Source organism: Pectobacterium sp. S5 (genome assembly GCF_051707265.1).
Lineage (GTDB): Bacteria > Pseudomonadota > Gammaproteobacteria > Enterobacterales > Enterobacteriaceae > Pectobacterium > Pectobacterium polare.
Map to the genome: position 1 here is coordinate 1 of NZ_JAULSZ010000002.1, position 57,671 is coordinate 57,671.

Consider the following 57,671-nt stretch of genomic DNA (forward strand, 5'->3'; position numbering starts at 1 on the left):
TGTGTATAAGAGACAGGCAAGAAGCCGTCGAGCTGAGAGAACTCGCCTTTTCTCTGACTAAGAAGGCGATCATGAAGGGAAAGCAGAAGATTTATTCCGAGTCAGATCTAGTTCACTACATGATTGAAAATGCGATAAAAAACATTGATATAGATGAAGATGGAAATCTGTACTTAAAATAACCGTAAACAAGTTGACAGACGAAAAGTGCGGGAAACCGCACTAAAGTTCGGGTGTCACTGAACCCCGAACCGCTTCGCGGTCAAAATGTATACAGGAGTTAAGGCGTGCGAAAATTATACGATTACATTTTAGATCTAAAAAGATACACAAGATTAGATACCAATATAAAGATAGCGGAATACTTAGATGTGAGTCGCCAATACATAACAACATTAAAATATGGCAAGTGTTGGCTAGCTAGTGATAAATGCCTAAAAGTTGCAGCTGCATTAGGCATTGATGCGGATGAAATTATATTAGCTATAAACGCCGAAAAAAGCGAAGACGACAACATTAAAAAAGAGTGGGAGAAACTCGTAAGTCGGAAAGCGAAAAAAATAAACATACCAGATAACTTCAAGCCAGACGGCTCTCCCCGCAGGAGAAAAAGTCATTAAAATCATCACATTAAACAACAACCCTGACGTTTGATCTTTTTAAAATTAAAGGATGTTAAAAATGAAAAGTGAGTATATCAAGATAGCTGAGTTTTATAAGATTCTGCGTGATTATTATATCAATACATTCCCTGAAAGGGTTTCTGATAAAATTGATCGCACAGCGACTTTTAAAAAGTTAGTTATTGATCATTTAAATAACAAATTCATTGATGCAAAAATTGAACCTGTTAATGGTGTGTATCAAATAACTGGATCTATAGTTGAGGCATATAAAAAAAGCGCACCACCGGAAGGGTCTACTGCCTATTTAATTGCTAAGTTATCTGAATCCGGAGAGATAAAAAAGCTATTAGCATCAGCTGCTAAAGATTTAGCAGATTTAGATTTTTGGCTAGGCGTCGAAGGTTATGTTAAGAACGGACTTGCATCCGAAAAACTATTCATGCAGAAAGAGTGGAGTTACTATTAAATCAATAGGTTAAGGAATATTGGTTCGCACAATGACGTTATGCTAAAGAGGCCGCTGCGGGATTCAATTTTCGCAGCGGCCTTTTCAACATAACGAGTCGTTATGCGAACCAATGGAGGCGCAGGCAGGAACTGGCCGTTCAACTGCGTAATCCCTCACATCCGTAAAACACTTTTTCCGGCATCAAAAATCCCACATGTGGCTGACAATCCGATATCGATAGATTTTCCCGCTCGGGCCAGCGAACGGCAGTAAAACTCTCCTAAAAATCTAAATTCTTTCTGGTAACTATAGCGTTCTAATTTACAATACTTGCTGACTTTGGTCGGATTATCAGTGTATTTTACAAGACAATATTCAACTTCTTTTTCTGAATACTTCTTTATTCTCTGTAAAAACTCGTCCCAATTATCCAATGTCAATAATATTGCGTTATCGCCAAATTCGCTTAGCATACGTTCTAAACTATTGGTTGTAACATCTGGGGAAGTCGTGATTATGTCCAGTGCATACCAACAATTCAACCAAGAATCTATCTCTCCAGATTTCCTAAAAATAACAGCATTGCAATTTTTAATGCTTAATTTATTTTCCCCAATTTTTTTACCTAACCCCATTTCAAACTTGATACCATCTTTTGGTTCATACCCGTTGTAATAACTATAGATGGCACTCTCACATCGATCCCCTACCCCTTCTTTATCCGATTTTCGATAATAAGCAGGCGTGTTACAGAAAACTTGTCCATCTAAAAATGCTTGTTTATATTCGGCTGTAGAGAAAAATTTCATTAGCACAAGATTCTGTTCACTTAAATTCATTATTATCTACCACCTCTTAGTGACGGCTTCGGCGAGCCACAGTTTATCATAAGTAAAAACCTGATAATCAAAGCACTACCGACTGAGAACGGTATCTATTCCAGATTGGCTCGACAACATTTCAGCCAGTGATTTCCGTCCTAATGCTCTGTTTGTCTCTGCCAACCACTTTTCGGCCATAGCTGCCTCCCCTCAAATAACTCTATGGCGCGTTGTGATACCAGTGTGGGATGAACTAACCGTTCCTCTGAGCAAATCCCACCCATAAACACTTAACGAAAGAAAAACCAAGCTGTATTAATAAGCCCGTTATCTACCTCAAAGACGGCAATACTTTCTATAGGTTCCGCTGAAAGCCCATGAATTAACTCATGGTCAAATACCTTATTGCCTAACACGGTGCGAGATACCAATTCCGCTCTCAGTTTTGGGTTGTTGAACCGGTTATTCACGTAAAACTCTCTCAACGCTTCTTTTCCTACCATCGATGGCGTTTCTGCCGGCATACGGTATGCTTTGAAATCTGGTGCAAAGCATGACACGAATGCATCGATGTCATGTTCGTTATAGGCCTTAAATTGTGCCGCTACGGCCGATTCTGGTGACATGGTTTCTCCCTACTATGTGTTTTTCTACTGTGCCTGAATAAATAAGTTGTGTGCCAATTATCAAGAAATCAGGGAGGCTCGCGGTACGATTTATCTGAGCCTCAGAGCGTTTTCCTCTACAATGTACTTTCCAGCCCGCTTATCAGGTTCATTCCCATGCAACGACTGACTCAGAAAGACATGACTGAAAGTGAACAACGTCAGCTTAAAACGTTACTCGATCAGGCACGAAAAAAACAGGACCGCACGCTGACCAACTCTGAGAGCAATCATATTAAAGATGATTACATCGATAAACTGATGAAGGAACGTGAAGCTGTAGCAAAACAGGCGAAGGCCGAGAAGAAGAAAAATAAGTTTAAACCTGATTCCTCAGCGACATATGAATGGTCAGCCAGTACAAATCTACGGGGCCGCCGCTAGCATTTACGTCAACGGTCGCTCGTGTTCCTTTCTTGGCTTGGCATTCATTACTGAAAAAGATGCCGAACGGCCGCAGTTCGCACGCTCTGACTTAACGCTTCCAGCGATGCAGAACGGATATTCCACCGGTGCCAGTACAGACGGATATCGATAGGGTTTCCGGCTTGAAACGGTACTAATTCGCCTTTTTCCGTATGAGATGATGCCATATGTTCCGGGATCATCCCCCACCCTAGCCCTCTGAGAATGGCACCGACAAAAGCCGCCGTTGAAGGAACGAATTGCTGCGGCGGTTCAATCGCCTCTGGAACCAGCGATGCTATAAATAAGGATTGTAATCTGTCCTTATTGTTAAATATCAGGAGCGGCGCTTTTTGCAAACTGTCCGCATTGATGCCATCCGCAAAGTACGTCTCGTGAAAAACCGGTGAGCAATAGGCGCGGTAACGCATCGTTCCTAAATATTCTACGCCACAGCCTTGAATCGGTTCCGAGCTGGCGCTGACCGCTGCCATGACCCGACCTTCACGCAGCAAGGTTGCCGAATGCTCCTGATCCTCGACGAGAATATCGAGCAAAATACTGGATTGGTGACAGGCATCGTCCATCGCATCCAGAAACCATCCATCTATTGAATCCGCATTCACCGCCACTGAAAGACTTTGTCTGGCCGGCATTTCAAGCGTGCTGAAAAGCTCACTCTCCAACATATCTATCTGTTCTGCGTGTCGAAGTAATGCTTGTCCCGTCAGCGTTGCTCGACACGGATTGCCCCTTACGATCAGTACCTGACCAAGCTGATCTTCTAACTGTTTGATACGCTGACTGATGGCAGACGGCGTGACGTGAAGTTTACGAGCCGCAATTTCAAAGCTGCCGCTACGGACAATCTCCATGAACGCTCTCAGACAGGGGTAATTCAAGTGCATGGTTATTTTTTCTTAACAATATCAGGATGATTTAATTTGCCTTAATTAAAGGATAGAGACAACGTTTACGAAGTGGTGAATGCCATATTCGGTATTGAAGAAAATTCAGGGGATGTGGAGCAACATCACGGAAGGATTGAAGATGTCACCCGGCAACCGTTAGGCCGCCGGGTGACAGCGTCACTTTATTATTTTAAGAGTGCATGAGGTGACACGTGCTGCTGTTCCAAACGAAAATGCTCTATCGCCTGCGCTAACGACATAGACTGATCTTCCAGCGAACTGGCAGCAGCCGACATCTGCTGTACCAGTGCGGAGTTTTGCTGCGTGACACCATCCATTTCATTGACGGCAATCGTGACCTGACTAATGCCTTTCGCCTGCTCATCCGATGCCGTGACGATCTCACCGATGATACTTTGCACCGAGCTGACGGCGTGTGTCATATCCTGCATGGTTTTACCGGCATCGTTCACCAGTTTAACGCCGCTTTCAACACGCTGGCTGGATTCCTCAATCAGTGCGGCAATCTCTTTCACCGCGCTGGCGCTACGCTGTGCCAGGCTGCGCACTTCCGATGCCACAACGGCGAATCCTCTTCCCTGCTCGCCCGCTCGTGCAGCCTCTACTGCGGCATTCAGCGCCAGAATGTTGGTCTGGAAAGCGATGCTGTTAATCATGGCGGTAATATCACCAATCTTCTTCGCACTCTCATCAATCTGCGACATCGTCTGAACCACCTGACTGACCAGCGATTCGCCGCGCTGAGCAATCTTCGTGGCATTCTCTGTCAGCGTCGTGGCCTGATGAGCATTGTTGGCATTGTGTTTCACCGTTGCGGTGATCTCTTCCATACTCGCCGCGGTTTGTTCCAGCGCAGCAGCCTGCTGCTCCGTACGCGATGCAAGGTTGAGGTTACCGCTGGCAATTTCCGCTGCGCCTTGTCGCACGGAATCACTGGCGTCTTTGATCTGTCCGACCACCTGACGCAGTTGTGACTGCATCGTATTCAGCGCGAAGAACAGGCTGTTACGATCGTTGGGTTGCACGTCAATCACATTACTCAGTCGACCTTCCGCAACAGCCAGCGCAATGGTGGCCGCTTCGCGTGGTTCGCCACCCAGTGGTTTGAGCACTTTACGGCTGAATACCCAGCCCAGCAGCGCGCTCACCAACAGGATACTGATCACCATCATGATGACGGCATTCATTAACTGGCGTTCAGAAGCCGCCATCACCTGGCTCACAGGGACAACAATGGCCAAATGCCATTTATCTGTGCTGTTGCCGATAGTAATGGGTTGCCAGGTAATCAGCGCCTCTTCACCCAAAATGGCATCGTCGTGTTGTACCACTGAAGACGTGAAATTGTCCGTCGGCCCTTGCCAGGCTTTGCTCGTCTGGGATTTATCAGGATAAGAGATGACTTTACTTTCACTGGATAGCAGCATCGCGTAGCCGCTGCCTTCCCAAGGCTTAATCTGGTTAACTTTTTGCTGTAATGACGCAAGGGAGATGTCTGAAGTCACGACGCCCCACAGTTTCCCCTGACTGACAATCGGTGCGGCGACTGACGTCAGCAGCGTTGGAACGCCGTTGTAAGCATAGGAATAGGGTTCGATGAGCGTATCTTTCTGGCTCTTTTGCGGCAGCAGATAGTAATCGCCTTGGCCGGGAGTCAGGAAGGACTGAAGGGGGTGCATCTTGTAATTGCCAGCCTGATCGCGGTCAACAAACCAGGCGTAGCGGCCTTTAGGTGCCTGACCTGGTTGATCGGCAAACTCGGCGTCACGACCGTCAAACACATTCTCTTCAAAAATGACTGAAATCGAGAGGTATTCTGGGTTATCCCGCAGGGCATATTCCGCCATTTTATCGACCACCGCACGGTCTTTAATGCCTGCGGCGGGCAATGCAGCCAGCCCTTGTCCGAGGTTATGCGCCACATCCCGGGCGTAGTTGAGTTCCTGTTGAATTCTTAATGCTTCACTTTGGGCTATCTGCTGTAAATAGCGTTCGGCCAGAGATTTTTGTTCTTCACTAGACTGCCAGCTGAGCACCCCAATGGTGACAGCGAAACCGAGTGCGATAGTTAATGCGCCAGTTAGCAGCACTTGAGCGCGGGTACTCATTGGTTTTTTTTGTATTAATTGTTTGGCCATTATGGCTCCCCTAGAGTTGATACTTATCGTAATCAACATTCCGTTGCAATGAGCTCCTACTATTTGTTTATCGGCGTCTTTTTTTTGAACTTTAGTTACACAGATGTGAACAAAAGAGTGGCATTGGGGAGCCTGTGGTCGTTGAGGTGTACTTGCCCTATTTCGCTGGGTTAATGGCGGCCTGATGGAGGATTCTGCTCCAGATTTTTGTGCATGTTAAAACCGGTGATTTGGAAGCCATTTTTTTCATATAACGCCTTGGCAATGGGGTTATTCGTGGCCACTCTCAGCCCGATTTCGCCAATATCTAACGCCGTGAGTGCTACGTCCATCGCAGCAAGTGAGGCTTTACCGAAACCACGGCCCCGCCACGCGGGCAGAAGGCAAAAATCAGAGACCCAGGCTGCGTTTTCTTTCAGAACGGCCCACAAGTAACCAATGATGACGCCTGCATTATCTGAGGAATGAATGCACCATAACTTATTGGCTCTCGTGTGAACGCCTTGCGGTAGCGCAATATCGATCGATTGCGTGGCGATCGCCCTCGCCTTTTCCGCATCATATCCCCGAGATTCTTGTAGATCCTGAGCATATTCAAGAATAAAAAACTGGCGATATTCGGGGTAATCCCCTTCGGCCATATCTGTTAAATTTACCATTGTGTTCACTTTCCCAGTTCGGAGTGATGACCAGTCTTGTTAATCGAGATTCATCACATCATTTATTATCAACGTAATTAATATCGTGGCACAGGTTGCGCGGCTCCGGTAACACAAAACGGAACCGCGCAGAAACGTCAGGATGGGGTTTCAGATGCCGTTTTGGCCGCACGTTCACGGGCGGCAGACGAGCATACAAAGGCCAGAATCACCATAACAAGCACCGGTAGCATGGCGATGCGTAACCCTGCAACCTCGCCCAGGAAGCCCAGTGCAGGCGGACCGACGAGAAAAGCAAAGTAGCCCAATGTTGCGGCAATCGTGACGCGAACGGCGCTATTTTCTCCGCTTCCTGCAGCGGAAATCGTGAGCGGGAAGCCCAGCGATGCGCCGATACCCCAGAAGATAACCGCAGCGGCGGCCAGCAACGGTGCATTAGAGAAAATGACCAGCGTCAGCCCAAGTGCGGCGGAGGCGGCACTGAAGCGGAGCATATTGACCTTGCCGAAGCGATCGACAAAGTACCCTCCGGCAAAACGCCCCAGCGTCATACCAGCAGTGAATCCGACATAAACCAGCGTCCCCGACGTGTGACCAAAGTTGTGACCATCGATCATCAATAGTGGCAACCAGTCGTTGGCAGAACCTTCGGCAAGCGCCATCGCAAGAATAACCACACCGAGAATCAGCAAGCGGCTGTCTTTAAGTTCGTTGAAGACCTGCGTCTTGTAGTCGCCTTTTTCCTCTTGCTCAGAACGGGCCAAATCGCTCAGCCACGGCATTTGGCGCATCAGCACAATCGCGGTGAATATCGACAGTGCTACGGCCACCACAAAATGCAGCGTAGTATTGATATCGAACGCCGTCATCGCCATCCCTGTCAGCGCGCCGACCAACGTTCCCAGGCTAAAAAAACCGTGCAGCGTGGTCATCAGGCTTTTATTCAGATGCTGTTCAAACGCCGCCCCTTCAATGTTGATGGCGATATCAACCAGGCCAACTCCTGCGCCGAAAATCAACAATCCCATAAAAGCGCTGGGCGTGCTTTGAATCGAAAGCGACGCAGCAAGCATGAGTAGCCCAAGCAGAAGCAGCAGGAATCCTCCGGCCATGGTTTTACGAATGCCGAGAACGTTAATGACTTTACCTGCCCCCAATACGCCGAGCATGGAACCACATGAAAAACCGAACAGAATCATGCCCATCGTTTCCGTTGAGGCATTCAGAACGTCACGTATAACGGGCGTTCGGGTCACCCAGGTTGCCCACGTAAAACCGGGGATGAACATCAGCCCGAACAGGGCAAATTTATTGATAGCGGGTTTTGTGGTCATGGTTCTCGTCGTCTTTATTTAAACCAATTCGTACATATGTACGAATAACTATCGCACGAATATGCACTACTTTGCACCTGTTTCATTAGGTTCTTTTTTAATGGGAAGATGCCTGACAAGATCGCGTCAGGCAGAATCAAGATGTCAGTTTGATTACCGTATTGAGGATGTCTTCACGGCTGACGGCTTCATTATTGAGATAGTTATGAATCGTATATCCTTCAATCATCGCATCCAGTGAACACGCGGTTGCGATACTGAAATGGAGGTGAAGCGATTTTCTGCTGCGCGTCATCCACTCCTGCAATATCAGCCGATACTCTTCTTTCCGTGATGCCAGCGCGTACAGTTCAAAACTTAACGTCAGATGACGCGGCGTTGCCCAGATGTCTCCACAGATCAGGTCAACTACCGCTTCGCGCGCGCTGTCGATATCCTTTGCCTGCTTGAGGCGAACACGGAATGCGTGTGAAATCCCATCGACCATATAAATGAACGCGCTGCTCAACAGCAATTCAATATTGCTGTAGCGATAGGTTAGCGTCCCCGGCGACAATCCGGCCTGCTGCGCTATTTTTCGGTAGGTTGCCCCTCTCACGCCGTGATCCAGTATGACTTCCAGCGCAGCCTCAAGAATTCTGCTTTGTGTATCTTTGCCATCATGCGTTGCATCGTGTGATGGTGACATCATCCTGTTTCCCCTTAGCTGGCGACCCTGACTGTCCTAACGTTTATAACAAAAAAAGCCGCCAGTGAGTGCGATCCCACTGGCGGCTTATGGTAAACGAAAAGCGGCCTAGCCTCTCAATTTACTGTGATATTCGCCTTTCAACGCGTTGATTTCAGCTAACACCGCTTTGGCTTCGTTCAGTTTACCGGCATCTGCCAGAGCCTGTGCGCTGTCCACTTTTTGCAAAATCTTATCCAGACCTTCCACATAGGCTTTTCTGTCTGGGCCATCGGCAGGCTGTTTGGCGAAATCAGGTGGAACCTGCGTTTTCGCGTGCTCGACGTGCTCACGGAATGCGCTCAACGCGGTTTTCAGCGCGGCAGCATCGTCCGCTTTCGTCGCGGCGGTATAGCTTTTCTGCATACCGCGCATGTCTTCCGACGTGCTAGCGTTTGCCAAAACAGGGGTCAGCAAACTACCGGCCAACAGCACAGAAAAACAGATCTTGGTCATTTTATTCATCTTGAACTCTCGCTTGTGTTCCACAGCACGACATACTCAGAGAATCTGACCACCACAAACCGGCCAGCCCAATATTGCTCTTGTTATATTGCGTCCTACGCCATAGCCCGCATCATGCAGCAATGACTATGCTAATTTTATGGTTATTATCGTAAAGATGTTAAATTATTTTTAATCGTTTCGTTATTTTTAATTGTATAAATGTAAAAAGGCTTACCGCGCGACGCCGGTAAGCCTTTTTATCAACACAATTTTTATCGGTAAAATGGGGGAAACAGCCTCAGTTTTGCAACTTGCTCTTAGTTCAGCTGCTGGTACTTAATTCAACTGATAGGCCAGCGTAATCTCGGCCTTGAGCACTTTGGACACTGGGCAGCCCGCTTTCGCTTTTTGGATGATGCTATCGAACGTGGCTTCATCAATACCCGGCAGTTTCACCGTACTGTGCAGCGCGATTTTGGTGATGGCGAACCCGCCATCAACTTTATCCAGCGACACATCCGCCGTGGTATCGATCGATTCAGGTGTATGCCCTTCTTCGCCTAACATCAGCGAGAGCGCCATAGAGAAACAGGCTGCATGCGCCGCACCTATCAGTTCTTCCGGGTTTGTGCCGGGTTTACCCTCAAAACGGGTATTGAAGCCGTAAGGCTGCTGTTGCAGTGCACCACTTTCCGTTGATACGGTGCCTTTTCCCTGCTTGATATCCCCTTCCCAATGCGCTTGTCCTTTCTTATGAATGGTCATGTTGTCCTGTCTCCTCTTCATCGTTCTAGATTAGCCATTGGCAGTTATCCGCGTTGACGCGAAATAATGTTGTCACCCTTTAAACCGTAGAACACATTCTGAATAAATCCAAATCGATTATTCACGCATATAACTATTTCACTCGATAGAAATAAACCCAGTGATATATTCACTGCTTTACTCTTTTAAGATAAAACCGATTTACCTATTTATACAAAACTCCTATTATCAATAGGCCAAAAAATGGATTTCCGTTTTGGTTTTTTATTTTACCACTCACCTATGTTATTAATCTTGAATCATATTGGATGTGAAACATGAATAAAATAACCTCATTAGCCTTGTCTGCATTATGCGTTATTCCCCTGATTAATACCGCCCACGCTCAGTGGGAACTGGACGACATCTGTTACGGCTACGCCACTGCGACGGGCTCTGGCTATCAGGGCGGTGCCCTTTTACTGGATCCGATCCCGCAGAACATGGAGATCACGGCATTAAATCGGAACCAGCTGGATTATCGTGGCGTGAAGGCGTCGCTGGCTGGGGCCTACCTGAAAGTGAATGGACCAAAAGGCAGTACGGTGGTTTATGTCACCGACCTCTATCCTGAAGGGGGCGATTGTGCACTGGATTTATCGTTTAACGCTTTTGAGAAAATAGGCGATTTGCGAGATGGGAAAATTAATATCGACTGGACGCTGATCGAAGCACCGGTAAAAGGCAACGTTATTTATCGTATAAAGGAAGGTTCAAACCCTTATTGGGCTGCGGTGCAATTCAGGAACGTAAAATATCCCGTTATTGAAATGAAATATATGCGTAATAACCAATGGATTGCTGCACAGAAAACCGATTATAACCACTTTATTGTTGAGCACGTTGGAATGAACGATATTCCCGTTGAATTTACCGACGTAAAAGGTAATGTCCTCAGCGATACGCTGCCGCCGATGTCACAAAGTACCTCATCCGCTTACCTGATCACGGGTAACGTCCAGCTTTAATTCTCACTGCCTTGAGGGAGGCTGATGTCGCGCAGCGTCCCTCGTTTCCGCAAATCATTACTGAAAGAGAAGGCCTCGTTTTTGTCAGCGTTTTCATCATATTATCTGGACGTCGTCGGCTGCACGTGCGTACACTTCCCGTTTCCCACTTTTTCTATTGCTCAAATATTTGTTAGTTTTATCACTTCTTTAAGCGTTTGATTCGCCATCATTCGCACTACAGTATACCCTGTCGCAGATTACACTCTATTTTCTGCTTTAGGCATCATTACAAAAGGTCTCTTTTGCGTGGCAAAATTATTTTTACGTAGTGGAAGTTTGGATGATTTTCTGGCGCTGGGTGAGAACGGGCAGCCGGTTTACGCATCAGCACTTCAATTGCGGGAAACGTTACGTCTCAGAAAACAGCAGCAGATTGCCGATTGCCTGGCGATTCCCCAACCCAACGAGCATGGCGACCGCATTGACTGGTATTCGCCGGTTGACGGTAAAGTCACCTCCTGGATTGCCGCGAGCGAAGAAGAACGAGAAAAGGCGCTGGCGTTACTGGAAACTCATCAAGCTGCGGTTGCCGACATCAGCCAGCGTGCGCAAAATGCAGAAAAAGCCGGGCAGAAACTTTTCGGTGTCCTGCTGGCAAAAGCGATACAGTTCCCTGGAGCGAACCACGTCTATCTGGTTGATGGCAAACCGGTCTTAACGTTCTGGGGCTTCGTCAATCTCGATAAGAAATCCCGTCTTGATGCATTGGACTGCCTGCGACCACTCATCAAGGAAGCGGAACCGCTTTTTGTTGCACCTGCCCCGGCAGCAAGCGCCCCAACATTACCGCTGGTTGAACCCGTTTCCGAGCCAGAACCCGAACCACAGCCTGTCAGCGTACCGGAAGCCGTCGAGCCAACGCCTGCGCCTGTCGCCGCTGCGGCAGTGCCTGCTCGCGCACCGTTCTTCCGCCTGTGGTGGCTGTTACCTGCCGCTGCGCTGTTAGCGATTTTGTCACTGCAAATACGTGGCTGCGTGTCAGGACAAGACGACAAGCCAACATCCGATTTAGCCTCGACGGTCAAGCCAGAAAAACGCGCCCTGCCTTCTTCTACTCCGGCTGAACCAGCACCACCGCAAGAAAGCACGCCTGTTCCACCTGCCGCAGAAAAAGAGGTCGTGAAAGCCGCTGAGCCATCAGTTGCTACGGCACCGGTTGCTGCTGCGCCTGTAGCAGATGCGGCCAAACCGGAAGCGCCGGCGGTCACGGAACCGAAAGAGCCTGCTGCACCGCCAGTTGAGCCCGTTGTCGAGCAAGTGCCAGCGATTCCTGCAGGCAAGGATGATTTAGTCATGCCAGCCGACGCGGTGAAAATTGGCTCCATCAAGTTCCTGAACGGTAACTGGCGCGTCATCGTTGATAGCAAAGCCCCGATTACCGGCAGGCCGCCTAGCCTGCGTTACCAGATTCAAAATGGTAAAGGTACCGCGCGCATCACTCATGGTGACGGTGTCACGTGTCGCGCCAATATTGAGGCAGGATTAATGAGTTCCGGCAATCTGATCATCAACAGTCGTTCCGGCGCCCGCTGTTCCGATAATTCTCGTTTCCAAATGCCAGAACTGGTCTGTAAACAAGGCGCATCCGGCACCGCGGCGGAGTGTATTGGTCGTTATGATGCAGACACCGTTTTCCCGATGACGATAAAGCGCGAGAGTAAATAATCATGCTGGCGACGATTACCGATTATAAACAACGCATTACGTTGATTCAGGACAGCGGAATTCAGTTTCTGGATTTTGCTTTAAAGCCGCAATTTTCGGCTGAACAACCTAACCGCTATGTGCGCAAAAGTGCTAACGGCCCCCTGCTGCACCTGCTGTACGATGAGCAGTCGGACAAATTCCTGCTGCCTTCTGCAACGGGTATGCCGCCGGAAGTCGTGAAACCGGAGTTAAGTGTTTCGCTTGAGCAATCGCTGAAGCTGCTAGAGAACATTTGGCTGCCGCTGCCCTTCTTCCGCTTTAACCCGCCGCGCACCTTCATGGGCGGGCCGGATAACTGGGCGCGGATGCAGATTCTTGCGTTGGATAAGCCCGATCAAGACGGCAATACGCACCGCATTTGTCTGGCGTTCGATACCAAAACCTACCCAGAAGGCCACGAGTACGAGTCGCTGGCACCGAATGCCAATGACATCAAAACTGGCGGGAACTTCGCACTGGCTTACCACAGCGATGAGCTAGGTGAATTCCTTGATGAAACCTGGGTCGACGGTTGGCTGCGCGAAGTTTTTGCCCAACAGGTCAAAAAACAGGAAAACCGTGACAGCCATGATGTGAAAGTGGCGCTCAGAGGCTTTGAGTATCAGGCACATTACCTGAATGTGTTGGATATGCTGGGCAACCAACTCGAAATACCAGAAATTCGCATCAATACCAGCACGCTGCAGGAACCCGCAGTCAACGTTGACCTGATTTTGGATGTCGGTAACTCGCACACCTGCGGCATTCTGGTTGAGGACCATGCGGACGAAAGCAACGGCCTGAAGCAGACCTATGAACTGCAGTTGCGCGATCTGAGTGAGCCACATTATCTGTACAACGAACTGTTTGAGAGCCGCGTCGAGTTCTCACAGGCGAAATTCGGTAAAGACAATTTCTCCGTGGAAAGCGGTCGTGATGACGCGTTCATCTGGCCGTCAATCACCCGCGTCGGACGCGAAGCCAGCCACATGGCGCTGCTGCGTCAGGGAACGGAAGGATCGAGCGGTATTTCCAGCCCGCGTCGCTATCTGTGGGATGAAGAAAGCTATGCGCCAGGCTGGCGTTTCAGCCAGACCGACGCACATTCACAGACTGAACCGTTAGCGACAGCCATGCCGCTGACCATCATGCTGAATGATGAAGGCCAGCCGCTCTATAACCAGCCGTTGGAAGAGCGCTTACCGGTGTTTTCACCGCACTACAGCCGCAGTTCGATCATGACATTCATGCTCTCCGAACTGCTGGCCCAAGCGCTGATGCAGATGAACAGCGCCGCTCAGCGGTTGAAGATGATCCACAGCAGCGCGCCGCGCCAGTTGCGAAATATCATTCTGACGTTGCCTTCCGCGATGCCGAAACCCGAGCGTGAAATTTTCCGCCGCCGCATGCATGAAGCGATCGCGCTGGTCTGGAAAGCGATGGACTGGCACCCGATGGATGAGGATTTCACCACGCCAGCCGACAAGCAGTTGAGCCGGGTTCCGGTGCCTGACGTGCAAATCGAATGGGATGAAGCCACATGCGGGCAGATGGTTTACCTGTATAACGAAGCGCAGGTGAACTTTGGCGGCCGTGCGGAAGATTTCTTCGCCAGCATGGCGCGCCCGGATAAAGAGCTCGACGAAGGTGAACCTGCTGGCAAAACGCTGCGCATTGCCTCAATCGACATCGGTGGCGGCACCACCGACCTCGCCATTACGCAATATCTGCTTGATGACGGCGTCGGCAACAACGTTAAAATCATTCCCCGCCTGCTATTCCGTGAAGGCTTTAAGGTCGCTGGCGACGATATTTTACTGGATGTGATCCAGCTTTATATCCTCCCTGCGCTACAAGCCGCGCTGAAAACCGCCGGAATGGCCAGCCCAGATGCGCTGATGGCGAAGCTGTTTGGCAATGAAGGCCGTATGGACGCACAGCTCACGCTGCGTCAACAGGTTACGTTGCAGGTCTTCATTCCGATTGGTCGCGCGATTCTGGAAGCCTATGAGCGCTTTGACCCACTGGATACCAGCGCCGAGATCGAATCCACCTTCGGCGAATTGCTGGAACAGGCACCAACGGAAAAAGTGCTGGAATACATCAATACGGAAGTGCAGCGCGAGCTGCCAGTCAGCGACAAGGTCTTCGATATTTTGCAGGTGCCGCTGATTCTTAAACTGAACAAGCTGCACGGCGAATTCCTGTCTAACAAAATGAACATCACGCAGAATCTGCGCCTGATGTCTGAAGTGGTATCGCTGTATTCGTGCGATGTGCTGCTGCTGACGGGTCGCCCTTCGCGCTTCCCAGGAATTCAGGCGCTGTTCCGCCACCTGCAGCCGCTGCCGATTAACCGGATGCTGTCGCTGGATGGTTATCACACCAACGACTGGTATCCGTTTAACAAGCGTGGGCGCATCGATAACCCGAAATCCACTGCCGCCGTCGGCGCGATGCTGTGCCTGCTGGCGCTCGATCTGCGTCTGCCGGGCTTTTACTTTAAGGTCGGTGATTTCCAGCCGTATTCTACAGTGCGCTACCTCGGCATGATGGACAGCAGCAACGCGCTGACGCTGGATAACGTTTACTACAGCGATATCGATCTGGATGCGCCGGATTTCGAGCTTGACCCGAAACTCAGTTTCCAGGTGCGTGGCTCACTCTGCCTCGGATTCCGCCAGTTGGACAACGAACGCTGGCCTGCATCCTCGCTCTATATGCTCTCAATTGTCGATCAGGATTTAGCGCGTAAAGTCGTCGGTGACAGTAAGCTGCGTGTCCGACTGGCCGTGACGAAAAGCGACGATCAAGACAGCCCCGAGCGCTTTGAGATTGCCGATGCGGTGCTGGAAGACGGCACTCGCGTTCCACCACATCATTTACGACTCAAATTGAACACATTATCCGCTAACGGCTCAGGTGCGACCCATTATTGGATCGATAGTGGGAGTGTATTTAAAAAATGAAACGATTAACGCCCAAACAGCTCTCTACCCGACTTCATGGCCAGCTACAGGCTGTCGCGCAAGGTGTTGAACAGGCCATCGACTGGGTTGACAGCACACGCCAGAACGCCCCGCGTCTGGATATCGAAGCTGACCGTCTTATCGTCAAACTGCGCCGTAATCACAATAAAGCACAGCACCTGTCTGATGTGGCGCAGAAAGAGATCGCCATCGGCTTTTTCGGCCTGTCTCAGGCGGGAAAATCCTACCTGATCACGTCACTTGCCGGCGGCGAAAACAGCAAGCTGGAAACCTCGTTTGAGGGGCAACAGCTGGATTTTATCGATCATATTAATCCGTCCGACCGGGCAACCGCGCTCGTTACGCGGTTTAGCCGACAGTCGGGCGTGAAGAACAAATCGTTCCCCGTTCAGCTGCAACTGCTCAGCGAGCTGGATATCGGCAAGATCATGGCCAACGCGTTTTTAAACGATCTCAATCAAGAGACCCCGTTTGAAGAGCTGGACGAGCGCCATATTGCCGAACACATTAAAACGCTGTTGATGCACCGTCAGCCAGAACCCGTTGAAGGGATGAGCCGCGATGAAGTCGTCGAACTCTGGGACTATCTCGCGCGTCACGATGTCAAACGGCAAAAACAGCTGGAAGCCCACTTCTGGCCGGTTGCGATTGAATTAGCGCCTTATCTCACCGTTGACGATCGTGCCCAACTCTTCTCCGTACTGTGGGGCGAGCTGAATTCGCTGACCACTGCATATCGTCATTTCAGCCACACGCTGCAACACCTGGCCGGTACGCGCAAGCTGTTAGCGCCGCTGCGGATACTGGTGGATGATGAGTTAAATCCGGCAGACGGTCTGATCGACGGTTCGGCGCTGGAACGCTTGCACAGCGCTGACGATCCCGGCGTGCTGGTGCGGCCGGTTCAGAATGGCCGTGCAGGGAAAACGACAGAGCTTTCGCTGGCTGAATTAACGATGCTGACGGCGGAATTGCTTATCCCACTGCATTTGCCGCCTAAAGAAGCGCTGTTCGAGCAGGTTGATGTGCTGGACTTCCCCGGCTTTGGTGAGATCCGCGAGACGCGGAACGAGCCACCAGCAAAACAGCAAAGCACACAGCATCCACTGGCGCACACGCTATTGCGGGCGAAACGCGCCTATCTGCTGGAGCGCTATACCGATAATCAGGAAATGAACGTACTGATGGTATGCAGCGCAGCGGGCAACCGCGCTGACGTTAAAGTGGTCGGCAAGGCGCTGGATCACTGGGTTAAACAGACGCAAGGCGAAAACGCACAGGTTCGTAGCCACCGTAAACCGGGGCTGATTTGGGCGGTCACCCGTCACGACCGCCGTATTACGCACGGGCAAAACTATGATGCCGCGGTACAACGCTATGTCGGTAATCCGGGCGACGCCTGGGGAACGATGCTGGCAATGGATAAACGCGGCGTAGCGCGGATGGCAACGTGGCTGGGCGCGGAAGTTCACCGGGATGTAAAACTGGGGCGTATCAGCGAACAGCTTAGCGAGATTCAACGTGAGCTCAGCGATAACCTGCTGGGTAACTGGTATCTGCCCGTTGATGTTGACGATCCGGCGGAAAAACAACGCATCGCAGAGACCTTGCTCAAATCGCTCCAGACCCGAACCGGCGTACACGGTGAACTGCTGGAGCGGTTGCTGCCTTCGCGTGATGAGCTGCGCCGTCTGTATCTGCAACAGAAAGGGGCAAGCTATGGTGGTTTCCACACCGATGCCGAAGACCTCTCCGCCCCGTCCGCTCATAGCGATCCGTTTGGTGTCGGGATCGAAATCGATCTGTTTGCCGATGAACCGATCGCTATCGATCAGCCTGCACCGCCTATTTTGACGATCGACCACAGCTATGAGGCGGACTACGCGCACGGCGTTTATCGTTACTGGATTAACTATCTGCGTGGCCTGCCGGAAAATGCCCCGCTTCTCGATTTGCTGAACGTGCCGAAAGCGACGATCGAAATGCTGGTTGAAGAATTGATTACCGGCAGCATCCGTTTGCGGATCGAAGAGGCACTGGTCGATATGCTGGTCGACGGCGAGCAATTGGGCATCAACCGCGAGAATAAGGCCGACCGTCAGGTTTCACGCGTGCTGACCATTCTCGGTGACTTCGTTGCCTGGCTCGGCTTCCAGCAGCTTGATGAATCTCTGCGCCCTGCCAGCCGCATTAATCGCGGTCATAAAATTTTCGCTAAACCCGAAAAGCAGGCCGTCAGCTTTGGTGCTTCCCAGCGCTTAACCAAGCTGTCGCTGACGCCGACCAACAATACAGCGTTTTATATCTATGACTGGCTGGTGGGTCTGAATGAGATGATCATCCAGAATGCAGGCTATTCCGCTGCGCGCGAAGTCAGTGATGAACAGCGTGAGCAGTTGGGCACAATTCTGACGTTGATTAAGCCTGTCGAGAAATAACACTCGCCCTATTGCTGTCGACCAAGGAAACATGGCGTGACGTTGTCACTACACTTTGCGTCATGTTTCCTTTTTTCTGCCATATCTTCCCTTCATCTGTGTTTATCACCCCTTCTCGTTCTGAAAAATCTTATTGACGAACGGTGGATTCAATCTATACCTAAGTTGATATCTTTCAATTAATAAGCGTTGACGTTCCTCTATCTGTTAGCCATTTCCACCGCGTGGGAATGGGTGACCTTAACAGGAGTGGTTATGACGATAGAAAAAGCGCGCGAGGAAGACGGCATCTCGGTAGAGAATGGCGAGTATGAACCTATTCTGCTGAAAATAAGGGCATTTTATCGAGAGCTAACAGCCGAGAGATTAACGGAGTTGGGTGGTATCTATCATCAGGATATCCACTTTATCGACCCTGTTTCCAGCCATCATGGGTTGAGTGCTTTGCATCGCTACTTTTCTCATTCACTCGACAATCTGAGCTACTGTCAGTTCGAGATCGTCGATATCCATACCTTCCGCGGCGGTGCGACGATGTTCTGGACGATGCACTATGCGCATCCGTCGTTAAAGAGTAACGCACCGCTGACGTTAGCAGGCTGTAGCCACCTGCTCTTCGCCGACAACAAAGTTATCTATCACCGTGATTATTACGACATGGGCGCGATGCTTTATCAGCATGTTCCCCTGCTTGGCTCGCTCATCAGCCACCTGAAGTCGAGACTTCAGACATGAACCGCGTGTTGATTACCGGGGCGAGTTCTGGGATCGGCCAGCAGTTGGCGCTGGATTATGCCAGAGACGGCTGGGACGTCCTCGCCTGCGGGCGCGATGAACAACGACTTAATGCATTAACTACCGCCTTCCCAACCATTCGCACGATAGCCTTTGATATGACGAACCTGGCAGATACGCAGCAGGCGTTGGACGGCGTCACGGTCGATCTGGTGATTCTCAGTGCGGGAACCTGTGAGTATCTGGATAACGGCGTCGTTGAAGCGGAAAAAGTCAGTCGGGTGCTGACAACCAACGTGATCGGCCCGGTGAACTGCCTGTCTGTGTTATTGCCACAGCTTGCCAACGGAAGCCATCTGGCGCTGGTGGGTTCAACTGCCAGCCTCATTGCGCTGCCGAGAGCGGAAGCCTATGGCGCGTCAAAGGCCGCGCTGGCCTACTTCGCCCGCAGCCTGTCGCTGGATTTGCAGGCTCGCAATATTACCGTGTCGCTGATCCTGCCCGGTTTTGTCGATACCCCGTTGACCGCACGTAATGACTTCCCGATGCCGATGCTAATTTCCGTGTCACACGCCTCGGAGGCTATTCGCCGTGGTCTGGCAAAGAAAAAACGTGAGATCGCTTTCCCTCTGCGCTTTGCGCTATTGCTCAAAGCGATTTCTATCCTCCCACAGTCATGGCAACGTCTGCTCGCCAGCCGGTTAGTAAGGTAAACAGTATGAAGATTGCCATTATTGGTAGCGGTATTTCTGGCTTAACCTGCGCACTCAGATTATCTGATCGCTTTCAAGTATCGGTGTTTGAAGCGAACGATTATCTGGGTGGCCACACGGCAACGGTCGATGTGGTTCAGGATGGCACGACCTACGCCATCGATACGGGATTTATTGTCTACAACGAGCGGACCTATCCCCATTTTATTGCGCTGCTGGATGAGCTGGGATTAACCGGTCAGCCCACCGAAATGAGCTTCTCGGTCAGTAATCCGGTTTCGGGTCTGGAATATAACGGCCATACGTTAAACACGCTGTTCGCCCAACGCGGTAACCTGCTCCGCCCCAGTTTCTATCGTTTCGTTGCGGAGATTGTGCGCTTTAACCGCGTGTGCAAGCGGTATCTTGCCAACGGCGATTATCAGGGGCTGACGCTAAGCCATTTGTTGCAGCAGGAAAAATTCTCGCCGTTCTTTGCCCAGCACTATCTTTTGCCGATGGGCGCGGCGATCTGGTCGTCGTCGCTTGAGGATATGCGGCATTTTCCTTTGTCGCTTTTCCTAATCTTCTTCAACCATCACGGGTTATTGGATTTGGTCAATCGCCCGCAGTGGATGGTGGTGCCCGGTGGTTCACGGGAATATGTACGGCGACTCGCAGAACGTATCCGCGATCGAGCGACGATCCACCTCCAGACCCCCGTCAGTCAGGTCATACGCGATGACGCGGGTGTTACGGTGCATACCGTCGATCAGACATATCGGTTCGATCAGGTGATTTTCGCCTGCCATTCCGATCAGGCACTGGCGCTGCTGGCAACGAGTACGCCCGACGAGCAGCGAATTCTCGGCGGCATGCACTATCAGCCGAACCACGTGATCCTGCATACCGATACTCGGCTTCTGCCCCATAATCAGCGAGCCTGGGCAAGTTGGAATTACCGTCTGCCGGTCGATCAGGCATTGAGCCGCGCGCGGGCCTCTGTGACCTATAACATGAACATCCTGCAAGGTATTCGTTCATCCACCACCTTCTGTGTCTCGCTGAATCCCCAGCAGGATATCGACCCGAATAAAATACTGCACCACGCGATTTATCATCACCCAGTGTTTACTCAACAGACGACCGAGTACCAGCAGCAGCGTGAACGTATTAATGGGCACAACCGCAGCTGGTTTTGTGGTGCCTATTGGTACAACGGTTTTCATGAAGATGGCGTCAGAAGCGCGCTGGATGTCGTCAACCAGCTCCATCAGAGTGTGCAAGATGAATAGCGCTTTATATGTTGGCAAGGTTCGCCATCGACGCTTCACGCCCATCACGCATCGTTTCGACTATGCGTTATTCATGACGTTAATCGATTTAGATGAGATTCCCGCTTTGCCGCATGTCGGCATTGCGCTGGAGCGCTTTTCCCCTGCGTCATTTTGTCGCGGCGATTACCTCGGCGGTGGCGATATCAAAACCAAAGCGCAGGATCGGATTGCGGAACTAACCGGAGAACGCCTCACCGGGAAAGTGCTACTGCTGTGTCAGCTACGCTATCTGGGCTGCTATTTCAATCCAGTCAATTTCTATTATTTGTACGATGAGCATAACGAACTACGCTGGTTATTGGCGGAAGTGCGTAATACCCCCTGGAACGAACGTCATACTTATGCCGTCGTCCCCGATGGTTCTACGCCGATTTCCAAAGCGTTTCATGTATCGCCTTTTAACCCGATGGACATGGTGTATCACTGGCGTCTCACGCCGCCCGAAGCGCGTCTGCGGATCCACATCGAGAACCACCGGCAAGGACGCGAGTTTGACGCGACGCTGGTGCTGCATCGTCAGCCGCTTACTCGTGCCGCCCTGCGCGCTCAGCTTTGGTCTCTGCCGTTAATGACGATGAAAACCGCCTGCACCATATATTGGCAGGCTTTGAAACTGTGGATTAAACGCTCGCCCGTTTATCCTCATCCGCAGTCTGGAAAGAAGGACAACTCATGAGTTCAACGGAAACACAGTTGGTGCGTCACCCGAGCAATACCGCTCGCTATACTCGGGCCAGAAAAGTGGTCTTTCTTCTGCTTAGTCGGATAGAAGGCGGAGGGTTGCGCCTTCGCGAACCAGAAGGCAGCGAAACGTTATTCGGCGATCGGCACGCCACACTGCAAGGTGACATCACGATACATAACCCCCGTGTTTATCGCCGCGTCTTGCTAGGTGGAAGTATCGCTGCGGGTGAAAGCTATATCGATGGCGACTGGAGCTCAAGCAACCTCACGCTCGTTCTCCAGCTTTTAGCGCAGAATCAGGCGCTAGTCGATACGCTTGAAACGCGCTTTGGCTGGCTGACGGGGCCATTTCATCGTTTCATCCACTGGTGCCGCCGTAACCGTCCACAGCAGGCACAGAAAAATATTGCCGCCCATTACGATCTGGGCAACCATTTTTACCGCAGCTTTCTCGATAGCGAGATGCTCTACTCCAGCGCCTGGTATCAGCAACCCGAGATGACGTTGGAAGACGCACAGCGCGCCAAGCTGCGTCGCCTCTGCGAACAGTTGGCACTCTGTGAAACGGATCATTTACTGGAAATTGGCACCGGCTGGGGAGGATTAGCCGAGCTGGCCGCGCGTGAATATGGCTGTCATGTCACCACGACTACACTGTCGCAACAGCAGTATGACTACGCGGTTGAGCGCATTCAGCTAGCAGGTCTGAGCCATAAAGTGACGGTGCTGCTACAGGATTACCGCGCGTTGACCGGTCAGTATGACAAGCTGGTGTCGGTCGAAATGATCGAGGCGGTCGGAAAAGCGTATTTGCCCACCTTCTTCAAGCGTTGCCAGCAACTGCTGCGTCCACAAGGTCGCATGGTGCTTCAGGCAATCACCATTGCTGACCAGCGCTACAGCCACTACAGCCGCAATGTCGATTTTATCCAACGCTATATTTTCCCTGGCGGTTTTCTACCCTCGATAACCGCGATGACCACCACCATGACGCGGCATACTGATTTTATCACCCGCGACCTGTTCGATATCGGTCAGGACTATGCCCGTACCCTTAGCGAATGGCGGCAACGCTTTTATCAGCAGTGGCATATGCTGAGTGCTCAGGGATTTGATGAACCGTTCCAACGTCTGTGGGTGTTTTACCTTTGCTATTGCGAAGCGGGCTTTCGCGCACGCACGATCAGCACGGTACAGCTCACCGCAGAAAGGCCATGAGCAAAAAGTATGGTGTTCGATCCTTTACACTCAAATCCTAAGAGGCAAAAGACAATGAAACTGAAGGCACTTATCCTGACAGGCGTGTTCTTTTCCTGTTCCACCTTCGCGGCAGACACCACGGTGACGCTAAATGAAGCGCTGCCAACGGGAGCGGGAAACAGCATCGGGGAGATATCTATTACGGAAACGCCATACGGCCTGCTTTTTACGCCGAACCTGAAGGGATTGGAAGCGGGGATTCACGGGTTCCATGTGCATGAAAATGCCAGCTGTGAACCTGCAGAGCAAGACGGTAAGTCGGTTCCCGCACTGGCGGCAGGTGGCCATCTCGATCCGAAAAAAACCGGTAAACACCTTGGGCCTTATAACGATCAGGGGCATTTGGGCGACCTGCCCGGTCTGGTCGTGAATGCGGATGGCACATCAACCTATCCGATTCTGGCTCCTCGGATAAAATCGCTGTCTGAAGTAAAAAATCACGCGCTGATGGTTCACGCCGGCGGAGATAACTACGCTGACATGCCAGCAAAACTGGGCGGTGGCGGCGCCAGAATGGCGTGTGGTGTGATCAAGTAAAGCGTAGCGTTCGAGAAATGCGATGCCATATCGTTTTTGACATGGCATCGCACATTAACAGCGGTAGTTAGCGGATAGCACGTTTTAATATACGGTTAGCGCCGTTCAGGAAATCATCAGCAACCTTATTCACTTCTCCGTTACCGTAATCCAGTTTTTGCAGACTGCTCGTCCACAGCTGAACCAGCTCCTGATTTTCCATAAACGGTGAAACGGGCACCTTAGACGCAGGTTGCTCCGCTGCCGCCCGATAGGCATTCGCTAACAGATTACCGGGGTTGATCACACCGATATCTTCCAGCAGTTTTTGCGCTTTCGGGTTAGCAGGCATCCCGTTTTGCAATCCTAATGCCTTCACACCTTCCGGGTTACTCAGCATGAAACTCATCAGCATCGCTGCCTCTTTAGGATGCTTACTGTTCTTGCTGATGGCGAACAGCGAAGACGGTTTGGTGGTCAGCCCTGAATCTTTGGCATTGGGCATGGTGAGGAACGGCCCAGTTTCCAGCACCGCATCCTTCGGCATATTGCTGGAATAGGTATAGATGGCCGAATCCCATAAATACATCCCAGCTAATTCACCGTTAATCCAGGGACGAATTTCATAGACGTTGGTGCGGCCGAACGAGGAGAAATAGCGCTGATCGGGTATCACATGGGAATCAACCAGCTTTTTATAAAAGCCGAAGAGTTCCCGTACCTGATCGCGGCTATAGGCAATGCTCTGCTTTTTCTCATCGATCATATCAATGCCGTATTTCTGTGCCATGTAACTACGGCCGAGCGTCAAAATATCCAGCACATCGCTTGAACCTTGAGCAACGCCAAGCGGGTAATAATTGTCGCCCAGTTTTTGTTTAAACACCGGACCGGCGGCAAACAGCTCATCCCAGGTTTGCGGATAGGCGACGCCGGCTTTATCCCAGGTGGTTTTGTTGTAAATCATGCTACGTGACGTCATCGAAATCGGGAGACCTTGCAGTTTCCCTTTTACGTCCGCCGTTTTCAGGGCGTTAGGCGAAAAATCTCCCAACCCCAAAATATCTTTTTGCTTATTCAAATCATAAAAGCCGTCGCCATTGCGTGAAAACTGCGGCAGCCAGTTCCAGTCAATACGCATGACATCAGGTTCTTGTCCACCCGCCATCTGGGTTGATAAGCGGGAGAGATAGCCGTCCCAGCCAGCATATTCGGCTTTGACGGTAATCGTCGGATTGGCTTTTTGGAACGCATTAATAGCAGCGAGCGTCGCCTCATGCCGCTGATTGCCACCCCACCAGGAGATACGGATCTCGGCGGCGTCAGCAGAGTGAGAAAATGCCGCGCCCACGGGAAGCGCAGCACAGAGCAGGAGTAGGTGAGATAATTTGTTCCGTGTTTTCGCCATAATAAAACCCTTATAATAGTATTCGGAGGTTTCCACCTGCCTGCCGGTATGCAGACAGACAGGTACTACGGATGCGGAAGCGTTTGCTGGTAGTCTGATTAATTCCCTCTTTTCAGGTTAACGGCCAGTTCGCTTATTTTCACTGGCAGTTCGGTGCGTAATGATCGATTGGCAGCGATGCCAGTTAAAATAGACATTGCCCCATCACGATAATCTGCTGCGCGATGTAATGGATCGGGTTCCGGTGTACCAAACAGATCGTTTAACATGACCTGATCGCCGCCGCCGTGTCCGCCCGCTTTAAATTCAACCGGTACGACATAAGGCTCGTCAAACATCGGATAGATCTTTATTTCACATTCATTCAGCGCACCTTCATCCTCTTTTTGTCCGCCTCCGTTTACATAAGATTTTTCTACCAGTTTCATTTCTAACCGGCCCTTGCTGCCATTAAACACCACGTTCAGCCCTTCCCAGGGCAAATAGGCGTTTAATGAGTACGTCATGATGGCTTTGCTCTTATAGCGCACCATCACACCTAACACATCTTCAATATTAATACCGTCATCGAACACGCTTTTATCGCGGTAATAGCCATCTTCATGTTCGGCGTCTAAATATAAGGCGGTCAGCTGTTCACTTTTATTCATATGCAGTGCAAACGGATCGTTTTCTGCCGCAGCGCTATTATGTGACCGGGAATAAAATTCTGTGACACCGCGCGCTTCAGCATTCGCTTTACCGTAAAAACGTAAATCGCCCTGCGCATAGACCGTTTCCGGTTCGCTATTCAGCCAGAAATTCACCAGATCAAAATGGTGCGTGGATTTGTGTACCAACAGCCCGCCGCTATTGCGTTTGTCACGGTGCCAGCGACGGAAATAATCCGCACCGTGCTCGGTATTCAGCAGCCACTCAAAGTGAACGGAATAGACTTCGCCAATCACGCCAGCAGCAATTAATTCACGGACTTTACTGTGATGCGGAGCGTAGCGGTAATTAAAGGTCACGCGCAATTTACGGCCAGTGCGGTTAATCGCATCGATAATCGCCTGACATTTTTCTTCATCAATCGTCATCGGCTTTTCACTGATGACATCACAGCCTAATTCCATTGCCCGGATAATATAGTGATGATGCGTCCGATCCAGAGACGTCACAATAACCACATCCGGCTTGGTTTCCGCGATCATCTGCTCAAACTGTTCGGCACGGTATGTCGGCACATTATCGTGTCCATACTTATGGATAATCTGGTTGGCGTAATTCATTCGCGTCTGGTTGGTATCGCAAAAAGCAACAAACTGTCCCTGATCCTGATAATCCCTGGCGATCGACTCCAGATAAAGGCCCGCGCGGCCTCCCGTTCCCACTACGGCATATTTTTTTTTCATTCTGCGCATTTCCTCCAAATAACGTAGGACACATAGCTATTCGTACAGCCTTTGCCATAAAAAAATAGAACATCCCAACATCGTTCACCTTCATATTATTGCCATGCGATGATGTTATCTGGCAGTAGGATGAAGATTGGCATGTTCCATCTCTCATAAATACAAATTGAGCACGTTCCACATTAACGATTGATTTTATTAGCAATATTAGATGGGGTATCCCATGCCCCACGCTGGATGTGCATTGCCTCTCTTCAGTGTTCGTACGTCAACGGGATTCGTTCTGACGGGATGCCGATCGCCACATTCAAACTTTATTTTCAATCCGCCTGAGGATGCCGGATAATCGGCACGTAACTCATGAGAGAAGCAAGAAAGCGACAAGCGCGTAAGGAATCACTATGCAGACTTTTTTTCAGGACACGATGGCCACTCCGCTTGGGGAGTTATTGATTATTGCGGATGAAAATAATCATTTGCGTGCCGTCGAGTGGCGCGAGTATGAAGACGATTTATTTCGCATGCTCAATCGCAGTTATCGAAATGATCCCTTTTCGTTACAGCCACGTCATAATCCCGGTGGACTGACAGAGAGCCTGCAACGCTATTTTGAGGGTGAATTAGCGATTATTGATACGCTACCCGTTGCTTCTGTCGGGACCGAATTTCAACAGCAGGTCTGGCAGGAATTACGTCGAATCCCCTGTGGAGAAATTACCACGTACGGCGAGCTCGCGACGCTGCTGGGACGCACTGGTGCAGCACGTGCGGTCGGCATGGCAAACGGCTCCAACCCTGTCAGCATCGTGGTTCCGTGCCATCGTGTTATCGGTACTGGCGGTGCGCTGACGGGCTATGCGGGCGGCATTCACCGTAAGCAGTGGCTGCTCACTCACGAAGGCTATTTACCTAAACCGCTATTTGCTTCAACAGAATAGTTTACCGTTATAATTTTACGCTTCGCGACACACGAAAATCCCGTCCGAATTGCCTGTCATCGTAAGTGATTCGGATTAATCAACGTGTTAACCGTTCGGTAACGTAATGGACGAAAATATTATCGCTACACGAGACTTATATATCGGAATATTTTCCAGCAAAATCGAAAAATTATAGTTAGTTCACTATTTATTGGTCTATTCCGGTGATTACCGGTCTTATCAGAGCCGATAAAAGCTGTTAAAATTGACCAATATCAATTATTGCCTGAGCAAAGCCTATGATCCCGGAAAAGCGAATTATCCGACGCATCCAGTCTGGCGGTTGTGCAATCCACTGTCAGGATTGCAGTATCAGTCAGCTATGCATCCCTTTCACCCTGAATGAACACGAGCTCGATCAGCTCGACAACATCATTGAAAGGAAGAAGCCTATCCAGAAGGGGCAGGCGCTGTTTAAGGCTGGCGATGAACTGAGATCGCTATACGCCATCCGCTCCGGTACGATAAAAAGCTATACCATCACGGAGCAAGGCGACGAGCAAATCACTGGTTTTCATCTGGCAGGTGACTTGGTGGGCTTTGATGCTATCGGTACGGCCCAACACCCGAGCTTCGCTCAGGCGCTGGAAACCTCAATGGTCTGCGAGATTCCTTTCGAGACGCTGGACGATCTCTCTGGGAAAATGCCTAACCTGCGCCAGCAGATGATGCGTCTGATGAGCGGCGAAATCCGTGGCGATCAGGACATGATTCTGCTGCTGTCGAAAAAGAATGCTGAAGAGCGTCTGGCGGCCTTTGTCTACAATCTTTCCCGCCGTTTCGCTCAGCGTGGTTTCTCGCCGCGTGAGTTCCGTCTGACCATGACGCGTGGTGATATCGGCAACTATCTGGGACTGACCGTTGAAACCATCAGCCGTCTGCTGGGGCGTTTCCAGAAAAGCGGTACGCTGGCGGTAAAAGGAAAATACATCACGATCGAGAATATTGATGCGCTTTCCGAATTAGCCGGTTCCTCACGCAAATAATCTTTCCAGCCTAACCATTTGACGTTGCCGCTTTTTTTACTGTGGCAACGTCAATTTTATCCCCTCCTTTCCGCCCCATCCGTGATATTTCCTATTTTGTTATTCTGCGGCTTATCTCTGTTGTCCAAAACGATCCCATTGCGGTACTCTTGAATGACAGGCTGTGGAGTAACAGCTGTTTGGAGGAGCTATGGCAAAGTATCAGAACTTACTGGTAGCTATTGACCCAAATCAGGATGACCAACCAGCGCTGCGTCGGGCGGTTTATCTGGTTCAGCGACTTGGCGGCCGTATCAAGGCATTTCTGCCGATTTATGATTTCTCTTATGAAATGACAACCCTGCTTTCCCCCGATGAACGGGTGGAAATGCGTCAGGGTGTTATTCAACAGCGGACCGAGTGGATTGCGGAACAGTGCAAATACTACCTTGACGCTGGCGTGTCGATAGAAATCAAAGTGGTGTGGCACAATAAACCCTTTGAAGCCATTATTCGGGAAGTCATTGCCGGACAACATGACCTGTTGTTGAAAATGGCACATCAGCACGATCGGCTGGAAGCGGTTATCTTTACACCAACCGACTGGCAGCTACTGCGCAAATGCCCTTGCCCTGTGTGGATGGTGAAAGATCAGCCCTGGCCAGTCGAAGGCCGTGCGCTGGTTGCCGTCAATCTGGCTAGCGAAGACCCTTATCACGATCCGCTCAATATCAAACTGGTATCGGAAACGCTGGAGCTGGCACAGCAGGTTGACCAGACCGAGGTTCATCTGGTCGGTGCCTACCCTGTTACCCCCATCAATATCGCCATTGAACTGCCTGATTTCGATCCCAGCGTCTACAACGATGCGATTCGAGGGCAGCACCTTATCGCGATGAAATCGCTACGGCAGAAATTCGGCCTGGATGAACGCGTGACGCACGTAGAAAAAGGGTTGCCGGAAGAAGTGATTCCCGATCTGGCGGAGCATTTGCAGGCGGGTGTCGTGGTGTTAGGCTCACTGGGTAGAACCGGCCTTTCCGCGGCCTTTATCGGCAACACCGTCGAGCATGTTATCGACCACTTGAAGTGCGATTTACTTGCGATCAAACCCGATGATTTCGTGTCGCCGATTACGCTCGAAGAAGGCGACAACAGCTGATTGCTGGTGTCATCACGCTCAGCACCAAATAATGCCAGCCTCAGCGCTGGCATTATTTTTGGCGATGCCACGTATCGCTATAGTTGAGATGTAAAAAAGGGGCGATTTCGCCCCTTTCGTTTTCAACTTCCTGCCACGCTTACAGCGCTTTCAGAATCGCCTCAACGCTATCTTTGGCATCGCCAAACAGCATCTGTGTGTTCTCTTTAAAGAACAGCGGGTTCTGTACGCCAGCGTAACCGGTATTCATAGAACGCTTGAACACGATAACATTCTGCGCTTTCCACACTTCCAGCACTGGCATGCCAGCGATTGGGCTGTGTGGATCTTCTTGCGCCGCTGGGTTAACGGTGTCATTCGCGCCAATGACCAGTACGGTATCGGTATCGGTGAAATCGTCGTTAATTTCATCCATTTCCAACACGATGTCGTAAGGCACTTTTGCTTCAGCCAACAGCACGTTCATATGACCAGGCAGACGCCCTGCAACCGGGTGAATACCAAAGCGAACCTTGATACCACGCGCACGCAGTTTGGCGGTGATGTCATGCACAGGGTACTGCGCTTGTGCGACGGCCATACCGTATCCTGGCGTGATGATGACTGAGGTCGAATTCTTGAGCAAATCAGCCACATCTTCCGCTGAAGCCTCACGGTATTCACCCACCTCTTCGCTTTCACTAGAGGAAACGCCATCCGTACCAAAACCACCGGCAATCACGCTGATAAAGGAACGGTTCATCGCTTTACACATGATGTAAGACAGAATCGCACCAGAAGAACCCACCAGGGCACCGGTCACGATCAGCAGGTCATTGCTCAGCATGAAGCCCGCTGCTGCTGCTGCCCAACCGGAGTAGGAGTTCAGCATAGAAACGACGACAGGCATGTCCGCGCCGCCAATCGATGCAACCAGATGCCAGCCAAATACCAGTGCAATAGCCGTCATCAGGATCAGCACCAGTACCTGCAACGCCACGCTGCCTGTATTGACGAAAAACAGCAGCAGCAGGAAGGACACAACCAGCGCCGCCAGATTCATTTTATGGCGATGAGGCAGCATCAGTGGCTTGGAGGAGATATTACCACGCAGTTTACCGAACGCGATCACCGAGCCAGTGAAAGTCACAGCACCGATGAAGATACCCAGAAAGACTTCCGTCAAATGGATATTGACCATCACCGGATCGGTGATTTCACCGTGATCGAGGAAGCTGTTAAAGCCAACCAGTACCGCAGCCAAGCCCACAAAGCTGTGAAGAACCGCAACCAGTTCTGGCATTTCGGTCATTTCAACCTTACGCGCCAGATAAATACCGATTGACCCACCGATCGCCATCGCGACAATGATCCAACCCACGTTGCCAGAATCCGGCCCCAGAATCGTCGCGATCAGCGCAAGCGCCATACCGCTGATACCAAAGATGTTCCCTTGTTGCGACGTTTCGTGCTTGGACAACCCAGCCAAACTGAAAATAAAGAGAATTGCGGCAACAATGTATGCAGCAGTTACTAATCCACCAGACATGTGTTACCCCTTAGTTTTTACGGAACATTTTCAGCATGCGCTGAGTCACGGTGAAACCACCGAAAATATTGATGCTGGCGATCAATACGGCAATGAATGAGAAGAACGACACCCATCCACCGTGGCCGATCTGCAACAATGCTCCGACAACGATAATGCCTGATATTGCGTTAGTGACTGACATCAATGGCGTGTGCAATGCGTGGCTGACATTCCAGACCACGTAATAGCCCACCACGCAGGACAGTGCAAAAACGGTAAAGTGAGACAAGAACTCTTTAGGCGCAACATCGGCCAGCCAGCCAAACAGCAGGATAGCGATTACGAGGAAGGCATATTTCTTCCACGGCGACGTCGGTTTAGCTGCTTCCTTCACTACCGCAGCGGCGGGTTTTGCCTGCTGTGGCTGTGCGGAAACCTGAATCGGCGGTGCTGGCCAGGTGATTTCACCGTCTTTAATGACGGTCACGCCGCGAATCACGGTATCGTCAAAATCGACGTCGATTTCGCCATTTTTCTCTTTGCAGAGTAATTTCAGCAGGTTAACCAGGTTCGTGCCGTAAAGCTGTGAAGATTGCGTCGGCAGACGGCTAGGCAAATCGGTGTAACCGATAATTTTGACGCCGTTTTCCGTCACGGTGACGCGATCGGCTACGGTCAGTTCGCAGTTCCCGCCTGTTTGCGCCGCTAAATCGACAATCACGCTGCCAGGCTTCATGCTCAGCACCATTTCTTTGGTGATCAGGCGTGGTGCTGGCTTTCCAGGGATCAGTGCGGTAGTGACGATGATGTCGACGTCTTTTGCCTGAGCGGCAAACAGTTCCATTTCCGCTTTGATAAAGGCTTCGGACATGACTTTGGCATAGCCGTCGCCGCTGCCAGCTTCTTCTTCAAAGTCGAGTTCGAGGAACTCAGCCCCCATGCTCTTAACCTGCTCTTTTACTTCAGGGCGGGTATCAAAAGCACGAACGATAGCCCCTAAGCTACCTGCGGCACCGATCGCAGCCAAACCAGCCACGCCAGCACCGATAATCATGACCTTAGCAGGCGGAACCTTACCTGCGGCGGTAATCTGTCCGGTAAAGAAGCGGCCAAATTCGTGAGCAGCTTCAACGATGGCACGGTAGCCCGCGATGTTAGCCATCGAGCTGAGCGCATCCAGTGACTGCGCGCGCGAAATACGCGGCACGGAATCCATCGCCATCACCGTCACCTGACGGGCAGCCAGCTTCGCCAGCAGTTCTGGGTTCTGCGCTGGCCAGATAAAGCTGACAACCGTACTGCCCGCTCGGGTCAGTTCGATTTCATCATCCTGCGGCGCATTCACCTTCAGGACGATATCGGCTTGCCAGACTTCCGAACTGTCAACAATCGACGCACCGACTTCTTCGTATGCCGCATCGTCAAAACTTGCCAGTTTTCCCGCTTCACGTTCTATCGAGACCGTAAAACCCAGTTTCAGCAGCTGTTCAACCGTTTTCGGCGTCGCTGCTACACGGGCTTCATTGGCCAACCGCTCTCTTGGTACACCAATACGCATGCTGATACCCTTTTCGCTTATTTTTAACGAAGGTTATTATTCTCACCCTATTCTGTTATACGAATTCGCCGAGACCTACTGCACCCTGTATCCCCACATTCACGTGGTAGGAAGAGGGTCTTATCATCTTCTTACCACACGTTTTTTGAGGCGTCTCACTGTAGGCGAACTCATTTATAACGTACTGAAAATGTGATCGATGATCCATAAATAAAATGAATTTCACAGAAAAGCCGAGTTATCACAGGTTCTGCCAGCCTTTCTTGGTCGAAAATCATGGTCTTCTCTGCCTTTTGTAGCATTATTACAGAAGTATTTTTCTGGGCTGTTTCACAAAAACGATGTGTTACAAGGTTGTTAATGCGATAAATTGCATAAATATCCCTTATGATGTCAAAACAATCATTAACCGTTATTATTAGCACTTTTCTTGTTGCGAGCCGAAGCATCATGGCTTTTCAGCCCGCTGAAAATGCTAAAGCACAAGAATTTATTCCGTGCGATAATCAGCCCTATTCCGTTACAGGTTGATTGCTATACCTTAAATAATTCGAGTGGCAGGAAGGCGAAAGGATTTTTTATGAAGCTGAAGACTACTGTTATTGCATCCACATTGTTGTTATCACTCTCGGCATTTTCAGCGCAGGCTGCGCAGGAACTTACGCCTGAGCAAGCAAAATCCCTGCAACCCTTTGAGCGAATTACATTTAAGGGGCGTTTTAACGCGATCAATGAAGCGGTCGCGGCATCCTCAACACGCGCTGATAAGTTGGGTGCAGAGTCGTTTTATGTGCAGTCTATGACGGATACGAATTCAGGCGACTACTGGAATGTGACTGTCGACCTGTACCATAAAGATGCCCCTAAAGCGAAACAGAACGTGCAATATCGCACCGTCTACGGTGTTAAAGAGCTACCGAAAGATGCTGCCTATTTGCTGGAGCCTTATGACACCGTCACGGTGAGCGGTTTATTCAGCACTCAGCCTGATCTGATCGACGCCATTGCAAAAGCAGCAAAAGAGAAAAATGCCGATTCGTTCTACATCGTTCGCCAGGTTGATGTGAACTCGAATAGTGCTAATCAAAGGGCTACCGCCTTTATCTATAAAGCGGATGCGCCAAAACGTCAGCTTCAGAGACCTGATGCGATCCCTGCTGATTCTGACGCGGGTCGCGCTGCATTGGCTGCCGGTGGTGCAGAGGCAGCGAAAGTAGAAATCCCAGGCGTTGCTTACTCTGATAGCCCCAGCCGTAGCGTGGGCAACTTCTTTGAAACGCAATCCTCGAAAGGTGGACGTTACACGGTAACGCTATCTGATGGCACACAAATCCAGGAACTGAACAAGGCCACAGCGGCACAGATGGTGCCTTTCGACTCCATTCAGTTCCGTGGTAACTACACCAATATTACACAAATATCCGAGGCTGTTGCTAAACGTGCAGGTGAGAAAGGTGCTAAGTACTACCACATCACCAGACAGTGGGAAGGCAAAGGCAACAACATGACCATCAGCGCGGATCTCTATAAATAACAGCCATCGTGCTGTGTCGTAGAAAACGACGAACGGTATAAACAAAAAACCCGCGATATCGCGGGTTTTTTTATGGCGAGCGTCCTGCCCGCTACCCTGCGGGCCGTCGCAAGCGACGTTGAAAAACGTTCCCTACGTTTTTTTATGTCAACAATCAATCTACCGTGAGTAAGATTACTTGCTGGTATCCAGCTCTGGGAAGTTTTTCACCAGATCGTCAATCGCTTTGATCTGTTGCAGGAACGGTTCCAGCTTATCCAGCGGCAGCGCAGATGGACCATCACACTTCGCATTCGCAGGATCTGGGTGAGCTTCAATGAATAGCCCCGCCAGACCGACGGCCATACCGGCACGCGCCAATTCAGTGACCTGTCCACGACGGCCACCAGACGCCGCACCAAACGGGTCGCGGCACTGCAGCGCATGCGTCACGTCAAAAATCACCGGCGCACCGTTGGAAGCGTGCTTCATGACATTGAAACCCAGCATATCGACAACCAGATTGTCGTAACCGAAGTTGCTGCCGCGATCGCACAGAATCACCTGATCGTTGCCACCTTCGATAAATTTATCGACGATGTTACCCATTTGCCCCGGGCTGACGAACTGCGGTTTTTTCACGTTGATTACCGCACCGGTTTTCGCCATCGCTTCCACCAGATCGGTTTGGCGCGCCAAAAATGCAGGAAGCTGGATCACATCAACTACATCGGCGACGGGCTGGGCCTGGTGCGATTCATGTACGTCAGTGATAATTTTTACGCCAAAGGTCTGTTTCAGTTCCTGGAAGATTTTCATCCCTTCTTCCAGACCCGGACCACGGTAAGAGTGAATCGAGGAGCGGTTAGCCTTATCGAATGACGCCTTGAACACGTAAGGAATGCCCAACTTCTGCGTGACCGTGACGTAATGCTCACAAATGCGCATCGCCAGATCGCGTGATTCAAGAACATTCATGCCGCCAAACAGCACAAAAGGCAGATCGTTGGCGACGGGGATATCCCCTATCTTGACCACTTTATTCGTCATACTTTTACCTTCATGTCGGGAAATAAATTAACGTAGCATTACTGCAAAACGGTTTCTTAATGTAAGACTGTTTTTTTAATGCAAGACAATCTGTTTCTGCTCTATCGAGTGAATCTGCACTTTTATCATTTCACTCACTGGATCTTCCGGACACTGTTCAACGAAATAGTTGAGATCGGACAGCGCAATGTGGTCACAATCCAGTTGAGCATAAATCAGCCCGCGATCGCGGATTTCATAGGGGTCGTCCGGGTCAAACTGCAGCACCGCTTCGCTGGCTCTCAACGCCAGCTCCATCTGTTTTTCTTCCATCAGGGCGACTTTCAGCGTGTCGAGCATTTTACGCACGATCAGGACATTCTCGGCTTCATCCAGATCTTCATCCAGCAGACGAGTTGACGGGCCAATATTACCTTTCAGCCACACTTCCAACACATGCTCGCTCAGCGTATCGCCATTTAGCGGATTGATCAGCCACATCTCTTCATCAAGCCAGTCGGCACGCAGAATCAACTGTGTTGGGAAAATCACCGGCATCAGCGGCAGACCCAGTTCATTGGCGATATGCAAAAAGATGATACCCAGCGACACAGGCAGGCCCTGACGAGATTCAAGCACCTGATCCAGCCACAGCGCATCAGACAGGCGATAAACGCCGCCCGCACCACCGAATCCCCAGGTGTGATAAAACAGCTCAATCAGTTTTTCAAGCTGAAGATCTTGCTCAAGGCCGTCAGGAATAGCGGCTCGGGCGCTCTCAACCAGCTGTTGCAGATTTTGCCGCACATCCTGAGCGGGAAAGTCGCGGCGAATCGCCTGTGAAACCAACACGACACCATCACTTAGCAGTGACTGGTTGAATTCAAAATCAGCAATAGCACTCATAATTATTCCATCAGCAACGGTGACTGCGTCAGTGCCAACAGCACGACCACACCAAAGCATATTAAAGCAGATACAAACGCCAGCCAGCGAACGTTCTGACTACGGGGGCGTTTCCCCAAGGCGATAGCGCCAAGAAGGATATAAATGATAACGCCAAACAGTTTTTCCGTCAGCCAGCTTTGCTCGGGAGTAAACGGATACGTATGGCTGAGAACGATTAAACCAATACCGCTGATTAATAACAAGGTGTCGTTAATATGCGGCAGGATTTTCACCCAGCGCTGTTGCAGCATAGCGGATTGCCGGCACAGCCAAAAAAAACGAATCACAAACAGGGAAATACTGATACCAACCGTTGCCAGATGCAGATATATCGTGGCTGGGTAAAGAGTTATCACGTCCATTGCTCCTAATAAATTGGGGTATCCAACCAGCGTCCTAACGACACGCGGTCATTGCCCCCATAGTCCTGACAAGTTTCTATTTGTGTAAATCCTCGGGCCTGCAATAGCTGACGCACCGCGTCAGCCTGCTGCCAGCCATGTTCTAGCAGCAGCCAGCCACCGGCATCTAAATGCTGCGGAGCGGATTCAATAATGATACGTAGATCCGCCAGTCCGTTATCGGCGGCAATCAGCGCGCTGGCAGGTTCAAAACGTACATCTCCCTGCGACAGATGCACATCATCCGCATCAATATACGGTGGGTTACTGGCGATAAGCGCAAAGCGCGTGTGATCAAGCGGTGAATACCAGCTTCCGGACAAGAAACAGGCGTTATCGAGCCCCAATTGCTGGGCGTTTTTTGTCGCTAACGCCACGGCATCGGGTTGAACATCAACGCCAGTCACCCGGCAATCACGCCGTTCACTGGCCAGCGCCAGCGCGATCGCGCCGGTTCCCGTACCCAAATCCAGCACGGCACACGGCGTTTGAGGCAGGCGCAGCAAGGCTTGTTCGACCAGACATTCGGTATCGGGACGAGGAATCAGCGTGGCGGGTGAAACGGCCAGCGGCAGTGACCAGAACTCGCGCACGCCAATCAAATAGGCGATGGGTTCTCCCTGTTCACGGCGCGCCAGTAGTTCAGTTAACTGCTGCTGTTCAGCCGCGTTCAGCTCAGTTTCACCAAACGCCAGCAGGAACGTGCGGGATTTGCCAGTCACAAAGCCCAGCAAAATCTCCGCATCTCGCTTCGGGCTTTCTCCCGCCGCGAGCTGCGCCGTAGCCGAGATTAACCAATCCTGATACGTCATTATTCCTGCTCGGACAACGCAGCAAGCTGATCGGCCTGGTATTCCTGCACGACCGGTTGAATCAGCGTGTCCAGTTTCCCTTCCATGACTTCATCCAGCCGGTAAAGCGTCAGGTTAATGCGGTGATCGGTCACCCTTCCCTGCGGGAAATTGTAAGTACGAATACGGTCAGAGCGATCGCCGCTGCCGAGCAGGTTACGGCGGGTTGACGCTTCTTCCAACTGACGTTTCTGCACTTCTGCGGCACGAATACGCGCCCCCAACACCGACAACGCTTTGGCTTTGTTTTTGTGCTGTGAACGTTCGTCCTGACACTCCACGACAATACCGGTTGGCAAGTGGGTAATACGGATGGCGGAATCGGTGGTGTTGACGTGCTGACCGCCCGCGCCAGAAGAGCGGAAGGTATCGATGCGTAAATCCGCCGGATTGATGTCCGGCATCTCCGCTTCTGGCACTTCCGCCATCACGGCGACCGTACAGGCCGAGGTATGAATGCGCCCTTGAGATTCCGTCGCGGGAACGCGCTGAACGCGATGGCCGCCGGATTCAAACTTGAGCTGGCCGTACACACCATCACCGGAGATTTTGGCGATAACTTCTTTATAGCCGCCATGTTCGCCATCGCTGGCGCTCACAACCTCAACGCGCCAGCGGCGTGATTCGGCATAACGGCTGTACATACGGAACAAGTCACCGGCAAAGATCGCTGCTTCGTCGCCGCCCGTTCCGGCGCGTACTTCCAGAAAACAGCCGCGCTCATCGTCGGGATCTTTCGGCAACAACAGCACCTGAAGCTGCTGCTCCAGTGCTTCAATCGTCGCTTTGCTTTCTTTCAACTCTTCCTGCGCCATATCGCGCATTTCAGGATCGTCCAGCATCATTTCTGCGGTTTGCTGATCCTCTTGCGCCTGCTGCCATTGCTGGAAACAGCGAGTAATATCAGTGAGCTGCGCATATTCTCGCGACAACGCGCGAAAGCGATCCATATCAGCGATGACGCTGGGCTCACCGAGTAACGCCTGGACTTCTTCATGGCGTTCTTGTAACGCTTCCAGTTTAGCAACAATAGAAGGCTTCATGCGGGCGGTTAAATCCTGTAATAGAGATGAATGCTAGTCCAGCCCAAGGCTGTCACGTAAAATTTGTAATCGGTGTTGGTCGCCGTCACGAGCGGCTTGCTGAAGGGATTTGGTCGGCGCGTGAATCAGACGGTTGGTTAAACGGTGTGTCAGTTCCTGAATCACCGCTTCAACGTCATTGCCTTGTTGGATGGCAGCCAGCGCCTTGGCCGTCATTTCCGCACGCAGCTCATCGGCCTGAGCGCGATAATCGCGAATGGTCTCCACCGCGGACTGCGCACGCAGCCACGCCATGAAGTCGGAGCTTTCCTGCTGCACGATAGATTCAGCCTGTACCGCCGCCGCTTTGCGCTGCGCGAGATTATGCTGAATGATCGCGTGCAGATCGTCCACGCTGTAGAGATAAACGTTCGGCAATTTGCCGACTTCCGGCTCAATATCACGCGGCACCGCAATATCCACCATCAGCATTGGCTGATTCCGTCTCGCCTTCAGCGTCCGTTCCATCATCCCTTTTCCGATAATCGGCAGCGTACTTGCCGTTGAACTGATCACGATATCAGCCTGAACGAGTTGTTCATCCAGCTCAGCCAGCGTGATGACTTCTGCGCCCACTTCCGTTGCCAGCGCCTGCGCGCGTTCACGGGTGCGGTTCGCGATCACCATTTTCTGCACTTTGTGCTCGCGAAGATAGCGAGCGACCAGCTCAATGGTTTCTCCAGCACCGACCAGCAGCACCGTGACATCCGACAGTGATTCAAAGATCTGCCGCGCCAGCGTACAGGCGGCAAATGCCACCGACACTGCGCTGGCACCGATATCCGTTTCCGTACGAACCCGCTTGGCAACGGTAAAGGATTTCTGAAACAGCCGCTCCAGTTCGCTGGACAGGGAATGACCACGCTGTGATTCGGCAAACGCCTTCTTCACCTGCCCCAAAATCTGCGGTTCGCCTAACACCAGAGAATCCAGACCGCTGGCAACACGCATCAAATGGCTAACGGCGGCGTTATCCTGATGCCAGTACAGGCTGCCGTTGACTTCTTCCGGGCGCAATTGATGATATTCACACAGCCAGCGAATCAGCTGCTCACGCTGGTTTTCCTGTTCGTCAACGCTAAGGTAGAGTTCCGTGCGATTGCAGGTAGACAGCACAACGCCGCCCTGCACCAGCGGTTGCTGTAGCAGACTGTCGAGGGCCACGCCGAGTTTATCTGGTGAGAACACAACACGTTCACGCAGAGAAACCGGTGCGGTTTTGTGATTAATACCAAGCGCAAGCAGGGTCATTAGGCTGTTTCTGAGTAATACCGGTCTTAGTATGGATTTCGTCTGAACCGCATTCTACTTGATGCGGGAGTGCAAGAAAAGCGACAGCACGCGATACACCTCGTCTGAGGTAGTCACTTTTTGACAAAAAACAATAAACGCCATTAACGAATAACAATCATTGACGCTGAGCGGTAAGCCCGTTAGCGTGACGTATTTCACGGACTTCGTTCATTACAGGATACGACCGACATGCCAACCAAAACCGTCCGATGCCTGCGTTTACTGCCTTTAGCCAGCGTATTGCTTGCCGCCTGTAGTATTAATCAACCGACCCAAACGGGTACAAGCCCTACCTCGCCAGAGTGGCAACAGCATCAGCAAAAGGTCCAGCAGCTCAGCCAATATCAGACGCGCGGCGCTTTTGCCTATATCTCCGATAGTAAAAGAGTATCAGCCAATTTCTTCTGGCAGGACACACCGCCGCAGCGTTATCGATTGCTGCTGACTAACCCGCTCGGCAGCACCGAATTAGAACTGCGTGCCCAGCCTGACGGCGTGCAAATCACCGACAATCAGGGCAAGCGTTACGTAGGTAAAGATGCCGAATACATGATTCAGCAACTGACCGGCATGGCGATCCCGCTGAACAATCTGCGCCAGTGGATTCTCGGCATTCCAGGCGACGCTACCGAATTCACGCTGGATGAACGCTATCTGCTGAAAACCATCACCTATCATCAGGGCAACCAAAACTGGAATGTCAGCTATCAGAGTTACAACACTGAGTTAACACCTCCGCTGCCAACCAGTCTGGAACTGGTTCAGGGCGAACAGCGTATTAAGCTGAAGATGAATAACTGGATGGTTAAATAAGCGATGCAACCGACGGTTATCGAGACATGGCCTGCCCCCGCCAAACTGAACCTGTTTCTTTATATTACCGGCCAGAGAGAGGACGGGTATCACCTGCTGCAAACGTTATTCCAGTTTCTGGATTACGGTGACACCCTGACGATTCGGCCGCGTGATGACGACCAGATTAACCTGCTTACCCCTGTCGACGGTGTAGAGAACGAGCAAAACCTGATCGTCCGTGCCGCTCGCTTATTACAGCAGCACTGCGAACGCGACAATATTCGCCCTGCCCAGTTCGGCGCAGACATCAGTATTGAGAAATGTCTGCCGATGGGCGGCGGGCTGGGCGGCGGTTCATCCAATGCAGCGACCGTTTTGGTTGCCCTCAACCATTTGTGGCAAAGTGGGCTGAACGTGGATACGTTGGCCGAACTGGGGCTGCAATTGGGTGCAGATGTTCCCGTCTTTGTTCGTGGGCATTCTGCCTTTGCCGAAGGCATTGGCGAGCGGTTAACCCCCGCAAATCCGCCAGAGAAATGGTATCTGGTTGCTCACCCTGGCGTGAGTATTGCCACGCCGTTGATTTTCAGCGATCCTGAGTTGACGCGGAATTCGCCAATTCGTGATTTAGAAACTTTATTAAACCAGACCTTCGTCAATGATTGTGAAGCTATCGCAAGAAAACGTTTTCGTGAGGTTGAACAGCTACTTTCATGGCTGCTAGAATATGCCCCGGCGCGCCTGACTGGAACGGGGGCTTGTGTGTTTGCAGAGTTTGACACCGAGTTCGCAGCCCGTCAGGTGCTTGACCAGGCCCCGGAATGGTTAAACGGTTTCGTCGCGAAAGGTGTTAATATCTCTCCGCTGCACCGTACGCTTTCTGGGCAACGTTAGGTTTTGCCACACACCGGCTGCCATGCGGCCAGTCTGTAGCAAACTTAATTCATACACCCGTATGCATGTTGTACCTGTTGTTTTTCCTTGCTTGGCAGGTGCAATATTTCTCTGGACGCAAGCCTGAGGTTCTTCTCGTGCCTGATATGAAGCTTTTTGCTGGTAACGCCATCCCGGAACTAGCACAACGTATTGCCAACCGTTTGTACACTAGCCTTGGCGACGCCGCTGTCGGTCGTTTTAGCGATGGCGAAGTCAGCGTGCAAATCAATGAAAATGTACGCGGTGGTGATATTTTCATCATCCAGTCCACCTGTGCACCCACCAATGACAACCTGATGGAATTGGTTGTGATGGTCGATGCTCTGCGTCGCGCTTCCGCGGGACGTATTACCGCCGTTATCCCCTACTTCGGCTATGCCCGTCAGGATCGTCGCGTGCGTTCCGCACGTGTGCCAATCACCGCGAAAGTCGTTGCTGACTTCCTGTCCAGCGTGGGTGTTGACCGTGTTCTGACTGTGGATCTGCACGCTGAGCAGATTCAGGGTTTCTTCGATGTGCCGGTAGATAACGTATTCGGTAGCCCGATCCTGCTGGAAGACATGTTGCAACAGAATCTGGAAAACCCGATCGTGGTTTCTCCTGATATCGGTGGCGTTGTGCGTGCTCGCGCAATCGCTAAACTGCTGAACGATACCGACATGGCGATCATCGACAAGCGCCGTCCACGTGCCAACGTTTCTCAGGTGATGCACATCATCGGTGACGTCGCTGGCCGTGACTGTGTGCTAGTTGACGATATGATCGACACTGGCGGCACGCTGTGCAAAGCGGCGGAAGCGCTGAAGGAACGTGGGGCTAAACGTGTATTCGCTTATGCCACACACCCGATTTTCTCAGGCAATGCTTACGAGAACATCAAGAACTCTGTAATTGATGAAGTGATTGTCTGCGATACCATTCCGCTGGCGGAAAACATTCGTTCACTGCCGAATGTTCGTACGCTAACGCTGTCCGGGATGTTGGCCGAAGCGATTCGTCGTATCAGCAACGAAGAATCCATTTCTGCGATGTTTGAACATTAATCGCTGCTGATCGGATAATCGATCAAAAACGATAATGAAGGAGCCACCTGTAACAAGGTGGCTTTCTTATTTCTATAAAACAAAAAACCGCCATAGCGAGGCTACAGCGGCTCTATTATTTCATTTTCATTAACGCCACAATGACGTCATTGACGGTTATGGATGACGCTGGCGACGGCAACGCTTATCAAAGTGTTTAACCCACCAGTAACGATCCGCGACTTCTTCACGCCCGCTAATACGCGCCCCCGCCAACCAAAATATTGCACCAGAAAAAATACTGACCAGATCAATGTAAGTCATATATTCAGGAACATTCAGTTTCGGGAACTGGCTGGCGATAGAAAAACCGATGCCGCCAATCATCATGATCATCCCGATACCCATCAATACATTACCTAGTACTGTTATGTTCTTGCGTTTCATCTGCCACCTCCAGATTAATTCTGTGGATGAATCGGAGTGCCATTACTGTTTACTGTCTTATTATTGATGTAATTATAGACAATAATGTACTTAGATGATTGCGGGAGGGATCACAGATAAGGGGAATGATTAATATTTTTTTACGTTTAAACAAATAAATAGACAAAAATCCGAATAATCACATCACTAAACAAATAACAATACTTTTACATTCCGACATGGAGATTTTGCTATCGACTACGCGGTGTGTAAACTAGCGCTTTCGTTTATCACGCGACCCTGCGTCAGTTTAAGCACGTAATCTGGAATATACCGTGAGCAGCATTAAATTAATTGTCGGCCTGGCGAATCCCGGCGCTGAATACGCCGCCACCCGCCATAATGCGGGCGCCTGGTTTGTCGATCGTCTGGCGGACGCTTACCGTCAGCCGCTGAAAGAAGAAAGTAAGTTTTATGGTTACACTTCCCGCCTGAATCTGGCTGGGCAAGATGTACGCCTGATGGTTCCCACCACGTTCATGAACCTGAGCGGCAAAGCCGTCGCGGCAATGGCCACCTTCTACCGCATTCAGCCAGATGAAATTCTGGTTGCACACGATGAACTGGATTTATTACCGGGAATTGCCAAACTTAAGCTGGGCGGCGGACACGGCGGCCATAACGGTCTGAAAGACATCATCAGTAAATTGGGTAACAACCCGAACTTCCATCGTTTACGCATCGGTATCGGCCATCCGGGCGATAAAAGCAAAGTGACCGGTTTTGTGCTGGGCAAACCGCCGACGAGCGAGCAGACGCTGATCGACGATGCCATTGACGAAGCCGTGCGCTGCACAGAAATCCTGATGAAAGAAGACATGATCAAAGCGATGAACCGCTTGCATGCCTTCAAAGCGGCATAATCTGGTCAGAATGCGGATGGCAGATCGAGATAAATCGCCATTCCGTGTATAATCGGCCGAAATATTTCCATTCTGACAGGCAAAAGATAGTAATTGCCTGATTAATAAGTTATTTAAGGTGATATAAACATGGGATTCAAATGCGGTATCGTTGGGCTGCCTAACGTCGGTAAATCCACTCTGTTCAATGCGTTGACCAAAGCCGGCATCGAAGCGGCCAACTTCCCGTTTTGTACCATCGAGCCGAACACCGGCGTAGTGCCGATGCCCGATCCACGTCTGGACAAGCTGGCTGAAATCGTTAAGCCACAGCGTATCCTCCCTACCACCATGGAATTTGTTGATATCGCCGGTCTGGTAAAAGGCGCGTCCAAAGGTGAAGGTTTAGGTAACCAGTTCCTGACCAACATTCGTGAAACAGAAGCCATCGGCCACGTTGTACGCTGCTTCGAAAACGACAACATCATCCACGTAAACAACAAAGTTGATCCAGCTGATGACATCGAAGTCATCAACACTGAATTAGCACTGTCTGACCTCGACACCTGTGAACGCGCCATTCATCGCGTGCAGAAGAGAGCCAAAGGCGGCGATAAAGATGCTAAAGCTGAGCTGGCTGCGCTGGAGAAATGTTTACCGCAGTTGGAAAACGCTGGCATGCTGCGCTCGCTGGATCTAAGCGATGAAGACAAAGCAGCGATCCGCTACCTGAGCTTCCTGACGCTGAAACCAACGATGTACATCGCTAACGTCAATGAAGACGGCTTCGAAAACAATCCATATCTCGATAAAGTGCGCGAAATCGCGGCCGCTGAAGGTTCTGTCGTTGTGGCTGTCTGCGCCGCCGTTGAATCGGATATTGCCGAACTGGATGATGCAGACCGTGAAGAATTCATGGCTGAGTTAGGGTTAGAAGAGCCGGGCTTGAACCGCGTAATCCGTGCGGGCTATGAACTGCTGGACCTGCAAACCTATTTCACCGCTGGCGTGAAAGAAGTTCGTGCCTGGACCATCCCTGTCGGCGCCACCGCCCCACAGGCCGCCGGTAAGATTCACACCGACTTCGAAAAAGGCTTCATCCGCGCCCAGACTATCGCCTTTGAAGATTTCATCACCTACAAAGGTGAACAAGGCGCGAAAGAAGCCGGAAAAATGCGTTCAGAAGGCAAGGAATACATCGTTAAAGATGGCGATGTGATGAACTTCCTGTTCAACGTCTAATTCGCTTCTGTTATCTCATGCGATCTCAATGAATCGCATGAAGACTGACAAACCCATAAAATCCACGCAATTGCGTGGATTTTTACTTTCATAAGCGCCTTAGATTGCACCAAGCACGGAGATATCCCCGTACAACGTTTTTCTATACCAGAGGGTATTGTAACGGCCTCGTTTATGCTGACTAGCTAACGAATACTTAAAGGGGCTATTAGCTTTACTAATAAACGCCTTGTTATGAGGGGGAAAATAAAGCCAGCAAGAGCAAGGTTAAATTCTCAGCATTTCAATGATTATCCGTAATGCCGTGGACACTTCACGATATAGGTAATACAAAACGTATGAGAGTATTCCTGCCATACCATTACGAGCTTGCCACTTTGCAGTTCATCGTACATTAAATCTTCTGCTTTATAAGCAAGCCCGACACCGAATGGGCAGCTTGAACAATAGCGTTCGCGTCACTGAAAAGCTAGCCAAAATAAATTAGCATTCAGTCGGAAATATTGTTCCCACACACACAGGATATAAAGTGAATACACATCACGGTATCCGGTATAGATTTACTCGGATGGAAAACGGTTAGTGTTTATACCATGAGGTCGCTAAGCCCCTACGGAAGAATAGAACGCTCATGCAGTCGTCGGTACTGCCGCCAAGAGGATTTAAACTTGGCGGCAGTATTTATAGTGTATTATACTTCATTTAGTAATTTAAATTCTTAACGAAATCAGGAAGTAACTGAGGGAAGTCATCTCTATACATATCCATATCACTTTGGAACCTAGAAATTATATCTACAACAACTTTTCTTTTAGATAGCCTTGCTTCTGTCGCTGGGTCTAATAAAGTGGCTCGTGTTAACAGCCTAATAATTACAGGCATCCAGAGATCAATTGCCTTTGACCTTGTAACACTATCTTTAAATGAAAGTTTATATTTATTAGGTATAGCTCTCCCTGCTATTATTTCCATCATACTAGATATGGCGTTGATGATTAGCAAAGAAACACCTGGGCGACTTAGAAAGGACTGCTTTGCTTGATCAACAACCGGCAAATTTCCATGTCTAAATAAATCACTATAATTTTTTTTAATCTTAGCAATTGCCTCATTTAAAGTGAAAACAAAAACTATATGTTCCTTAGTAATTGAGTCATCAAATGCTTTTTTATATAAACCATCCTCATCCCATATATCTTTCTTATTATGGTAAGCATTGGTAGGGTTATCGTGAAATGCAATTAATATTTGAGCAACAGTATCTGTAGGTAAGAGAATTCGCTTTTGTTTAGGGGAAAGAGACTTTCTTAACCCCCCTGTATATAAGGCATCTTTACTTTTAACAAACTCATTTCTTAATCTGGTTTGGATTGGATCACTAGACCTAAAGTCTGAGCGCAATACTTTATTTTGAGAGTTGTTAGCCAAAGTTATATCTTGGATTTTATCCTCATTATTAACCTTAATAAACCTAACACCTATCTTAAGATCTTTATTTATCTTCCCTTTAACATGAGATATGCTACCTGTAGTTTGAGCCCCATTTACAATTGAAATCCCAGTTATTGATTCAAGAACTCCTAGTGAAGAGTGCCCATCAACCTCAGAAAAAGAGAAATCATGAACCAATGCTGTTACGCCATTATTATAAACAAAGAAATTCCCAGAATCATTCTGCGCAGTATCTTTTATCCTGTCATTAATAGAAAGGTCTCGTTTGTTACTGCCCATGTAAGATCTTACATTTGCACTGAAAAGCCTATCCTCACCATAATTATCATGAAGGTCCTTCAGGAAGGAACCAGAAACAGAAGTTGAAAAAGATCTCCAGTCCTCATTGTTTTTTTCAAAGAAACCAGGAAGCGCTCCTGTTTTTATTACATCTGAAATAAGTATAGGGCTATATTGAGAATTATAAAGCTTATCTAAAGTATCAAGACCAATTTGCTTGGAATCAACTAATATATTTTGATTTGGATAGTCTGATTTTAATTTTGAAATGACTGAAAGGCCTATAGCTTTTAATGGCCTACCACATTCATCTGTTTCAGGGCAGTTATGTACAAACCAAATATTAAGCCTTTCAATTACACCTTCTTTTAAAGCATCTCTAGCTTCCGCTACCTGCGCTCGAATTCTTGCTGGTATCATCTCTATGCTAGCAGAGAACAATGCAGTCTCTGCATAAGATGTTTCTTGAGCCTTAGTCGGCTTAGCACCTTGAGGACGAAACAATGGAGACTGAAAAGATTGAATTAAATATATTCTTTTACCTTCACGATCAACATATAATATATCAATATTTTCATCATCTCCTCCTTCAGTGATAATATCTGGAGCTATTAAGTTAACATCATCTAGTTCACCGTCTAACTCCAAAGCGTAAAGTGCTGAATTTAAATTCCCATGTTCCTTCAAATCATCCCTTTGTTGAAGTGCTACCCAATAAGGACTGTCATTCAATTCTTTATAATTCATAAACCCTCCATGTATATTAATAATACTTATCACACCAATTCAAATTACCCGAAATTTCCGAAAAGGATATCTAATTTCAGATTGGATACATTGTACGGTTTCATTAATATTTAAACTCGACGTCCAAAGAGTGATCGTTCACACCGCAGCAGAACGGATATCACCTTTAATGATAGTGTATCTGCGAAGCTTCTATTTTGCACTGTATAAAATCATTCAGTAACGGACAATCTTATATGACTTGCTGAGCATAAAATTTCAGGCTTCGTTAACATCCTCAAGACATATCCGTTTCAATGAAAAATTGAGATCATTCTTTTCTCTGAAACAGGTCAAGCTAGATGCACCTTAGTTCAACCTAATTTGCTCCACTTAGAGTAAAATAGTGTGTTAGTAACAACGGGGGGTGAGCACCAGATAGCTATCCTACCTAGTACTCGCACCCGCTGGTCGTTCACGCAGCAAGACAAATACCGCGCAGGCCGTCAGTGCGGCGATTCCTGCCAATACGTACATGACGGTGATGAACGACTCCGCATAGCGTTGTAATAGCAGAGCCTCATAACCGGGCAGGATCGACACGGCGTTATGCAACTCCCCTAATGCGGTGCGGCTGGCCGCTTCCAGAAGCGCAGCCTGTGAGACCGATTCCCCTATCTCCAGCGCCATGCCATTTTGGATCAACGTGGCGAGCAAGGCGCTAATTATGGCGATAGCGACACCGTCTGCGGATACCCGCACGGTATTGAAAATCCCCGTCGCCATACCGACCCGTTCCGGCGTCACTACGCTGACGGCCAGCGCGTCCATGAGCCCCCACGGCAGGCCGATACCGATACCAATCAGCAACAGCGGCAACGGTAACGCCGCACCACCCTGAGCAAACCCATGCGCTAACCCAATCAGTCCGCCCGCCACAAAAAACAGCCCGACGCTGCACAGCAAACCGGGAGTGAACCAACGCGTCAACAGCGCCGCCAAAAATGGCACCACAAGCAGCGGAGCTGCCAACCACACCATCATCTGCCCCGCCTGCAATGCGCTGTAGCCGTCAATACCGATGAAACGCCCCGGCAGCATCACAATCAGCACGATGAAGAGGAAGGCGGGTGAAGCGGCCAGCACCTGTACACCAATAAATCTGGGAGAGCGAAAGAACCCCAAATCCAGCATCGGCTGTGCTGCCCGTCGTTCGATAGCCACAAAACCAGCAAACACGGCAACCGACGCGAGCAACATGGCGATAACCATCGGATTGCGCCATCCCAGTTCCGGTACCAGCAGCATGCCGTAGGTGAAGAGCCCCAAAGCCAGCGTGAAGCTGATCATGCCCGGCCAGTCCATCGTGCCAGCGTTCGTTTCGCTTACCTGTCGAGTGCTTATCGCGACCAGTCCCCAGCCGAGCAGACCCACAATGCCCGTAGCATAGAAGACACCTTGCCAACTGCTGGCCTCAACCATCCATCCTGATACCAGCGGGCCGAAAGCCAGTCCGAGGCCAAAGGTAGTGCCCAGTAAGCTGAAAGCACGGGCTCGGGCTCGGCCAGCAAAAAGCGGAGCTAGCGATGACATCGCCGCGGCAAAAGCCGCCGCCCCGCCCAGCCCCTGTAGCAAGCGCAGCAGATCGATCCACAGTACGCTGGGAGAAAACGGAATCGCGAAGGTAAAAACACAAAACCAGGCCAGCCCGATCAGCCAAATGCGCCTGCGCCCGTAGATGTCGGTCAGGCTGCCCGATACCATCATCGCGCCGCCATAGCTGAGGATGTAAGCGTTCATAATCCAGCTAAGTTGCGCAGGGCTGCCGCCCAACTCCTGACTGATCGCCGGTAGCACGACCGAGGGACCGGTGAAGCACAGCGGAATCAATAAGCCGGTGAGGCAAGCAGCCAGCAGTTGAAGCCAGATTCTGGCGGAGGGAAAAGAAAGTGAAATCATCGTTCTCGTCTGCAATAACGTGATGCCCAAAGACACCAACAGGGGTAATCGAGCGTTTGCGGCAGCTTAAGTCAAAGTCATATCGAGAAAAATAGGATAAGGTTATCAACACTTCGGACAAAAATGTCTTAAATAGGTCGGCGTGATGATGGATAAACTGGGCAGCATTGGCATTTTTGTGCGCGTGGCGGAACGGCTTGGGTTCTCCGCTGTAGCGCGCGAATTGGGGGTTTCCCCCTCCTCTGTCGGCAAAGCGGTTGCGCGGCTGGAAGCACGCTTGGGCGTGCGGCTCTTTCATCGCAGCACGCGAACGCTGGCATTGACCGCCGAAGGTGAAAAATTCCTTGAACGCTGCCGCCGCATCCTGAGCGAGGTCGAAGCCGCTGAACTGGAAATGACGCAGGCCAGCGAGACGCCACACGGTAAACTGCGTGTCAGCCTGCCCAGACACAGCAGCCTGTTCGAACCTGTCATCGCAGATTTTATGCGACGTTACCCGGCGGTAGAACTGGATCTGGATTTCTCCGATCGTTTAGTGGATGTCATTGGTGATGGTTTTGATGCCGCGATACGCACCGGAACGCTGGCGGATTCAGGGCTCAAGCGCCGTCAGTTGGGCACGTTCCGTCGCGTTTTGGTCGGTGCGCCAGAATATTTTAAGGAACACGGACTGCCGCAACACCCGATGGATCTGCGGGCGCATATCTGTCTGCATTACCGCTTTCCCAGCTCCGGCCGCCTTGAGCAATGGCCTCTCCCGCTAGCAGCAGAGGAAAATACCTACGACCTTCCACTCTCGCTAGTCTGTAACAGCATAGAAATGCGCATCCATCTAGCCCGACAGGCCCAAGGCATTGCCTGCCTGCCAGATTTCAGCGTGGCGAAATACCTGCGCGATGGCCGATTACAGACCATCCTTGATGACTTCACTCAGAATAGCAGCCCAATGTGGATTCTCTGGCCCGCCAGTCGCGATCTGTCTCCCAAACTCCGGGCATTTATTGACTGTCTGAGTGAGAAAACATTTGGTTGATGGTGAGGGTGTCAGTCAGATAGAAAACCCATTGGTCTGGAGTTCTTTGCGAACCCAGTCAGTGAAAGCCTTTATCTTTGGTGTTCGTTCATTAACATGTGGCATGACGATGTGATGTGCATTAACAGGAATGGCATAATCTTCAGAAAAGACAGGAACAAGGGAACCTTCGCGAAGGAAATCTGTGCCTAGCATTTTACTTTCCAGAATAAAACCCAATCCCATTTTTGCGGCTTCAAAACTCATAAATGAACGGTCAAAACTGAGGCTATGATTTATATGCGATTTGGATAAATTATGATAAGAAAACCATTTATCCCAATTAATCAACGTACTTGTTGAGCTAATGAGTTCATAGGTCAACAGATCTTCAGGACTTATCACGGGATGCTGTTTTAAATATGCCGGAGACGCCATAACAATCATCGTGTCTTTCTTTATCGTTAATACTTTATAGGCATCCCAATCGGCTATGCCATGCCTGATATCAATGTCGATATTGTCACGGGAAAACTGAAGATTCTCATAAGAACATGTCAAATTTAGCGTAATGTCAGGATATTGACCTCTAAAATACCCTAACCGCCTCATTAGCCAGGTTAATCCAAACGTTGGCGAGGAGTGAACGCGAAGGATTTCCTTCCCGCCTTCATTAATTATTTGATCTGTTGCCCGCCCTATTTCGCTTATCGCGCCAGATACATCACGCAAATATTTCTCACCCGTCAATGTCAACTTAACGCCCCTGCCATTGCGAATAAATAATTTCTTCCCGATAAACCGCTCAAGCGTTGATATTTGATGACTAACGGCCGATGGCGTGATGTTAAGCTGTTCTGCGGCAGTATTTATACTGTTGCAATTGGCAACCTGAAGGAAAGATTGAATATTCCTCAATGAGGGGATTGGAAGATTGTCGTTATTCTCTTTTTTCATGGTGACAACTAGTTTTTATTTGAAGTAATAAGCAGCAATAGTACCTATTTTTTATAAATGGCGAGTTTTTTTAGATATAGGTTTGTGATGGATATCACAATTTAGTCTTGCCATGTGTTTTTTTACGGCTAAGCAGAGCCATTTTTATGATCCAATTCATGATAAAAATTTTTCTCAACTACAAATGAGTTTTATTTAATTCCATTTTTCCATCCTATCGTTATAGTCAGCGGTGAGCCCACTTAGTGGTCCTAATAAAAATAGTTGTTCATACCATGAGGTAAAAAATGTCTCGTATAGAACAAAGCGTACCCTACTCAGAAATAAAGAAAACCAACTACCGCTTTGTGGTACTGGCATTGATTTTCATTGTCTATACAATAAATTATGCCGATCGTACAAACATTGGGGCGGTGCTTCCTTTTATTATCCAAGAATTTCATATTAGTAACTTCGAAGCCGGTGCCATAGCCAGTATGTTTTTCCTGGGTTATGCACTTAGCCAGATCCCAGCGGGTTTCTTTATCGCCAAACGGGGAACTCGCGGGCTCATATCTGTATCCATTTTCGGGTTCTCAGCCTTTACCTGGTTGATGGGAACGGCAACGTCAATCCTCGGACTCAAATTCATACGTCTGGGGCTCGGACTTACAGAAGGCCCCTGTCCTGTTGGGCTGGCGTCGACAATCAATAGTTGGTTCCCTAAAAAGGAAAAAGCAACGGCAACGGGCGTCTATATTGCTGCAACCATGTTCGCACCAATACTGGTTCCGCCATTAGCGGTATGGATCGCGGTCACATGGGGCTGGCGCTGGGTATTTTTCTCATTCGCCATTCCGGGCGTCATTGCGGCAATCGCCTGGTATTTGTTGGTGAAATCGAAACCATCCGAGAGTCGCTTTGTCTCAGAGGCAGAGCTCGATTATATCAATTCAGATAAACAGGAAGCCTCACATCGGGAAAGCAATATTGTCCCTGATAAAAAATTCACAACATTGGATAAAATAATCCGCGTAAAAGCGCTGGAACCTATTTCGACAGTAAAAGGGCTTTTAACCTCAAAAAATATAATTGGAGACTCCCTGGCATATTTCATGATGGTCAGCGTGTTATACGGACTATTGACCTGGATACCGCTCTATCTTGTGAAAGAAAAAGGGTTCGACTTTATGAGCATGGGGTTTGTCGCAGCCATGCCCTGTATCGGCGGATTTATCGGAGCTATCTTTGGCGGATACGTTTCGGATAAAATATTAGGTCGCCGCAGAAAACCCACCATGATTTTTACCACGATAAGCACGGTTATTATGATGGCCATCATGCTGAATATACCAAGCAATACTTTGGCGGTATGTACGGGTTTGTTTTTTGTTGGTCTCTCTTTGAATATTGGGTGGCCTGCATTTACAGCCTACGGAATGGCCGTGTCTGATACTAAAATCTATCCTATCGCCGCCTCCATTATTAATACTGGAGGCAATCTCGGGGGATTTGTTTCTCCAATGCTCGCAGGATTTATCCTGGACTCAACAGGAAATTTTAATACTGTATTTTCTTATTTTGGAATTTGCGCCGCACTGGGTTTGGTTTTTATATTAATGATCGACGAACCGAAATAACCTTCTGATTATCTCAACAAAAATGGAGTAAATGATGTTATTAAAGAATAAAGTCGCTGTTATTACAGGGGCAGCCTCCCCACGTGGTTTGGGCTTTGCTACCGCAAAGTTATTTGCAGAAAATGGTGCCCATGTTGTCATTATTGATCTCGATGAAGCGGCAAGTGAAAAAGCGGCGGCGTCTCTTGGCGACAAACATTTAGGTTTGAAAGCTAACGTGTCTGATGAGCAGCAGGTACATGCAGCCATTGAACAAATCATTGCTAAGTTTGGACGTATAGACATTTTAGTCAACAACGCTGGCATTACACAGCCGATTAAGACGCTCGATATTAAGCGTGACAATTATGATGCGGTTTTAGATGTTAGCCTGCGTGGCACGTTATTGATGTCACAGGCCGTAATCCCAGCTATGCGGGCACAAAATAAAGGCAGCATCGTTTGTATTTCTTCCGTCTCGGCACAACGCGGCGGTGGCATTTTTGGCGGTCCACACTACAGCGCAGCAAAAGCAGGCGTTCTTGGCCTGGCTAAAGCGATGGCTCGTGAGTTCGGGCCTGATAATATTCGCGTGAACGCCATCACCCCGGGCCTGATTCAAACGGATATTACTGCCGGGAAATTAACGGATGAAATGAAAACCTCTATTCTGGCAGGGATTCCGCTTAACCGACTCGGCGACGCGATTGATATTGCACAGGCCGCATTATTCCTGGCAAGCGATCTTTCCTCTTACTCCACCGGTATTACGCTTGATGTCAATGGCGGCATGCTAATCCATTAATGTGAGGACAGATAAATGTCACAAACCGATTTTCAAAAAGTAGCGGCTGCAGCCTGGCGTATTCGCCGTTACGCCCTCTTGATGGGGGAAGTGCAAGGCCAGGGTTATATCGGACAAGCATTGGGGTATGCCGATGTCCTCGCCACCGCATTCGCCCATATCATGAATTACCGCCCCGAAGAACCAGAATGGGAAGAACGCGACCGTTTTCTGCTTTCACACGGCCATTACGCTATCGCTTATTACGCAGCACTGATTGAAGCGGGCATTATTCCTCGGGAAGAACTGGAGACTTACGGTTCTGATGATAGCCGTTTACCGATGTCGGGTATGGCTACGTATACACCGGGGATGGAGATTTCAGGTGGTTCGTTGGGGCAAGGTCTGAGCATTGCTGTCGGCATGGCGCTGGGCCTTAAGCAGAAGCAAAATTCAGCGCTGGTCATCAATTCTATGTCCGATGGCGAACTGGATGAAGGCTCAACCTGGGAAGCCGCCATGTCTGCGGCACACTATGGCCTGTCCAATCTCATCAATATCGTGGACGTCAACAAACAACAGGCTGATGGCGACTCCCGGAAAATACTGGGCTTTGAACCACTAGAAGACAAATGGTCTTCCTTCGGTTGGTATGTTCAGCGTATTGACGGAAACGATCTCGCCGCCGTGATTAAGGCATTTGATAATGCGAAGAGTTATCCAGAAAACAAACCACGGGTGATCCTCTGCGACACACTGATGGGCAAAGGCGTACCGTTTCTGGAAACGCGCGATAAAAACCATTTCATTCGCGTTGATGCTGACGAATGGCAGAAAGCGCTCTCAGTACTTGATGAAAACAAACCTGAAGGAGTGTTGTAATGAGCCAGACAGCGCAGGTCAAACCTCGTTTAACGACATCCGCCATGATTGCCTCCATTGCCGATGAAGGCCAGGAAACGGTAGCGGCCCCCTTCGGAGTCGCACTGTCAAAACTCGCTGCAGAACGACGTGAAATTGTTGGCATGACGGCCGATTTGTCCAAATACACCGATCTACATATTTTTGCTAACGCATTCCCAGAGCGCTTCTTTCAAATGGGTATGGCAGAACAGCTGCTAATGGGCGCGGCAGGCGGGATGGCAAAAGAAGGATTCATTCCATTTGTGACCACCTATGCGGTCTTTGCGACGCGTCGTGCTTATGACTTTATCCATCAAGTCATTGCAGAAGAAAATCTGAATGTGAAGATTTGTGCTGCCCTACCAGGATTGACAACCGGATACGGCCCGAGCCATCAGGCGACTGAAGATCTGGCAATCATGCGCGGTATTCCGGGGATGACGATCGTTGACCCGTGCGATGCGTTGGAGCTTGAACAGGCCGTTCCGGCAATCGCGGAACATCAAGGCCCAGTCTACATGCGCTTACTGCGCGGAAAAGTTCCACTTGTACTGGACAAATACGACTACAAGTTTGAACTGGGTAAAGCAAAACTTCTGGAGGACGGTAATGATGTGCTGATTATCTCTTCAGGGCTGATGACAATGCGCGCGCTGGAGACGGCTGAAAAACTACGTAAAGACAACGTCAGCGCGGCGGTACTCCACGTTCCCACGATAAAACCGTTGGATGAGAAGACGATTCTTGCTGAAGCCTCTAAGCCCGGCCGGTTGGTCATCATCGCCGAAAACCACACCTGTGTGGGTGGGTTAAGCGAAGCCGTTGCCGCCCTGCTTATGCGCAAAGGCGTGCACTGTGAACTGGATGTTATCGCGTTGCCCGACGAGTTCTTGCATGCGGGTGCCCTGCCAACCCTGCACGATCGCTATGGTATTTCCACTGCGGCGATGGTAGAAAAAATCAAAAAACGCCTCAATTAATCCTACAACACCGTAATGATATAGGTTCCTCGGCTCTGCACAGAGGAACCTATCAGGGACAGGAGAGGTCTTCTGTTCCTGACGCTGATTTCCCTCATGCCATTTAGGCATTCCACCACTGACTAAACGTCTGCTGCGGGTTATCAACCTGAACGCGTTCGCCAATGCGGGGCGTCATCAGTCGCCAGTCTTGATTCTCACTCGCCTGCGAAATGCGCTCCAGCGGATCGTTCCAGCGGTGGTGCGCCAGCTTAAATTTGCTGTTATGGCTCGGTAGTACCGCTTTAGCCTGCAAATCACTGGCCGCCTGCGCGCTCTCTTCCGGCGTCATATGAACGTGGGGCCAGTCCCGATCGTATTGCCCGCATTCCAGTATCGCGATATCGAATCCGCCCAGACGCTCGGCGATCGCTTTGTAATGAGCGCCATAGCCGCTGTCCCCGCCGAGATACAGACGATGTTGTTCCGTAATCAGCGCAAATGAACCCCACAGCGTTTGATTATGTTTGAGGAGTCGGCCGGAAAAATGCTGTGTAGGAAGCACATGGATTTCGACTCCGTTCTCTTTCAGGCAACTGAACCAGCCGCCTTCCGTAATGTCTTTCTGCGGGAAACCCCATTTTACAAAATAGGAACCTACGCCCGTTGGCGTGACGATGCGGCGGATTTTCCCGCGTAGCGCATTCAGCGTGGGATAATCCAAATGATCCCAGTGATCGTGGGTGATCAGCAGATAGTCGATGGTGGGAACATCGTCCGGTGAATACACGTTGCTGCCCTTGAAGGCGACATTGGTGCGCGGCACCGGCGAAGCGTTGTCGCTAAATACCGGATCCAGCAGGAACGTTTTCCCTTCCAGTTGAATGAAATAGCTGGAGTGTCCCATCCAGATGATGACGTTATCCGTTTTACTTAACTGATGCAGATCGGTCTTTTCCGACGGCAGACGGGTATCTGGCAACGCGCCAGCATCCTTTTCAAAAAGAAAGCGGTACAGCAGCGCAAACCGGTTCTGGCTATCGACCGTCGGGCGAGCCACTGGGTTATGAAACGCGCCATCGCGAAAGAGTGGGTTTTCCGGCTGGGGCTTGACCTCTGGTGATACATACTGCGGCTGTTTTAACCAGCCGTAAACGGCGACTACAATCACAGCCAAAACGAGTAACAAAAGCATAGCGTTTATCCGGTGTCGTTTCGTCATGCCCGATTTCAGGCATCGGCCCTTGGGCACCGGCAGTTATGCACGAACGCTGAGAATCTGGCAAGGGAGAACCGGGGGATTTTTGGTGCAAAAAAAGCGAAGGTGTTCGCCTTCGCTCAGAAATGTTGATGAGAAACCGTGGCGGTCTGCCACCGCTGACGTTTGCCTGCTGCGTCAGTACGGATTATTTCTTCAGCGCCAGCAGCGTTTTCCCCATCTCGACAACGAATTCATTCTGTTGCCCGATGACCTTATTCAGCCCGGCTTCATCCTGAATATTTTCAACCGTGTTGATCGCCTGCACTTCCAGCACGCGCCCTTTAATCAGCGTCGAACACAGCGAATGCAGAACCTTGTTATTCAGAATCGTTTGTAAGCAGCGAAAAGGCGTCGCACCGTCAATGTTTCCCGCACGCTGGTCGGGCTTAATGCGCTGGCGCAGCATCTCTTTTTCGGTACTGGCAATCACCGCATCCAGATCGCTGGGCTTGGAGGCAATCGGAACATTGCCATCTCTATCTGGAGGCAGCATGAACAATGAAACCAACGCCTTATTGCCTGTCGTAGGGTCAACATATTCGGTCTGCACCATGTGGTTTGCCGGATCGACCACTTTGTCTCGCTGAATCATATTCAACAGCTGCGCAGGCAACGCATCGGTAAGATCCTGCGTGGTATAGCCGACGAACAAATCTGGATCTTTTGTCTCTGCGACACCGTACAGCGGCAGCACCAGTAACAGACCCGCAATCCCTTTCTTTATCACACTGATTTTCATTATATTCCTCGACTCTTCATTGTGTGCATCCCCTATCTCACCACTCGCTATTCTTATCACGCTGACGTCGATAGCCTCTGGCCTTTTTACCACGTTTACACGCGACAACGCATTCTACAACTACAGGAAAGAATAGCATTTTTTATACAAAAACTTGTTGTCGGAGAATTCCTTCGCTAGAATCGCGCCGTTTACTCACCCCCATGTGTCATTTGGAGCCCTAAAGTGCCCTGTACGTCAGCCCCCCACTAACCGCCGACGACTGCATTAA

General features: G+C 50.0%; 53 protein-coding genes. 28 read left to right on the forward strand and 25 right to left on the reverse strand.

Features of this window, described 5'->3' with window-relative positions; all coding sequences use genetic code 11:
- From QWJ20_RS09640 to QWJ20_RS09650, 3 genes are all read left to right on the forward strand, one after another.
- Window positions 1-182, forward strand: a 182-nt coding sequence (locus QWJ20_RS09640; RefSeq protein WP_433992405.1) for a hypothetical protein, incomplete at its 5' end; no start/stop codon positions are given.
- A 105-nt stretch (window positions 183-287) separates the two neighbouring features.
- Window positions 288-620: a hypothetical protein gene (locus QWJ20_RS09645; RefSeq protein WP_433992406.1), complete on the forward strand. Its 333-nt coding sequence runs from the start codon at window positions 288-290 to the stop codon at window positions 618-620.
- Between the two features lie 61 nt (window positions 621-681).
- Window positions 682-1,092, forward strand: coding sequence for a hypothetical protein (locus QWJ20_RS09650; protein WP_433992407.1), 411 nt, complete (start codon window positions 682-684; stop codon window positions 1,090-1,092).
- A 155-nt stretch (window positions 1,093-1,247) separates the two neighbouring features.
- Here QWJ20_RS09650 and QWJ20_RS09655 read toward each other — a convergent pair whose 3' ends face one another.
- Window positions 1,248-1,913, reverse strand: coding sequence for a hypothetical protein (locus QWJ20_RS09655; protein ID WP_433992408.1), 666 nt, complete (start codon window positions 1,911-1,913; stop codon window positions 1,248-1,250).
- A 272-nt stretch (window positions 1,914-2,185) separates the two neighbouring features.
- Window positions 2,186-2,521 (reverse strand): nuclear transport factor 2 family protein, encoded by a 336-nt coding sequence (locus QWJ20_RS09660; RefSeq protein ID WP_095699483.1) that lies wholly within the window; start codon window positions 2,519-2,521, stop codon window positions 2,186-2,188.
- Between the two features lie 156 nt (window positions 2,522-2,677).
- Between QWJ20_RS09660 and QWJ20_RS09665 the strand changes: the two genes are divergently transcribed.
- On the forward strand, window positions 2,678-2,944 hold the full coding sequence (locus QWJ20_RS09665) for a DUF3811 domain-containing protein (protein ID WP_095994565.1): 267 nt from the start codon (window positions 2,678-2,680) through the stop codon (window positions 2,942-2,944).
- 47 nt (window positions 2,945-2,991) lie between these two features.
- Here QWJ20_RS09665 and QWJ20_RS09670 read toward each other — a convergent pair whose 3' ends face one another.
- From QWJ20_RS09670 to QWJ20_RS09700, 7 genes are all read right to left on the reverse strand, one after another.
- Window positions 2,992-3,873, reverse strand: a complete 882-nt coding sequence (locus tag QWJ20_RS09670; RefSeq protein ID WP_433992409.1) for an HTH-type transcriptional regulator ArgP — start codon at window positions 3,871-3,873, stop codon at window positions 2,992-2,994.
- Between the two features lie 188 nt (window positions 3,874-4,061).
- Complete coding sequence (locus QWJ20_RS09675; protein WP_095699485.1) at window positions 4,062-6,035, reverse strand: methyl-accepting chemotaxis protein; 1,974 nt, start codon at window positions 6,033-6,035, stop codon at window positions 4,062-4,064.
- A gap of 170 nt (window positions 6,036-6,205) precedes the next feature.
- Window positions 6,206-6,694: a GNAT family N-acetyltransferase gene (locus tag QWJ20_RS09680; RefSeq protein WP_349719829.1), complete on the reverse strand. Its 489-nt coding sequence runs from the start codon at window positions 6,692-6,694 to the stop codon at window positions 6,206-6,208.
- 137 nt (window positions 6,695-6,831) lie between these two features.
- Window positions 6,832-8,028, reverse strand: coding sequence for an MFS transporter (locus QWJ20_RS09685; RefSeq protein WP_095994569.1), 1,197 nt, complete (start codon window positions 8,026-8,028; stop codon window positions 6,832-6,834).
- A 136-nt stretch (window positions 8,029-8,164) separates the two neighbouring features.
- Entirely contained in the window at window positions 8,165-8,719 is a 555-nt protein-coding gene (locus tag QWJ20_RS09690; protein ID WP_109411035.1) for a TetR/AcrR family transcriptional regulator, read from the reverse strand.
- A gap of 105 nt (window positions 8,720-8,824) precedes the next feature.
- Entirely contained in the window at window positions 8,825-9,220 is a 396-nt protein-coding gene (locus tag QWJ20_RS09695; protein WP_249681922.1) for a cytochrome b562, read from the reverse strand.
- 318 nt (window positions 9,221-9,538) lie between these two features.
- Window positions 9,539-9,967, reverse strand: coding sequence for an OsmC family protein (locus QWJ20_RS09700; protein WP_349719831.1), 429 nt, complete (start codon window positions 9,965-9,967; stop codon window positions 9,539-9,541).
- Window positions 9,968-10,284: 317 nt separating this feature from the next.
- Between QWJ20_RS09700 and QWJ20_RS09705 the strand changes: the two genes are divergently transcribed.
- From QWJ20_RS09705 to sodC, 10 genes are all read left to right on the forward strand, one after another.
- Window positions 10,285-10,974 carry an expansin EXLX1 family cellulose-binding protein gene (locus QWJ20_RS09705; RefSeq protein WP_095699491.1) on the forward strand — a complete coding sequence of 230 codons (690 nt, stop codon included), beginning with the start codon at window positions 10,285-10,287 and terminating at the stop codon, window positions 10,972-10,974.
- Between the two features lie 288 nt (window positions 10,975-11,262).
- Entirely contained in the window at window positions 11,263-12,681 is a 1,419-nt protein-coding gene (locus QWJ20_RS09710; RefSeq protein ID WP_433992410.1) for an SrfA family protein, read from the forward strand.
- Window positions 12,682-12,683: 2 nt separating this feature from the next.
- On the forward strand, window positions 12,684-15,671 hold the full coding sequence (locus QWJ20_RS09715; protein WP_127156437.1) for a virulence factor SrfB: 2,988 nt from the start codon (window positions 12,684-12,686) through the stop codon (window positions 15,669-15,671).
- Entirely contained in the window at window positions 15,668-18,130 is a 2,463-nt protein-coding gene (locus QWJ20_RS09720) for a putative virulence factor (RefSeq protein WP_433992411.1), read from the forward strand. Before QWJ20_RS09715 ends, QWJ20_RS09720 begins: the two co-directional genes overlap by 4 nt.
- A 255-nt stretch (window positions 18,131-18,385) precedes the next feature.
- Window positions 18,386-18,865, forward strand: a complete 480-nt coding sequence (locus tag QWJ20_RS09725) for a nuclear transport factor 2 family protein (protein WP_433992412.1) — start codon at window positions 18,386-18,388, stop codon at window positions 18,863-18,865.
- Complete coding sequence (locus QWJ20_RS09730) at window positions 18,862-19,578, forward strand: SDR family NAD(P)-dependent oxidoreductase (RefSeq protein ID WP_433992413.1); 717 nt, start codon at window positions 18,862-18,864, stop codon at window positions 19,576-19,578. Before QWJ20_RS09725 ends, QWJ20_RS09730 begins: the two co-directional genes overlap by 4 nt.
- 5 nt (window positions 19,579-19,583) lie before the next feature.
- A complete protein-coding gene (locus QWJ20_RS09735) occupies window positions 19,584-20,852 on the forward strand; it encodes an NAD(P)/FAD-dependent oxidoreductase (RefSeq protein ID WP_174868388.1) in 1,269 nt (422 codons plus the stop codon).
- Complete coding sequence (locus QWJ20_RS09740; RefSeq protein WP_433992414.1) at window positions 20,845-21,570, forward strand: DUF1365 domain-containing protein; 726 nt, start codon at window positions 20,845-20,847, stop codon at window positions 21,568-21,570. The genes QWJ20_RS09735 and QWJ20_RS09740 overlap by 8 nt, the downstream gene beginning before the upstream one ends.
- Window positions 21,567-22,796 (forward strand): class I SAM-dependent methyltransferase, encoded by a 1,230-nt coding sequence (locus QWJ20_RS09745; RefSeq protein WP_433992415.1) that lies wholly within the window; start codon window positions 21,567-21,569, stop codon window positions 22,794-22,796. The genes QWJ20_RS09740 and QWJ20_RS09745 overlap by 4 nt, the downstream gene beginning before the upstream one ends.
- A gap of 54 nt (window positions 22,797-22,850) precedes the next feature.
- Window positions 22,851-23,375, forward strand: a complete 525-nt coding sequence (gene sodC, locus QWJ20_RS09750) for a superoxide dismutase family protein (RefSeq protein ID WP_095699502.1) — start codon at window positions 22,851-22,853, stop codon at window positions 23,373-23,375.
- 67 nt (window positions 23,376-23,442) lie between these two features.
- Here sodC and QWJ20_RS09755 read toward each other — a convergent pair whose 3' ends face one another.
- Window positions 23,443-24,762, reverse strand: coding sequence for an ABC transporter substrate-binding protein (locus QWJ20_RS09755; protein ID WP_095994579.1), 1,320 nt, complete (start codon window positions 24,760-24,762; stop codon window positions 23,443-23,445).
- Window positions 24,763-24,860: 98 nt separating this feature from the next.
- Window positions 24,861-26,156 carry a Gfo/Idh/MocA family oxidoreductase gene (locus QWJ20_RS09760; RefSeq protein WP_433992416.1) on the reverse strand — a complete coding sequence of 432 codons (1,296 nt, stop codon included), beginning with the start codon at window positions 26,154-26,156 and terminating at the stop codon, window positions 24,861-24,863.
- Window positions 26,157-26,557: 401 nt separating this feature from the next.
- Here QWJ20_RS09760 and ogt point away from each other — a divergent pair, with 401 nt between their 5' ends.
- The 3 genes from ogt to uspE all read left to right on the forward strand — a co-directional run bounded on the left by ogt (window position 26,558) and on the right by uspE (window position 29,263).
- Window positions 26,558-27,094, forward strand: coding sequence for a methylated-DNA--[protein]-cysteine S-methyltransferase (ogt, locus tag QWJ20_RS09765; protein ID WP_095994581.1), 537 nt, complete (start codon window positions 26,558-26,560; stop codon window positions 27,092-27,094).
- A gap of 281 nt (window positions 27,095-27,375) precedes the next feature.
- Window positions 27,376-28,122, forward strand: a complete 747-nt coding sequence (gene fnr, locus QWJ20_RS09770) for a fumarate/nitrate reduction transcriptional regulator Fnr (protein ID WP_005968491.1) — start codon at window positions 27,376-27,378, stop codon at window positions 28,120-28,122.
- Between the two features lie 190 nt (window positions 28,123-28,312).
- Window positions 28,313-29,263: a universal stress protein UspE gene (uspE, locus tag QWJ20_RS09775; RefSeq protein WP_109411048.1), complete on the forward strand. Its 951-nt coding sequence runs from the start codon at window positions 28,313-28,315 to the stop codon at window positions 29,261-29,263.
- Window positions 29,264-29,402: 139 nt separating this feature from the next.
- On the opposite strand, the gene pntB is transcribed toward uspE, so the two are convergent.
- Window positions 29,403-30,791 carry a Re/Si-specific NAD(P)(+) transhydrogenase subunit beta gene (pntB, locus tag QWJ20_RS09780; RefSeq protein WP_433992417.1) on the reverse strand — a complete coding sequence of 463 codons (1,389 nt, stop codon included), beginning with the start codon at window positions 30,789-30,791 and terminating at the stop codon, window positions 29,403-29,405.
- A 10-nt stretch (window positions 30,792-30,801) separates the two neighbouring features.
- Window positions 30,802-32,331 (reverse strand): Re/Si-specific NAD(P)(+) transhydrogenase subunit alpha, encoded by a 1,530-nt coding sequence (gene pntA, locus QWJ20_RS09785; protein ID WP_095699508.1) that lies wholly within the window; start codon window positions 32,329-32,331, stop codon window positions 30,802-30,804.
- A gap of 580 nt (window positions 32,332-32,911) precedes the next feature.
- Between pntA and ydgH the strand changes: the two genes are divergently transcribed.
- Window positions 32,912-33,865 (forward strand): DUF1471 family protein YdgH, encoded by a 954-nt coding sequence (gene ydgH, locus QWJ20_RS09790; RefSeq protein WP_095994585.1) that lies wholly within the window; start codon window positions 32,912-32,914, stop codon window positions 33,863-33,865.
- Window positions 33,866-34,039: 174 nt separating this feature from the next.
- Here the strand turns inward: ydgH and kdsA are convergent, their stop codons facing one another.
- The 6 genes from kdsA to hemA form a co-directional block, all read right to left on the reverse strand.
- Window positions 34,040-34,894 carry a 3-deoxy-8-phosphooctulonate synthase gene (gene kdsA, locus QWJ20_RS09795; RefSeq protein ID WP_039480687.1) on the reverse strand — a complete coding sequence of 285 codons (855 nt, stop codon included), beginning with the start codon at window positions 34,892-34,894 and terminating at the stop codon, window positions 34,040-34,042.
- Window positions 34,895-34,969: 75 nt separating this feature from the next.
- The gene (gene sirB1, locus QWJ20_RS09800; protein WP_010304662.1) at window positions 34,970-35,779 is read right to left on the reverse strand and encodes an invasion regulator SirB1; all 810 of its coding nucleotides are present in this window, start codon (window positions 35,777-35,779) and stop codon (window positions 34,970-34,972) included.
- A gap of 2 nt (window positions 35,780-35,781) precedes the next feature.
- Window positions 35,782-36,183, reverse strand: coding sequence for a SirB2 family protein (locus QWJ20_RS09805; protein ID WP_010304660.1), 402 nt, complete (start codon window positions 36,181-36,183; stop codon window positions 35,782-35,784).
- A 5-nt stretch (window positions 36,184-36,188) separates the two neighbouring features.
- A complete protein-coding gene (gene prmC / locus QWJ20_RS09810) occupies window positions 36,189-37,034 on the reverse strand; it encodes a peptide chain release factor N(5)-glutamine methyltransferase (protein WP_433992418.1) in 846 nt (281 codons plus the stop codon).
- Window positions 37,034-38,116, reverse strand: a complete 1,083-nt coding sequence (prfA, locus tag QWJ20_RS09815; protein ID WP_095699512.1) for a peptide chain release factor 1 — start codon at window positions 38,114-38,116, stop codon at window positions 37,034-37,036. Before prfA ends, prmC begins: the two co-directional genes overlap by 1 nt.
- Window positions 38,117-38,149: 33 nt before the next feature.
- Window positions 38,150-39,406, reverse strand: a complete 1,257-nt coding sequence (gene hemA / locus QWJ20_RS09820; RefSeq protein WP_039496291.1) for a glutamyl-tRNA reductase — start codon at window positions 39,404-39,406, stop codon at window positions 38,150-38,152.
- Between the two features lie 231 nt (window positions 39,407-39,637).
- Here hemA and lolB point away from each other — a divergent pair, with 231 nt between their 5' ends.
- From lolB to prs, 3 genes are all read left to right on the forward strand, one after another.
- A complete protein-coding gene (gene lolB / locus QWJ20_RS09825) occupies window positions 39,638-40,261 on the forward strand; it encodes a lipoprotein insertase outer membrane protein LolB (protein WP_095994587.1) in 624 nt (207 codons plus the stop codon).
- Window positions 40,262-40,264: 3 nt separating this feature from the next.
- On the forward strand, window positions 40,265-41,137 hold the full coding sequence (gene ispE, locus QWJ20_RS09830) for a 4-(cytidine 5'-diphospho)-2-C-methyl-D-erythritol kinase (RefSeq protein ID WP_095699514.1): 873 nt from the start codon (window positions 40,265-40,267) through the stop codon (window positions 41,135-41,137).
- A gap of 137 nt (window positions 41,138-41,274) precedes the next feature.
- On the forward strand, window positions 41,275-42,222 hold the full coding sequence (prs, locus tag QWJ20_RS09835) for a ribose-phosphate diphosphokinase (protein ID WP_010274915.1): 948 nt from the start codon (window positions 41,275-41,277) through the stop codon (window positions 42,220-42,222).
- A 156-nt stretch (window positions 42,223-42,378) separates the two neighbouring features.
- Here prs and ychH read toward each other — a convergent pair whose 3' ends face one another.
- The gene (gene ychH, locus QWJ20_RS09840; RefSeq protein ID WP_433992419.1) at window positions 42,379-42,648 is read right to left on the reverse strand and encodes a stress-induced protein YchH; all 270 of its coding nucleotides are present in this window, start codon (window positions 42,646-42,648) and stop codon (window positions 42,379-42,381) included.
- A 314-nt stretch (window positions 42,649-42,962) separates the two neighbouring features.
- Between ychH and pth the strand changes: the two genes are divergently transcribed.
- Window positions 42,963-43,550 carry an aminoacyl-tRNA hydrolase gene (gene pth, locus QWJ20_RS09845; RefSeq protein ID WP_433992420.1) on the forward strand — a complete coding sequence of 196 codons (588 nt, stop codon included), beginning with the start codon at window positions 42,963-42,965 and terminating at the stop codon, window positions 43,548-43,550.
- A 129-nt stretch (window positions 43,551-43,679) separates the two neighbouring features.
- A complete protein-coding gene (gene ychF, locus QWJ20_RS09850) occupies window positions 43,680-44,771 on the forward strand; it encodes a redox-regulated ATPase YchF (protein WP_039480662.1) in 1,092 nt (363 codons plus the stop codon).
- 702 nt (window positions 44,772-45,473) lie between these two features.
- On the opposite strand, the gene QWJ20_RS09855 is transcribed toward ychF, so the two are convergent.
- Both QWJ20_RS09855 and QWJ20_RS09860 read right to left on the reverse strand, forming a co-directional pair.
- Window positions 45,474-47,249 (reverse strand): AIPR family protein, encoded by a 1,776-nt coding sequence (locus tag QWJ20_RS09855; RefSeq protein WP_127156424.1) that lies wholly within the window; start codon window positions 47,247-47,249, stop codon window positions 45,474-45,476.
- A 426-nt stretch (window positions 47,250-47,675) separates the two neighbouring features.
- Window positions 47,676-49,187: an MFS transporter gene (locus QWJ20_RS09860; protein ID WP_433992421.1), complete on the reverse strand. Its 1,512-nt coding sequence runs from the start codon at window positions 49,185-49,187 to the stop codon at window positions 47,676-47,678.
- A gap of 145 nt (window positions 49,188-49,332) precedes the next feature.
- Between QWJ20_RS09860 and QWJ20_RS09865 the strand changes: the two genes are divergently transcribed.
- Window positions 49,333-50,220, forward strand: coding sequence for a LysR family transcriptional regulator (locus QWJ20_RS09865; RefSeq protein WP_433992422.1), 888 nt, complete (start codon window positions 49,333-49,335; stop codon window positions 50,218-50,220).
- A gap of 15 nt (window positions 50,221-50,235) precedes the next feature.
- Here the strand turns inward: QWJ20_RS09865 and QWJ20_RS09870 are convergent, their stop codons facing one another.
- Window positions 50,236-51,156: a LysR substrate-binding domain-containing protein gene (locus tag QWJ20_RS09870; RefSeq protein ID WP_433992423.1), complete on the reverse strand. Its 921-nt coding sequence runs from the start codon at window positions 51,154-51,156 to the stop codon at window positions 50,236-50,238.
- Between the two features lie 287 nt (window positions 51,157-51,443).
- On the opposite strand from QWJ20_RS09870, the gene QWJ20_RS09875 reads away from it, so the two are divergent.
- Genes QWJ20_RS09875 through QWJ20_RS09890 form a run of 4 tightly spaced genes read left to right on the forward strand, consistent with a single transcriptional unit; the run spans window position 51,444 to window position 55,421 of the window.
- The gene (locus QWJ20_RS09875) at window positions 51,444-52,775 is read left to right on the forward strand and encodes an MFS transporter (protein ID WP_433992424.1); all 1,332 of its coding nucleotides are present in this window, start codon (window positions 51,444-51,446) and stop codon (window positions 52,773-52,775) included.
- A 34-nt stretch (window positions 52,776-52,809) separates the two neighbouring features.
- Window positions 52,810-53,559, forward strand: a complete 750-nt coding sequence (locus QWJ20_RS09880) for an SDR family NAD(P)-dependent oxidoreductase (RefSeq protein WP_039518232.1) — start codon at window positions 52,810-52,812, stop codon at window positions 53,557-53,559.
- A 15-nt stretch (window positions 53,560-53,574) separates the two neighbouring features.
- Window positions 53,575-54,420, forward strand: a complete 846-nt coding sequence (locus QWJ20_RS09885) for a transketolase (protein WP_249687512.1) — start codon at window positions 53,575-53,577, stop codon at window positions 54,418-54,420.
- Window positions 54,420-55,421 carry a transketolase family protein gene (locus QWJ20_RS09890; RefSeq protein ID WP_433992425.1) on the forward strand — a complete coding sequence of 334 codons (1,002 nt, stop codon included), beginning with the start codon at window positions 54,420-54,422 and terminating at the stop codon, window positions 55,419-55,421. The genes QWJ20_RS09885 and QWJ20_RS09890 overlap by 1 nt, the downstream gene beginning before the upstream one ends.
- A gap of 103 nt (window positions 55,422-55,524) precedes the next feature.
- Here QWJ20_RS09890 and QWJ20_RS09895 read toward each other — a convergent pair whose 3' ends face one another.
- Window positions 55,525-56,595, reverse strand: coding sequence for an MBL fold metallo-hydrolase (locus tag QWJ20_RS09895; protein WP_226307990.1), 1,071 nt, complete (start codon window positions 56,593-56,595; stop codon window positions 55,525-55,527).
- Window positions 56,596-56,806: 211 nt separating this feature from the next.
- On the reverse strand, window positions 56,807-57,400 hold the full coding sequence (locus QWJ20_RS09900) for a hypothetical protein (protein ID WP_095994616.1): 594 nt from the start codon (window positions 57,398-57,400) through the stop codon (window positions 56,807-56,809).
- Window positions 57,401-57,671: the final 271 nt, after the last annotated feature.

What these genes read in the sequence shown, in the direction of transcription:
- QWJ20_RS09760 (WP_433992416.1), bottom strand. Translation starts at nt 26,156, where the DNA reads ATGAAAAAAAAATATGCCGTAGTGGGAACGGGAGGCCGCGCGGGCCTT.
- sodC (WP_095699502.1), top strand. Translation starts at nt 22,851, where the DNA reads ATGAAACTGAAGGCACTTATCCTGACAGGCGTGTTCTTTTCCTGTTCC.
- QWJ20_RS09870 (WP_433992423.1), bottom strand. Translation starts at nt 51,156, where the DNA reads ATGAAAAAAGAGAATAACGACAATCTTCCAATCCCCTCATTGAGGAAT.
- ogt (WP_095994581.1), top strand. Translation starts at nt 26,558, where the DNA reads ATGCAGACTTTTTTTCAGGACACGATGGCCACTCCGCTTGGGGAGTTA.
- QWJ20_RS09900 (WP_095994616.1), bottom strand. Translation starts at nt 57,400, where the DNA reads ATGAAAATCAGTGTGATAAAGAAAGGGATTGCGGGTCTGTTACTGGTG.
- kdsA (WP_039480687.1), bottom strand. Translation starts at nt 34,894, where the DNA reads ATGACGAATAAAGTGGTCAAGATAGGGGATATCCCCGTCGCCAACGAT.
- prfA (WP_095699512.1), bottom strand. Translation starts at nt 38,116, where the DNA reads ATGAAGCCTTCTATTGTTGCTAAACTGGAAGCGTTACAAGAACGCCAT.
- ychH (WP_433992419.1), bottom strand. Translation starts at nt 42,648, where the DNA reads ATGAAACGCAAGAACATAACAGTACTAGGTAATGTATTGATGGGTATC.
- ydgH (WP_095994585.1), top strand. Translation starts at nt 32,912, where the DNA reads ATGAAGCTGAAGACTACTGTTATTGCATCCACATTGTTGTTATCACTC.
- QWJ20_RS09680 (WP_349719829.1), bottom strand. Translation starts at nt 6,694, where the DNA reads ATGGTAAATTTAACAGATATGGCCGAAGGGGATTACCCCGAATATCGC.
- lolB (WP_095994587.1), top strand. Translation starts at nt 39,638, where the DNA reads ATGCCAACCAAAACCGTCCGATGCCTGCGTTTACTGCCTTTAGCCAGC.
- QWJ20_RS09875 (WP_433992424.1), top strand. Translation starts at nt 51,444, where the DNA reads ATGTCTCGTATAGAACAAAGCGTACCCTACTCAGAAATAAAGAAAACC.
- QWJ20_RS09690 (WP_109411035.1), bottom strand. Translation starts at nt 8,719, where the DNA reads ATGATGTCACCATCACACGATGCAACGCATGATGGCAAAGATACACAA.
- QWJ20_RS09700 (WP_349719831.1), bottom strand. Translation starts at nt 9,967, where the DNA reads ATGACCATTCATAAGAAAGGACAAGCGCATTGGGAAGGGGATATCAAG.
- QWJ20_RS09895 (WP_226307990.1), bottom strand. Translation starts at nt 56,595, where the DNA reads ATGCTTTTGTTACTCGTTTTGGCTGTGATTGTAGTCGCCGTTTACGGC.
- pntA (WP_095699508.1), bottom strand. Translation starts at nt 32,331, where the DNA reads ATGCGTATTGGTGTACCAAGAGAGCGGTTGGCCAATGAAGCCCGTGTA.
- QWJ20_RS09650 (WP_433992407.1), top strand. Translation starts at nt 682, where the DNA reads ATGAAAAGTGAGTATATCAAGATAGCTGAGTTTTATAAGATTCTGCGT.
- QWJ20_RS09890 (WP_433992425.1), top strand. Translation starts at nt 54,420, where the DNA reads ATGAGCCAGACAGCGCAGGTCAAACCTCGTTTAACGACATCCGCCATG.
- prmC (WP_433992418.1), bottom strand. Translation starts at nt 37,034, where the DNA reads ATGACGTATCAGGATTGGTTAATCTCGGCTACGGCGCAGCTCGCGGCG.
- sirB1 (WP_010304662.1), bottom strand. Translation starts at nt 35,779, where the DNA reads ATGAGTGCTATTGCTGATTTTGAATTCAACCAGTCACTGCTAAGTGAT.
- QWJ20_RS09675 (WP_095699485.1), bottom strand. Translation starts at nt 6,035, where the DNA reads ATGGCCAAACAATTAATACAAAAAAAACCAATGAGTACCCGCGCTCAA.
- QWJ20_RS09715 (WP_127156437.1), top strand. Translation starts at nt 12,684, where the DNA reads ATGCTGGCGACGATTACCGATTATAAACAACGCATTACGTTGATTCAG.
- QWJ20_RS09865 (WP_433992422.1), top strand. Translation starts at nt 49,333, where the DNA reads ATGATGGATAAACTGGGCAGCATTGGCATTTTTGTGCGCGTGGCGGAA.
- hemA (WP_039496291.1), bottom strand. Translation starts at nt 39,406, where the DNA reads ATGACCCTGCTTGCGCTTGGTATTAATCACAAAACCGCACCGGTTTCT.
- QWJ20_RS09665 (WP_095994565.1), top strand. Translation starts at nt 2,678, where the DNA reads ATGCAACGACTGACTCAGAAAGACATGACTGAAAGTGAACAACGTCAG.
- QWJ20_RS09745 (WP_433992415.1), top strand. Translation starts at nt 21,567, where the DNA reads ATGAGTTCAACGGAAACACAGTTGGTGCGTCACCCGAGCAATACCGCT.
- QWJ20_RS09885 (WP_249687512.1), top strand. Translation starts at nt 53,575, where the DNA reads ATGTCACAAACCGATTTTCAAAAAGTAGCGGCTGCAGCCTGGCGTATT.
- QWJ20_RS09805 (WP_010304660.1), bottom strand. Translation starts at nt 36,183, where the DNA reads ATGGACGTGATAACTCTTTACCCAGCCACGATATATCTGCATCTGGCA.
- QWJ20_RS09695 (WP_249681922.1), bottom strand. Translation starts at nt 9,220, where the DNA reads ATGAATAAAATGACCAAGATCTGTTTTTCTGTGCTGTTGGCCGGTAGT.
- QWJ20_RS09740 (WP_433992414.1), top strand. Translation starts at nt 20,845, where the DNA reads ATGAATAGCGCTTTATATGTTGGCAAGGTTCGCCATCGACGCTTCACG.
- ispE (WP_095699514.1), top strand. Translation starts at nt 40,265, where the DNA reads ATGCAACCGACGGTTATCGAGACATGGCCTGCCCCCGCCAAACTGAAC.
- QWJ20_RS09860 (WP_433992421.1), bottom strand. Translation starts at nt 49,187, where the DNA reads ATGATTTCACTTTCTTTTCCCTCCGCCAGAATCTGGCTTCAACTGCTG.
- QWJ20_RS09685 (WP_095994569.1), bottom strand. Translation starts at nt 8,028, where the DNA reads ATGACCACAAAACCCGCTATCAATAAATTTGCCCTGTTCGGGCTGATG.
- fnr (WP_005968491.1), top strand. Translation starts at nt 27,376, where the DNA reads ATGATCCCGGAAAAGCGAATTATCCGACGCATCCAGTCTGGCGGTTGT.
- pntB (WP_433992417.1), bottom strand. Translation starts at nt 30,791, where the DNA reads ATGTCTGGTGGATTAGTAACTGCTGCATACATTGTTGCCGCAATTCTC.
- QWJ20_RS09730 (WP_433992413.1), top strand. Translation starts at nt 18,862, where the DNA reads ATGAACCGCGTGTTGATTACCGGGGCGAGTTCTGGGATCGGCCAGCAG.
- QWJ20_RS09720 (WP_433992411.1), top strand. Translation starts at nt 15,668, where the DNA reads ATGAAACGATTAACGCCCAAACAGCTCTCTACCCGACTTCATGGCCAG.
- QWJ20_RS09755 (WP_095994579.1), bottom strand. Translation starts at nt 24,762, where the DNA reads ATGGCGAAAACACGGAACAAATTATCTCACCTACTCCTGCTCTGTGCT.
- uspE (WP_109411048.1), top strand. Translation starts at nt 28,313, where the DNA reads ATGGCAAAGTATCAGAACTTACTGGTAGCTATTGACCCAAATCAGGAT.
- QWJ20_RS09880 (WP_039518232.1), top strand. Translation starts at nt 52,810, where the DNA reads ATGTTATTAAAGAATAAAGTCGCTGTTATTACAGGGGCAGCCTCCCCA.
- QWJ20_RS09725 (WP_433992412.1), top strand. Translation starts at nt 18,386, where the DNA reads ATGACGATAGAAAAAGCGCGCGAGGAAGACGGCATCTCGGTAGAGAAT.
- QWJ20_RS09855 (WP_127156424.1), bottom strand. Translation starts at nt 47,249, where the DNA reads ATGAATTATAAAGAATTGAATGACAGTCCTTATTGGGTAGCACTTCAA.
- QWJ20_RS09735 (WP_174868388.1), top strand. Translation starts at nt 19,584, where the DNA reads ATGAAGATTGCCATTATTGGTAGCGGTATTTCTGGCTTAACCTGCGCA.
- QWJ20_RS09670 (WP_433992409.1), bottom strand. Translation starts at nt 3,873, where the DNA reads ATGCACTTGAATTACCCCTGTCTGAGAGCGTTCATGGAGATTGTCCGT.
- QWJ20_RS09705 (WP_095699491.1), top strand. Translation starts at nt 10,285, where the DNA reads ATGAATAAAATAACCTCATTAGCCTTGTCTGCATTATGCGTTATTCCC.
- QWJ20_RS09660 (WP_095699483.1), bottom strand. Translation starts at nt 2,521, where the DNA reads ATGTCACCAGAATCGGCCGTAGCGGCACAATTTAAGGCCTATAACGAA.
- ychF (WP_039480662.1), top strand. Translation starts at nt 43,680, where the DNA reads ATGGGATTCAAATGCGGTATCGTTGGGCTGCCTAACGTCGGTAAATCC.
- QWJ20_RS09655 (WP_433992408.1), bottom strand. Translation starts at nt 1,913, where the DNA reads ATGAATTTAAGTGAACAGAATCTTGTGCTAATGAAATTTTTCTCTACA.